Origin of the sequence: Sphingomonas sp. (assembly GCF_003248515.1) — a bacterium.
In the GTDB taxonomy this organism is placed as follows: domain Bacteria; phylum Pseudomonadota; class Alphaproteobacteria; order Sphingomonadales; family Sphingomonadaceae; genus Sphingomonas_I.
In genome coordinates this window covers 112440-169136 of the sequence record NZ_QFOB01000008.1, presented here as the reverse complement: position 1 = coordinate 169136, position 56697 = coordinate 112440, and the positions used below count along the sequence as shown (strand labels likewise).

At 65.1% G+C, this 56697-nt stretch carries 44 protein-coding genes (1 of these 44 cut by a window edge); 27 read left to right on the top strand and 17 right to left on the bottom strand.

The features are described 5' to 3' along the window. From DI605_RS14535 to DI605_RS14490, 10 genes are all read left to right on the top strand, one after another. On the top strand, positions 1-601 hold a 601-nt coding region (locus DI605_RS14535), incomplete at its 5' end, for an SDR family oxidoreductase (protein WP_293975309.1). A gap of 148 nt (positions 602-749) precedes the next feature. Next, positions 750-2000, top strand: coding sequence for an MFS transporter (locus DI605_RS14530; protein WP_293975306.1), 1251 nt, complete (start codon positions 750-752; stop codon positions 1998-2000). Positions 2001-2056: 56 nt separating this feature from the next. Continuing rightward, entirely contained in the window at positions 2057-2980 is a 924-nt protein-coding gene (locus DI605_RS14525) for a hypothetical protein (protein WP_293975303.1), read from the top strand. An 18-nt stretch (positions 2981-2998) separates the two neighbouring features. Further along, positions 2999-3862, top strand: a complete 864-nt coding sequence (locus DI605_RS14520) for an amidohydrolase (RefSeq protein ID WP_293975300.1) — start codon at positions 2999-3001, stop codon at positions 3860-3862. 10 nt (positions 3863-3872) lie between these two features. Next, on the top strand, positions 3873-4646 hold the full coding sequence (locus tag DI605_RS14515) for an aldolase/citrate lyase family protein (RefSeq protein WP_293975298.1): 774 nt from the start codon (positions 3873-3875) through the stop codon (positions 4644-4646). A 101-nt stretch (positions 4647-4747) separates the two neighbouring features. Then, positions 4748-5218 (top strand): nuclear transport factor 2 family protein, encoded by a 471-nt coding sequence (locus DI605_RS14510; protein WP_293975296.1) that lies wholly within the window; start codon positions 4748-4750, stop codon positions 5216-5218. Between the two features lie 39 nt (positions 5219-5257). After that, positions 5258-6193: a 3-keto-5-aminohexanoate cleavage protein gene (locus tag DI605_RS14505; RefSeq protein ID WP_293975293.1), complete on the top strand. Its 936-nt coding sequence runs from the start codon at positions 5258-5260 to the stop codon at positions 6191-6193. Between the two features lie 177 nt (positions 6194-6370). After that, complete coding sequence (locus DI605_RS14500; RefSeq protein ID WP_293975335.1) at positions 6371-9367, top strand: TonB-dependent receptor; 2997 nt, start codon at positions 6371-6373, stop codon at positions 9365-9367. Between the two features lie 260 nt (positions 9368-9627). Continuing rightward, a complete protein-coding gene (locus tag DI605_RS14495) occupies positions 9628-10014 on the top strand; it encodes a DDE-type integrase/transposase/recombinase (protein ID WP_293975333.1) in 387 nt (128 codons plus the stop codon). Positions 10015-10125: 111 nt separating this feature from the next. Further along, positions 10126-11175: a TrkA family potassium uptake protein gene (locus tag DI605_RS14490; protein ID WP_293975290.1), complete on the top strand. Its 1050-nt coding sequence runs from the start codon at positions 10126-10128 to the stop codon at positions 11173-11175. A 71-nt stretch (positions 11176-11246) separates the two neighbouring features. Here DI605_RS14490 and DI605_RS14485 read toward each other — a convergent pair whose 3' ends face one another. Both DI605_RS14485 and DI605_RS14480 read right to left on the bottom strand, forming a co-directional pair. After that, positions 11247-12167 (bottom strand): amidohydrolase, encoded by a 921-nt coding sequence (locus DI605_RS14485; RefSeq protein ID WP_293975287.1) that lies wholly within the window; start codon positions 12165-12167, stop codon positions 11247-11249. Between the two features lie 62 nt (positions 12168-12229). Next, complete coding sequence (locus tag DI605_RS14480; protein ID WP_293975284.1) at positions 12230-13075, bottom strand: hypothetical protein; 846 nt, start codon at positions 13073-13075, stop codon at positions 12230-12232. Between the two features lie 250 nt (positions 13076-13325). Here DI605_RS14480 and DI605_RS14475 point away from each other — a divergent pair, with 250 nt between their 5' ends. Further along, complete coding sequence (locus DI605_RS14475) at positions 13326-14204, top strand: 3-keto-5-aminohexanoate cleavage protein (RefSeq protein ID WP_293975281.1); 879 nt, start codon at positions 13326-13328, stop codon at positions 14202-14204. Positions 14205-14331: 127 nt separating this feature from the next. Beyond that, positions 14332-15681, top strand: coding sequence for an MFS transporter (locus DI605_RS14470; protein ID WP_293975278.1), 1350 nt, complete (start codon positions 14332-14334; stop codon positions 15679-15681). Here DI605_RS14470 and DI605_RS14465 read toward each other — a convergent pair. Further along, positions 15678-16454, bottom strand: coding sequence for an SDR family oxidoreductase (locus DI605_RS14465; RefSeq protein ID WP_293975275.1), 777 nt, complete (start codon positions 16452-16454; stop codon positions 15678-15680). The genes DI605_RS14470 and DI605_RS14465 overlap by 4 nt on opposite strands. Before the next feature lie 121 nt (positions 16455-16575). On the opposite strand from DI605_RS14465, the gene DI605_RS14460 reads away from it, so the two are divergent. The 5 genes from DI605_RS14460 to DI605_RS14440 all read left to right on the top strand — a co-directional run bounded on the left by DI605_RS14460 (position 16576) and on the right by DI605_RS14440 (position 23704). Next, complete coding sequence (locus DI605_RS14460) at positions 16576-17448, top strand: DNA-binding transcriptional regulator (protein WP_293975272.1); 873 nt, start codon at positions 16576-16578, stop codon at positions 17446-17448. An 8-nt stretch (positions 17449-17456) separates the two neighbouring features. Further along, a complete protein-coding gene (locus DI605_RS14455; protein ID WP_293975270.1) occupies positions 17457-18470 on the top strand; it encodes an NAD(P)H-quinone oxidoreductase in 1014 nt (337 codons plus the stop codon). Between the two features lie 285 nt (positions 18471-18755). Continuing rightward, entirely contained in the window at positions 18756-21734 is a 2979-nt protein-coding gene (locus DI605_RS14450; protein ID WP_293975268.1) for a TonB-dependent receptor, read from the top strand. 22 nt (positions 21735-21756) lie between these two features. Beyond that, entirely contained in the window at positions 21757-22905 is a 1149-nt protein-coding gene (locus tag DI605_RS14445; RefSeq protein WP_293975331.1) for a tartrate dehydrogenase, read from the top strand. A 16-nt stretch (positions 22906-22921) separates the two neighbouring features. Beyond that, positions 22922-23704 carry an aldolase/citrate lyase family protein gene (locus tag DI605_RS14440; protein ID WP_293975265.1) on the top strand — a complete coding sequence of 261 codons (783 nt, stop codon included), beginning with the start codon at positions 22922-22924 and terminating at the stop codon, positions 23702-23704. A gap of 69 nt (positions 23705-23773) precedes the next feature. Here DI605_RS14440 and DI605_RS14435 read toward each other — a convergent pair whose 3' ends face one another. From DI605_RS14435 to DI605_RS14420, 4 genes are all read right to left on the bottom strand, one after another. After that, entirely contained in the window at positions 23774-24826 is a 1053-nt protein-coding gene (locus tag DI605_RS14435; protein ID WP_293975263.1) for a hypothetical protein, read from the bottom strand. Between the two features lie 25 nt (positions 24827-24851). Beyond that, positions 24852-25481 (bottom strand): hypothetical protein, encoded by a 630-nt coding sequence (locus DI605_RS14430; protein ID WP_293975261.1) that lies wholly within the window; start codon positions 25479-25481, stop codon positions 24852-24854. A 110-nt stretch (positions 25482-25591) separates the two neighbouring features. Further along, complete coding sequence (locus tag DI605_RS14425) at positions 25592-26662, bottom strand: helix-turn-helix transcriptional regulator (protein WP_293975259.1); 1071 nt, start codon at positions 26660-26662, stop codon at positions 25592-25594. A 157-nt stretch (positions 26663-26819) separates the two neighbouring features. Continuing rightward, positions 26820-28109 (bottom strand): MFS transporter, encoded by a 1290-nt coding sequence (locus tag DI605_RS14420; RefSeq protein ID WP_293975257.1) that lies wholly within the window; start codon positions 28107-28109, stop codon positions 26820-26822. A gap of 235 nt (positions 28110-28344) precedes the next feature. On the opposite strand from DI605_RS14420, the gene DI605_RS14415 reads away from it, so the two are divergent. Continuing rightward, the gene (locus DI605_RS14415) at positions 28345-28947 is read left to right on the top strand and encodes an FKBP-type peptidyl-prolyl cis-trans isomerase (RefSeq protein ID WP_293975254.1); all 603 of its coding nucleotides are present in this window, start codon (positions 28345-28347) and stop codon (positions 28945-28947) included. Positions 28948-28991: 44 nt separating this feature from the next. Here DI605_RS14415 and DI605_RS14410 read toward each other — a convergent pair whose 3' ends face one another. The 5 genes from DI605_RS14410 to DI605_RS14390 all read right to left on the bottom strand — a co-directional run bounded on the left by DI605_RS14410 (position 28992) and on the right by DI605_RS14390 (position 37055). Then, entirely contained in the window at positions 28992-30350 is a 1359-nt protein-coding gene (locus DI605_RS14410) for an NAD(P)/FAD-dependent oxidoreductase (protein ID WP_293975251.1), read from the bottom strand. 110 nt (positions 30351-30460) lie between these two features. Beyond that, positions 30461-31924, bottom strand: coding sequence for a cytochrome c (locus DI605_RS14405; RefSeq protein WP_293975248.1), 1464 nt, complete (start codon positions 31922-31924; stop codon positions 30461-30463). Positions 31925-31970: 46 nt separating this feature from the next. Next, positions 31971-34172, bottom strand: a complete 2202-nt coding sequence (locus tag DI605_RS14400) for a PQQ-dependent dehydrogenase, methanol/ethanol family (protein ID WP_293975245.1) — start codon at positions 34170-34172, stop codon at positions 31971-31973. A gap of 182 nt (positions 34173-34354) precedes the next feature. Continuing rightward, positions 34355-35860, bottom strand: a complete 1506-nt coding sequence (locus DI605_RS14395; RefSeq protein ID WP_293975242.1) for an aldehyde dehydrogenase family protein — start codon at positions 35858-35860, stop codon at positions 34355-34357. Positions 35861-36125: 265 nt separating this feature from the next. Further along, positions 36126-37055 (bottom strand): LysR family transcriptional regulator, encoded by a 930-nt coding sequence (locus DI605_RS14390; RefSeq protein ID WP_293975239.1) that lies wholly within the window; start codon positions 37053-37055, stop codon positions 36126-36128. Positions 37056-37264: 209 nt separating this feature from the next. Between DI605_RS14390 and DI605_RS14385 the strand changes: the two genes are divergently transcribed. Next, positions 37265-38230: a LysR family transcriptional regulator gene (locus tag DI605_RS14385; protein WP_293975329.1), complete on the top strand. Its 966-nt coding sequence runs from the start codon at positions 37265-37267 to the stop codon at positions 38228-38230. Between the two features lie 58 nt (positions 38231-38288). After that, complete coding sequence (locus tag DI605_RS14380) at positions 38289-40301, top strand: TonB-dependent receptor (RefSeq protein WP_293975236.1); 2013 nt, start codon at positions 38289-38291, stop codon at positions 40299-40301. A 97-nt stretch (positions 40302-40398) separates the two neighbouring features. Here DI605_RS14380 and DI605_RS14375 read toward each other — a convergent pair whose 3' ends face one another. The 3 genes from DI605_RS14375 to DI605_RS14365 are packed head-to-tail and all read right to left on the bottom strand — an operon-like array spanning position 40399 to position 43577. Beyond that, positions 40399-41355, bottom strand: a complete 957-nt coding sequence (locus tag DI605_RS14375; protein WP_293975234.1) for a nucleoside hydrolase — start codon at positions 41353-41355, stop codon at positions 40399-40401. Between the two features lie 5 nt (positions 41356-41360). Continuing rightward, positions 41361-42272, bottom strand: coding sequence for a ribokinase (locus DI605_RS14370; protein ID WP_293975231.1), 912 nt, complete (start codon positions 42270-42272; stop codon positions 41361-41363). 3 nt (positions 42273-42275) lie between these two features. After that, positions 42276-43577 carry an amidohydrolase/deacetylase family metallohydrolase gene (locus tag DI605_RS14365; protein WP_293975228.1) on the bottom strand — a complete coding sequence of 434 codons (1302 nt, stop codon included), beginning with the start codon at positions 43575-43577 and terminating at the stop codon, positions 42276-42278. 331 nt (positions 43578-43908) lie between these two features. On the opposite strand from DI605_RS14365, the gene DI605_RS14360 reads away from it, so the two are divergent. Further along, complete coding sequence (locus DI605_RS14360; RefSeq protein WP_293975225.1) at positions 43909-45276, top strand: MFS transporter; 1368 nt, start codon at positions 43909-43911, stop codon at positions 45274-45276. A gap of 28 nt (positions 45277-45304) precedes the next feature. On the opposite strand, the gene DI605_RS14355 is transcribed toward DI605_RS14360, so the two are convergent. After that, positions 45305-45814, bottom strand: coding sequence for a MarR family winged helix-turn-helix transcriptional regulator (locus tag DI605_RS14355; protein ID WP_293975222.1), 510 nt, complete (start codon positions 45812-45814; stop codon positions 45305-45307). 474 nt (positions 45815-46288) lie between these two features. Here DI605_RS14355 and DI605_RS14350 point away from each other — a divergent pair, with 474 nt between their 5' ends. The 6 genes from DI605_RS14350 to DI605_RS14325 all read left to right on the top strand — a co-directional run bounded on the left by DI605_RS14350 (position 46289) and on the right by DI605_RS14325 (position 56121). After that, a complete protein-coding gene (locus DI605_RS14350; RefSeq protein WP_293975219.1) occupies positions 46289-48391 on the top strand; it encodes a TonB-dependent receptor in 2103 nt (700 codons plus the stop codon). Positions 48392-48532: 141 nt separating this feature from the next. Further along, positions 48533-48727: a hypothetical protein gene (locus tag DI605_RS14345; protein ID WP_293975216.1), complete on the top strand. Its 195-nt coding sequence runs from the start codon at positions 48533-48535 to the stop codon at positions 48725-48727. Continuing rightward, entirely contained in the window at positions 48720-50078 is a 1359-nt protein-coding gene (locus DI605_RS14340) for an AtzE family amidohydrolase (protein ID WP_293975213.1), read from the top strand. Before DI605_RS14345 ends, DI605_RS14340 begins: the two co-directional genes overlap by 8 nt. 4 nt (positions 50079-50082) lie before the next feature. Further along, the gene (locus DI605_RS14335; protein ID WP_293975210.1) at positions 50083-51234 is read left to right on the top strand and encodes a DUF1116 domain-containing protein; all 1152 of its coding nucleotides are present in this window, start codon (positions 50083-50085) and stop codon (positions 51232-51234) included. Continuing rightward, complete coding sequence (locus tag DI605_RS14330; protein ID WP_293975207.1) at positions 51234-52892, top strand: carboxylesterase family protein; 1659 nt, start codon at positions 51234-51236, stop codon at positions 52890-52892. Before DI605_RS14335 ends, DI605_RS14330 begins: the two co-directional genes overlap by 1 nt. Before the next feature lie 328 nt (positions 52893-53220). Next, positions 53221-56121, top strand: coding sequence for a TonB-dependent receptor (locus tag DI605_RS14325; RefSeq protein ID WP_293975204.1), 2901 nt, complete (start codon positions 53221-53223; stop codon positions 56119-56121). A gap of 96 nt (positions 56122-56217) precedes the next feature. On the opposite strand, the gene DI605_RS14320 is transcribed toward DI605_RS14325, so the two are convergent. Beyond that, positions 56218-56697 carry the 3' portion of an SDR family oxidoreductase gene (locus tag DI605_RS14320; RefSeq protein ID WP_293975202.1) on the bottom strand. The gene runs 429 nt beyond the window's last position, so only the last 480 of its 909 coding nucleotides appear in the window; its start codon lies beyond the right edge, outside the window — the gene reads right to left on this strand; the stop codon is at positions 56218-56220.

Genomic DNA, 56697 nt, shown 5'->3' with positions numbered 1-56697 from the left:
GACCGAGATCGAGGCCGATGGCGGGCGGGCGACCGCCCTGCATTTCGACGCCGCCAGCGGCACCGATCCGGCCGTTTTGTTCGAGTCGGTCGATCGCCTGGGGCGGCTGGCTGTGATGACATATAACAGCGGTATTACCGGCCCACACTCCGCACTGGCCGATGCTACGGCGGAAACGATCGACACTGTGCTGGACGTGAACCTGCGCGGCGCTATCCTGTGCAGCGCGCAGGCGGTACGCCGTATGTCGACGCGGCACGGCGGAGCGGGCGGCGCGATCGTCCTGGTCTCGTCCCGCGCCGCCGCTTACGGTTCGGCCGGCGAGTTCGTCTGGTATGCGGCATCGAAGGGCGGTCTGGACAGCCTGACCATTGGCCTGGCCCGCGAGGTCGGCCCCGAAGGCGTTCGCGTCAACGCCGTGTCGCCAGGGCCGATCGATACCGAGATGCACCGGCCCGGCCGGCTGGAAGCCGGCGCCGCGAGGGCGCCGATCGGTCGGGCCGGCCGTGCCGAAGATGTCGCGGACGCGGTGATGTTTCTGGCGTCGGATCGGGCTTCCTACATCACCGGCGCGATCCTGCCGGTTTCCGGCGGGCTATGATGCCGGGTCTCACCGAGAAACGCTCTGAACAACTCCGACGGCCGGATCGGTCAAGTCTGTTGGCACGCGCTCTGTCAGGAGTGTCGCGATGACGACGTGGTATCGAGAGATGGAGCCGAAGACGCGCCGCGTCTTTTGGACATGCAGCTTGGGCTGGGCCCTGGACACCGCCGACGGGCTTGTCTTCCAGTATCTCATCCCGTTCCTGATCGCCGCTTTCGGCATGACGCTGGCACAGGCCGGCGCGATCGCAAGCGCGAATTACTTCGCGGCTGCGATCGGCGGCTGGCTGGGCGGCTGGCTGTGCGATCGATATGGCCGGGCCCGGATCCTGCAGATCACGATCCTCTGGTTTTCCTTCTTCTCGTTCCTCTCGGGTTTCGCGAATTCATACGAACAGCTGCTCGTCATCCGGGTGCTGGAAGGGATCGGCTTCGGGGCGGAATGGGCGGTCGGCGCGGTGCTCCTCGGCGAGATGATCAATCCCGCTCATCGCGGAAAGATACTCGGCACCGTGGCATCAGGAGGCGCTGTCGGCTCGGGGATCGCCGCGCTGCTGGCAGGCCCCGTCGCTGCGGCCCTGCCCGCCGATTATGCCTGGCGGGTGGTGTTCTGGCTCGGGATTGCGCCGGCGGTTCTCGTCTTCTTCGTCCGTCGTGGCAGCGACGATTCCGAAGTGTTCAAGCAGGCCCGCGCGCACTCACGCGCTGTAGGCCGGCGGGTGGGGCTCGGCAGCATCTTCCAGCCGTCGGTGATCCGCATCACGTGCCTTGCCGCATTGCTGGCCGTGGGGGCGCAAGGCGCGGGCTTCGCTGTCAGCAACTATCTGACGACGTTCCTCCATGTGGAGCGTGGTCTGTCGACCTCGGTGGCGGGTTACTGCGTGCTGTTCAACAGTCTGGGCGGCTTCTTCGGCTTTCTCGTAAACGCGGCCGTCAGCGATCGTATCGGCCGGCGGCAGGTGTTCCGCCTGTACGGCCTCGGCTTCATCATCACATCGTCCATCTATCTCTTCGGTCCGTGGGGAAACTCGCTGGCGGTGCTGATGCCGCTCGGCGCGATCTATGGCTTCTTCCAGTTCGGTATCTACGCGTCGTTCGCGCCCTATTTCACCGAACTTTTCCCAACCGAGATCCGCGGCACGGGTCAGGCGTTCGCCTACAATTTCGGACGGGCCACCAGTGCGGTCTTCATCATGGGCGTGGCGATCGTCGCGCGATCGCTGCCGCTGAGTGCCGCGATGGCGATCATGGCGATCCTGTCCATTTCGTGCGCGATCATAGCGACGCTGTTCCTGCCCGAAACCGCCGGTCGGAAGCTGCAGAATCTGGATGATCTCGCCGAGGCTTCGCCGGCTGCGGTTCGGGCGCCGACGCTTGCGCCGCCCCAGACCATCTGAAGCGCCACATCACATCACCTTCCGGCACTGCGCCGGCGACTGACGAGGGCCCAACGATGGCAACAGACGCATCGATGTACGCGGCAAGTGATCCGCGATCCGGCCTTGCTACGGCACAGGCCGCCGTTTCTTCGAAGGCTGCGAGCGGGCAGCCGTTCGGGCCTTCTTCATACGTGTTGTTCGGGGAGATCGCGCCTCAGATCGACGACGAGAATGGCCGAACCTGGCTCGCGCGGGGACAGAATTTCATCGTTGCCTATACTCTGGCCAAGCCGGGCGGCAGCTTTGCGCGCACCGCGCAGCCGGACGAATATGTTTTGCTGATCGAGGCGCAGGAACCCCGTGCCATCGTTTTGGCCGGCACTGAGACTGTCGACGTTCCGGGCTATCACATCGCGTTCGTTCCTCCGGGCGAAAGCCGCATCACCTTTCCCGAAGGTGGCGAATTCGTGCGGATGTTCACCTCCGCATCTGACGATCTCGCCGCGCTGTGCGCGAATGCCTCGACCTATGCCGATCCCCAGCCGCATATCCCGCCACTGAAGCGCTGGCCCGAGCCTCCCGGGGGTTTCCATACCCGCGCCTACAGCCTGGATGTGCCGCCGGAGAAGGGCCGGTTCGGACGGATCTGGCGCTGCACCACGTTCATGGTCAACGTCTTCGATCCCGTAGGTCCGCGCGATCCCGCCAAACTCTCGCCGCACCACCATCTCGATTTCGAGCAATGCTCGCTGGCGATGGGCGGCGCTTACATGCACCATCTACGATGGCCGTGGACCGAGAATGCGGCGCATTGGCGCGAAGACGAGCATATGCTCTGCCCCGCACCCTCCGTCGCCGTGATCCCGCCGCACGCAATTCATACCTCGGCTTCGGTCGCGCCCGACAACAATCTGCTCGTGGACATCTTCAGCCCACCCCGGCAGGATTTTTCGGACATGTCGGGATGGGTGCTGAATGCCGCAGACTACCCTGTGTGACGCCTCTTGACGAGCGCTGTGACCGATCGCGGGATGACATCGCTGGAGGCGCATGACGCGCCACTTGTCGATTGCCACGCCCACATCTTCCAGGCCGATCTGCCGATCGCCGCCGGCGCCTGGAACCGACCGGACTACGGTTTCGAGGCGGAAGATTATCTTCGCTTACTGAGTGCGCACGGAGTGCACTTCGGGATCGTCGCAGGGATCAGCATTTCGGGATTCTATAACGATTACATGATCGAAGCGCTGCGCCGGCACAAGCGCCTGCGTGGCACTGCGATCCTCCCGCCGAATACCGACAGATATACGTTGGACAGGATGGCTGCGGATGGGATTGTCGGCCTCCGCCTGCAACTCGCCCGACGTCCCGATCTCCCCGATCTTTCGGGTGACGATTATCGCCTGCTGCTCCGCCGCGTCGCCGATCTGGGATGGCACGTGCATGTTGCGGTGGAGGCGGATCGTCTGGATCCGGTACTGACCGCACTTGAAGCCAGCGGGGTACGGATCGTCCTCGATCATTTCGCACATCCCGATCCTTCCCGCGCGGAGGAGTGTTTCGGCTTCGCCCGCACGCTGCGATCGGTGGAGATGGGGCGGACGTGGATCAAGCTGTCCGGCGGCTTCCGTCTGCACGATCTGCCGTTCGAAGGCCGCCCTGTCGCCGCCGATGGTGATGCGCTGGCGGATCGGATCGCGCCTGTACTGCTGGCGAACGCCGGGACGGAACGACTTCTTTGGGGGAGCGATGCGCCCTTCGTCGGCCACGAGCCCGCGGTGCGTTACCGCGACGTGATCGACGCGTTCAAACGGTGGGTTCCGGATCCGCGCGCACGCGACGCGATCTCACGCACCGCCCTCAAATTCTATTTCGGGTGAGGCATTCCAGATGATCGAAAGAGAGCCGAGCTTCAGGAATCGCCTCGCCTCGCGCGAAAGGCTGCTGGGGACATTCCTTAAGACGCCGACCGTGCACGCAACCGAGATTTTGGGCGGAGTCGGCTTTGATTTCGTCGTCATCGATGCCGAGCATGCGCCGTTCGGCCGCACCGATATCGATGTCATGCTGCTCGCCGCTCGCGCCGCGCGGATCGCCGGCCTGGTGCGCGTGCCCTCGGACGACCCGGCGCATCTTCTTTCGGTGTTGGATTGCGGAGCGACCGGGGTTCTGGTTCCGCATGTGACCAGTGCGGCGATGCTGGAGCGGATCGTCCGGGCATGCCGCTATGACGGAGGAACACGCGGCTTTTCCAATTCGCCGCGTGCCGGGCGATATGGCGCGCTCGGCATCCGCGAGCATATCGAAGCGGCCGATGCCAACGTCACCGTTCTCGCCATGATCGAGGATGCCGCCGCCATCGATCAGATCGACGCGATCTTCGGGATCGAGGGTCTTGACGGCGCTTTCATCGGGCGTGGCGATCTTGCCGCCAGCATGGGAGCCGCATCCGTGATAGCGCCCGAGATCCGCGACATCGTAATGCGGATTGCGGAGGCAGCGAAGCGACACGACGTGCCCCTGCTCGCCCACGTGGGCTCGATGGCGGGCGAGGAGAGCGACTGGCTGACGGCAGCCGGTGTCACCGGTTTCATCGTTTCCTCCGATCAGGGTTTGATGCGCAGCGCGGCCCTTGCCCAATGCGCGGCGCTCTCTGCCAGCTGACACTCGCGCTTCTCTGCGGACAAGTTTCGCCGCCGCCCCGGGAAAGCCCGCCGTCGCCATCGCCGCCATGCCGGCAAGGCCCGAAACGGAAGGACAGCCGAATGCGCGACACGGAATTGCTGCAATTGAACGCGACGCTGTCGCTCCAGCTTGCCGATTATTGGCACGAAATCGATGCCAATGCCGGTCGGAACGCGCACACTTACTATACCGAAGACGCCGTGTTCCAGGGGCAGCTCGCCGCCTATCACGGCCGCGCCAAGATCCAGCAATTCTACGATTGGCGCCTTGCGCAAGGCCCTCGGCTGGCAGTGCACAGCTTCACGAATTTCCGTGCGTGGTTCACCTCGGCGGATACGGCGGAGGCGACGAACTATCTGTTCCTCTATGCAGCGAACGGCACGCGCATCTTGCCCACGCACCCGCCGATCACGATCTCGCTTGCGACCGATCGATATATCCGCGCGCAGGATGGTCGGTGGCTGTGCACGTTCCGCCGCTTCGAGCATCTGTTCGAAGGCGACACGCCGATCACCAATCCCAACCTGGACAATGAAGACGCCGGGTCGTGAAGATGCGCCAGTCGCTCAGCAAGCGCCGGAGACGCGCTCATGCGTAAGTCCGGCAAGATCATCATCACGTGCGCGCCGACGGGCTCGATCCATACGCCGTCGATGTCGCCGCATCTGCCGATCACGCCGGACGAGATCGCACACTCCGCCATCGAAGCCGCAGCAGCGGGCGCGGCGATCCTTCATCTCCACGCCCGTAATCCCGAAGACGGCAGGCCAAGCCCCAGCCCGGAGCATTTCGCCGCCTTTCTGCCGCACATCGCCCGATCGTGCGATGCGATCGTCAATATCTCGACAGGCGGATCGGCCACCATGTCGCTGAACGAACGGATCGAGGCGGCCAAGGCATTCCGGCCCGAGCTCTGCTCGCTTAACATGGGCCCGCTGATCTTCGATTTCAGCGGCGCCGCGGAACGGGTCGGCACGTGGCAGCATGCGTGGGAACGCCCCTATGTGGAAAGTTCGCGCGACCGCATCATGTTCAATAGCAACGCCTATATCGAACGCATCATGGTGGAGGTGGGGCAGGCGTTCGGCACCCGCTTCGAGTTCGAATGCTACGATATCGGCCATCTTTATACGCTGGCGCACTTCGTCGACCGCGGGCTCGTGAAGCCGCCCTTCCTGATCCAAGGCGTGTTCGGGATTTTGGGCGGGATAGGGCCTGACCCGCGCAACCTGGCGCATATGGTGACGATTGCGGACAGCCTGTTCGGGGAGGATTATGTCTTCTCGGCATTTGCTGCCGGCCGCCAGCAAATTCCATTCTGCACGCAGAGCGCACTACTGGGCGGCAACGTGCGGGTGGGTCTTGAGGACAGCCTGTTCATCGATCGCGGCGTGCTGGCAGAAAGCAATGCCGTACAGGTGAAGCGGATCCGAACCATTCTTGAAGCTATGGGCCGAGAGATTGCATCCCCGGCCGAAGCACGCGCGATGCTGGATCTTAAGGGCCGTGACGGAGTCGGCTTTTAGTTTCGGGCAGTGTCTCGTCACGTCTCGGCGGAGGCGGCCGATTTGCCATCAAGAACGCCCGCCTTTCTGGTCAAATACGCCGGACCGAAGTCGCCTATAGCTATCGCAATACAATGACCGAGCACTGCATCGGTCCTTCCGGGGAGAACAGGATTGGCCAAGCCTTGTGTCGTGCTCATGCTTCGCACATCGAGCGCAGCAATCGCCCTTGCAGCGGCAACGTGCGCGGTTCCCGTCCTGGCACAGGGAGCGCCGGCACAGCAGCCTTCTTCCGCGCCCGGCGATACCACCACGCCTGGCCTGTCGCCGCCCCCCGGGGCTGCCGCGGCATCCAACGCGCCGTCGGCCGAAGACGGCGTCGGCACCGACATCGTCGTGACCGGCTCCCGCCTCGGCCGCGCGGGATATGATGCGCCCACGCCGGTTAACGTCGTCGGCGATCAGCGCGTGCGACAGCTTGCGATCAGCAACGTCGGCGATGCGCTGAACCAGTTGCCATCATTCCGCGCGATCAGCTCGCCTGCCGCCAATTCCTTTCGTGTCTCCGGCAATATCGGCGCGCGGACGCTGGATCTGCGCGGCCTTGGCCCCACGCGGACGCTCACCTTGGTGGATGGTCGCCGTTTCGTAGCGAGCAGCGATAACGGCACCGTCGATCTGAACAGCATTCCGTCCATTCTCGTTCAGCGATCCGAGGTCGTGACCGGAGGCGCATCGGCGGCTTATGGCGCGAACGCCGTCGCCGGCGTGGTGAACCTGATCCTCGACAACAAGTTGCAAGGGTTGAAGGCCGAAGTGAATGCCGGCATCAGCCAGCGCGGCGATGGACGCAGCCTCTATGCCGCCATGGCTGGAGGTCGGGACTTTGCAGGCGGGCGCGGCCACATCGTAGCCGCAGCAGAATATTCACGTGAATTTGGCGTCGGCACGTGCGAGCAACGTTCGTGGTGTTCGAAATACACGAACTATATCGCCAATCCTGGCTACAACACCGCTACGCGGACCAGCACGAACGGCCTTCCTGCCACTCTCGTTCTGGACAATGTCATGTTCGTGCAGAACGAGAACGGCATCCTCTCCGGCGCCGTCAAGTCGAACGGCGCCGGCGGGACTATCACGCTCGGACAGCAGGTCCTCAACACCGGCGCCACCTCCCTGCCTGCTGCCTTACGCGGCAAGCAGTTCGATGCAGGCGGCAACCTTATCCCTTATACGTTCGGCAATTACCTCAGCGGGTTGTTCCAACAGCTTCGCGATCCCACGCAGCCATATCTGCTCGGGTTCAGCCCAACGCCACTGGTGGTGCCAACCAAGCATTATTCCGGCATCATACATGGCGATTACGAGGTTACGGATACGATCAGCCTCTCCACCGAGTTCATCTATTCACACGTCGTAGGCGGGCCGACCGCGACGACCCCGGTGCAGGATTCGCCTGCGACGATCGACATCAACAATCCTTACCTGTCGGCCGCAACCCGCGCTGCCGTGCTGGCGGCCGATCCCGGCATCACCAAGCTGCTGGTCAATTCCTCCAGCTTCGCGATCGGCCCTGTGGCATTGGCGAAGAGCACGCTCAACACGTATCGCGGCGCCATCGCGTTGAAGGGTGATCTCGGCGGCGGATGGAACTGGGATACCTATTATACGTACGGGCGCGTCACCTCCCATGTCGTTGATCGCAGATCACGCCTGAAGGAGTGGAATGACGGCGTTGATGCCGTGCTCGCCCCCGCCGGGTTGCCCGGCATCGCCGCCGGTACGATCATCTGCCGCACCACCCTGACGCAGCCGGGCAACGGCTGTATCCCGATCAATCTGTTCGGCTTCGGACAGGTAAGTCAGGCGGCGGTTGATCGCTACCTTGTGACGGAGACGCAATCGCGCACGTATCAGCAGCACGCAGCCGCCCTCAATTTGCGCGGCTCGCCGTTCAGCACCTGGGCCGGCGAGGTCAAGATTGCCGGCGGGGGCGAGTGGCGGCGCGATACGGCGGAGGGGAGCGCCGATGCTAACACGCTGGCCGGAAATTACATTCAGGCCGGCACCACCGCCCTGCCGTTTACCAGAACCTCTGTGGTCGAAGGCTATCTCGAAGCCGGTGTGCCGCTGTTGAAGGATTCCGTGATTGGCCAGGCGCTCGACATAGACGGCGCGGTCCGTTGGACGCACTACGAGCCGTTCGGAAACGCGACCACGTGGAAGGCGGGGGGCGTCTACACGCCGGTCAGCGGGCTGACATTTCGCGTGACGCGATCGCGCGACATTCGCGCACCTACCGCGCAGGAATCGAGCCCGAACGCGACCACCACGACGCTCCCGTTGGCGGATCCTTTCGTCGGCGCCACCACGCTGCAGACGATCGTCGCCGGCGGCAATCCCAATCTGCGGCTGGAGAAAGGCGACACGTTTACCGCAGGCGTCGTGCTGCGACCCGGCTTTCTGCCCCGGTTCAACATGTCGGTCGATTATTACGACATCAAGGTGAAGGGCGCGATCGACTCCCTGTCAGGCCCGATCATCGCCACAGCCTGCAAACAGACCAACCTGTTATGCAATCTCATCACCTTTAACACCAATGGATCGATCAACACGGTCTTCTCGAACTTCCAGAACCTCAGCAAGCTGCATGCCGAGGGGCTGGAATTGGTGATGGATTACCGCATCCCGATGCTCGGCGGAAACGTTGATCTGCAGATCAATGGAAACTACGTCATCGATCTGTCCACGATCGGCGCGACGGGAGTGGTCACGCAACTGGATGACGTGACAGGCAATAGCGGATCGATCACCAACATTCAGGGCGTGCCGCGATGGAAGCTGGACGGCCTTGTCACCTATTCGCGCGAACGATGGGCCATAACCGCCCACGGCCGTTACATTCCGAAAGGTATCCTGGACTCCACGAAGATCGGGCCGGAGGACGATGGATATGATGTCAACTTGCCGAACAGCATCAACATCAATCGCGTCTCCGCGCGGTTCTATCTGGATCTGACCGCCACCATCAAGATACCAGACGCCAGCGGCGCTGACCGCTATGAAATTTTCGGCGCCATCAACAACGTATTCGACAAAGATGAGCCCTCGCAGCTTCGCCTTTTCGGCAACGCCCTTCACTTCGATCCGATCGGCCGGGCTTTCCGGATCGGAATAAGAGCGAAAGTTGGATAACAATTCACTGCGGCGTCGCCGCGGCACATCAAGCTATGCTAAACGCGCGGCATGAACCGGCTAAAGCGGTTTTCGGTCGATCTGAACGGGTGCGGCTCTGGTAGAACAGATTCGGACCGATGTTCGCCGGCGACATCCGTAGACAGCGGGTCAGCCGGATGCGAGCCTACCGGCATTGGTGATGGCATCTCGATGAGATAAACGTGAAGCTCAATGGCGAAATGGCCTAATCTCTGGCGAACGGGGGATCAGGAAGGTAGATCCTCGAAAGCTATGTGACCAGGACCCGCGACAAGAATGCAGCGCTCCGCTTCATGAAGAAGGCACCCAAGCGCCATGGCTCACCGGAAGCAACCACCGCAGACGGGTTGCGCTCCTACCGCGTGGCTATGGTCGAACTCCGCAACCCGGATAAGCAGGATGTGGCCCATTGGGCCAAAAACCGGGCAGAGAACGCGCACCTATCGCTCCGACGGCGAGAACGGGCGATGCTGCGGTTCCGACGAATGGCAAGCCTGCAGAAGTTCGGCTCGGTCCATGCCAACGTCCACAACCACTTGAATCTAGAACGCCAGAACGCCGATCGCCAGACCTACAATCTCCGTCGCTCAACCGCCCCGGCTGAGTGGCAAAATCTCGCGAGCTAGCGCGCCAGCTTCCAAGACCAACCCGCATCGTATGGAGACGAGTTCGCATCAGACCTACAGCAGCTATGACGGTGCTCACGCTCTCGCTCCCGTATCGCTAGAGTGAAGCCGATGCGCCGCTTGCTCTTCCCCCATGCCCGGCTGAAGGCCGAACCCGCACTCAGGCGCCGGAGCGCCACGCCCGTCTGGGTTTCGATGATGTGGCGCGTGGGGCTGGCGGTTGGCTTGATCGGAATCGCGCTGGCCGGCCACTGGATCGATCGGGGCGGGCTGCGCGACAATGACGGTGCCATCAGCTTCATCGACGTTCTGTATTTTACCATGATCACGATCACGACGGTCGGCTATGGCGACATCGTGCCGGTAACGGAGCGGGCGCGGCTGTTCGACACGTTCGTCGTGACGCCGATCCGGCTATTCGTCTGGCTGATCTTCCTGGGGACGGCCTATGATTTTCTGTTCAAGCGCGTCTGGGAGCGTTGGCGCATGCGTATGATCCAGCGGGAATTGCGGGGCCATGTCGTCGTCACGGGTTATGGCACCTCCGGATCGGAGGCGGTGGGCGAACTCATCAGGCGTGGGTCTGATCCGGCCGATATCGTGGTGATCGACGAACGCCCGGGCGCGATAGAGGCCGCGGAATCCTGCGGCCTCAACGTCATCCATGGCGACGCCACGCGAAATGCGATGCTGGAGGCGGTGCATGTCGATCGGGCACGTTCGATCATCGTTTCGGCGGGGCGGGACGACACATCCATCCTGATCGTCCTGACGGCGCGGCGGCTGGCGCCTCGGACGCCGATCAGCGTCATCATCCGTTCGGAGGACAATGAGCCCCTGGCCCGGCAAGCGGGCGCGAACACCGTCATCAACCCGGCCAGCTTCGCCGGCCTTCTATTGGCCGGTTCCACCCATGGCGAGCATATCGCGGATTATATTTCCGATCTCGCCGCCTGTGATGGCCGGGTGGCGCTTCGGCAGAGAGCCGTCGAAGATGCGGAAATCGGTCAGCCGCTCTCAGCCGTGCACCCTGGGCTGGGGCTACGCATCCATCGGGGCGAAGCCGTGATCGGGTTTTGGGAAGACGGCGCCGCATCGCTGCAACCCGGTGACGAGATCATCGAGGTCGTGCCGGCCGGGGAGCGAGGGACGAGGATCTAGGCGGCTTCGGCCGCCTTCTTCGAGGATGACGGCGCAGCGCCGCCCGGCGCAATGCGCGAACAGATCATCTTCTATTCCCCGCATCGCCCGAGCATGATGCGGCGGCCGGTATCGTGGAGCACGCGGCGGCGCTCATCCAGCGTCAGCAGTTTCGCGGAATCGATCGCGCGGGCGATCATCTCCTTGTAGGTTCCGGACGAGGTGCCGATGTCGGATCCCCACATGACGCGATCCGCGCCGTAGAAATCCACCGCGCGACGCAACACCGCTTCGGGAGCGACCCCTTTTTCACGGATCACATCCATGCTGAGCGAGGTGAACTTGACGGAGATGTTATCCCGCTCAGCGAAGCCGTCGAAGCGCGCGTCGATCCCGAAATCCGGCAAGGTGCAATCGGGCAGGAACAGATGATCCAGCACGATCCGCAAAGGCAGGCGATCTGCCATCCCCTCGATCACCGGGATCAGCTCGTCGCCGCCGGATGCGGGCGCTTCGATATCCACCAGCAGGCCGAGCTCGGCGGCGAGATTCCATATGCCGATCGCCTGCGGCGAACTCAGCCACGCCTTCTTGTCCTGCACGCCGACACCGAAGAAACGGATGCCGACGATCCCGCGCCCGGCATAGCGGCGCACCATCTCCGGCGTTTCGGGTGCCTGCGGATCGACGATGATGATCGCCCGCATCTCACCCGGAAAGAGATCGGCCGCATCGACGATATAGCTGTTGTCCGTGCCGTAGATCATGCCCTTCTGCACGGCGGCGATGCCCACGACATTCTCCTCCGCCATCCAGCGGTGCATCTGTTCGGCGGTCGGCTTGGCGTTGACGGGATGGGGGCCGTGCATGCCGCCGGGATTGCCCACCGTGCCCGGCGTGCGCGGCATGCGCAGCGACGTGTTTTCAAATGGATAGCTGCGCGGATATGTAATCTCGTCATCCGAGACCAGATGGGCGTGCGTATCATAGAGGCGAATGATCTCGCCGGTCATTTCGTATCTCTCCAACGCATCGCGCTTTCCTGTTCGATCGCCGGGGTGGTGCCGCCTGCGGATCAGATGCCGTCGGGTGCCGGATAATCCGCCGCATTGGCGACGAGCCCCTCGCGGCGCGAGAAATCGGCGCGGGGTGGCGCGAACACATCGATCAGCAGCCCCGGCGCCTCCCCGACATTCCGGCTCGTGTGGATCACGGTCGGCGGGATGATGAGGATCGACGGGCTGTCCATCCGGACCGCCTCATCCGCACGCCATTCCTCAAGATCCGGCGTCCAGGGATAGCGGAGGTGATGGATGTAGGTGCCGCCGATGGCGAGCGATCCCTGCTCGAAATCCGCATGGGAATGCGGCGTCAGCTTCGCTGTGTCGCGCGGCACGACACGCGGCAGCATCACGTTGACCATGATGTTGCGCGAACGGAAGATCCGCATGTTCGTGCCTTCGCGAACATGATCGGCAAGCGCATATGTGCGCAGGCGATAGCCGCCCACCGGCATCGGCCAGGGATCAAGCGGCGCCACGTCCTCCGGATGCCGGTCATAGGCTTGCGCATTGGAGGCCCGGGCCGCGAGATCTGCGGCGTTGCTGGAAAAGATGCGGACCACCTCGCCTTCCGCCGCAAGCGTGACGCTGCTCGCCCCGGGCGGGACGATCGCCACGCTATCTGGCTCGACGATGATCGTCTCGCCGCCCGCGCTGATCGTGACGCCCACCGCATGCGTGACGACCATATATTCGTCCGGATTGTCCGCCCGCCGCAGCGCCGTGCCGGCCGGCGCGCGGGTGACGACCGAAACGAAATTCGCGCCACGCGTGATCCAGCTGTGTGCGCCCGCGTCGACATCGGCCAGCGGAGCTTCCCGATAGTGCCAGCCGCCCGTGGCCTGCCGCGCCGCGCTCATGCGCGGGATCCCGTCGCGCCGTGCCGCGCGTGGCGAATATCCGCCTCCTCCGCCTTTTTTATGGTCGCCCGTGCCATGAAGCCCCTCCGGCCTTGTCTCTCGCCGCGTTATTCGCGGAGGCATTCCGGATGAAAAAGTCGCGAGTTCGGGCTTTCCGGGCCGTGAAAAGCTTCGTCTGGCGGTTTGCGCGCCCCCGCCCCGATCCGCAAACCGGCCTCCGCCGCACCGCGCGGCCCGGAACCCCAGACCCATGACCAAGACGATTATCTCCTGCGCGCTCACCGGCAATCTCGTGAAACCCGATCAGCATCCCGCGCTGCCGATCACGCCGCGCCAGATTGCGGACGCCGCGATCGAGGCCCGCAGGGCCGGCGCCGCCATCGTCCATATCCATGTGCGCGAACCCGATACCGGCCTGCCCTCGATGCGCATCGATCTCTATCGCGAGGTGGTGGACCGGATCCGGGACAGCGGCAGCGATCTGATCGTCAACCTGACGACCGGCGAGGGCGGCCGTTTCATGCCATCCGAGGAGGAGCCGCGCGTCGCCGGGCCGGGCACCACGCTCGTCCATCCGCTACGCCGGGTCGAACATGTCGTGGCGCTCAGGCCGGATCTGTGCTCGCTGGATTTCAACACGATGAATTCCGCCGGGCAGGTGGTGATCAACACGCCGGGCAATGTGCGCAAGATGGCCGAGGCGATCGTCGGGGCGGGTGTGAAGCCGGAACTCGAAGTCTTCGACAGCGGCGACATACATCTGGCCAACGATCTTCTGGCCGAAGGGCTGATCCCCGGCAGGCCCTTCTTCCAGATCGTCACCGGCGTGAAATATGGCTGCGCGGCAACGATCGATACGCTTTCCTACATGCGATCGCTGCTGCCTGCGGGCGCGGTCTGGTCCGCTTTCGGCGTCGGGCGTCATTCCTATCCGATGCTGGCGGGCGCGAAATTGCTGGGAGGGCAGGTGCGCGTCGGGATGGAGGACAATATCTACATCCGTCGGGGACAGCTGACGCGGGGCAATGCGGAGCTGGTGGCGCAGGCCGTGCAGCTGCTCGACCTGCTCGGCCAAGAGCCGGCGACGCCAGACGAGGCGCGGATCATGCTGGATCTGCCGCCACGCTGATCCGCCGCGGGGCGCGCGCCCTGCCCGCGCAGACAACTTTTCGCCTGTTGGAACTTCGGTGGCGTCAGCTTGCCGCCGATCGCAAGACGAGGCCATTCTCATATCAAGAATAAGGGCGAGGACTTCGATGAACCTGATCGGCAGAGCGAGTGTAACCGACGAGGTTCGGCTGCGCGTCTATAATCGGATCGCGTGGCGTTTCCTGCCATTGCTGCTGCTGGGCTATCTCTTCGCCAATATCGATCGCGTCAATGTCGCATTCGCCAAGCTGCAGATGAGCGGCGCGATCGGGCTGACGGAAGCGATGTATGGTTTCGGTGCGGGCATATTCTTCATCAGCTACGCGTTGACCGAAATACCCAGCAACATGATTCTCCATCGCGTGGGTGCGCGCCTCTGGCTGGCGCGTATCATGATCGTGTGGGGCCTGATTTCGGCCGCGACGATGTTCGTGCAGACGCCGGTGCAATTCTATAGCATCCGCTTTGTGCTTGGCATTGCGGAAGCGGGATTCTATCCTGGCGCGCTGCTGTTCATGACCTATTGGTTCCCCAGCCGGCTGCGCGCGCAGGCGATCGCCGTGATGATTCTCGGCTCGACGCTGGCCTCGATGATCGGCAGCCCACTTTCCGGTGCGATCATGGGCTATATGAACGGCCTTGCCGGGCTGGCCGGCTGGCAGTGGGTGTTCGTAATCGAAGGGCTGCCGGCCACGATCCTGGGCATCGTGCTGATCGTGCGCCTGCGCAACGGCCCGGCCGACGCAGAGTGGCTAGACGCCGACGAGAAGGCGCTGGTGATCGCCGATCTCGCAGCGGAGGCGCAGGCGCATATCCATGCCGGCCGCCACCGCTTCTCCAGCGCGTTCCGCAATCCGAACATCTGGTGCGTCATCGTCGCCAATTTCGCCAATCTCTCCACGCTCTATGGCATCCAGTTCTGGCTGCCGACCGTGATCCAGAAGCTGGGTGGAACATCGGTCTTCTCAACCGGGCTCATCGCCGCCGGGCTGGCGCTGATCCCCTGTTTCGTTCTGTTCGCCAACGCCCGGCACTCGGATCGCACGCGCGAACGGCGCTGGCATGCCACGTTCGGCTTCGCCCTTTCGGCGGCGGGTCTGTATCTGGCCGGCGCTTCGAACGGGAATGTCTATTTCACGCTGATGGGGCTGGTGATGGCCAGTTCGGGCCAGGTGATCTGCTCCAACACGATCTTCACGCTGCCCGGCACCTTCGTCACCGGGGCGGCGGCCGCCGCCGGCTTTGCGCTCATCACCACGCTCGGCAATCTCGCGGGCTATACCATGCCCTATCTGTTCGGCGTGCTGCGCGAGTCAACGGGGGGCTTCAGCGCGGGTTTCTACGCGATGGCGGCTGTGGCGCTGGTCGGCGCCGTCGCCATCCTCGTGACGCCGGCCCTTCGCCGCGAAGGCCGGGGCGGCGCGGGCGAGGAGGAAGCGCTCGCCATCGGGGCCTAGAGCGCCGCGATATAGCCCCCATCCAGCGCGATCGTGGAGCCGTTGACATAAGCGCCCGCGCGCGAGGCCAGGAAGATGCACGCGCCCTGCGCATCCTCGGCCGTGCCGGCCCGGTTGACCGGGACATAGGTGGCGATGCTCCGCCGTATCGCTTCCGAAGTGACATCCATGCGCGCAGACGGAAAGGGGCCTGGCGCGATGGCGTTGACGTGGATCCGATCCGGACCGAGCGTCTTGGCAAGCGCGCGCGTCAGGTGGTGGATCGCCGCCTTCGACGCGCCATAGGGATAGGCTTCCCAGCCCGGTATGTGCAGGCCACCGATCGAGCCGATATTGATGATGCTGGCATGGGCTTGCCCGCTCGCCGCGGCACGGAGCAGCGGCAGGGCCTGACGAACGAGCAGGAAAGGCGCGCGCAGGTTCACGTCCAGCACGCCATCCCAGATTTGGGCGTCCACGTCGGCAATCGATCCGCGCGCATTCACGCCGGCATTGTTGACGAGGATATCGAGCCGATTCTCATGCGCGCGGAGCGCGGCGATCAGCGCCTCGGGCGCTGTCGGATCGGTCAGGTCGGCGGCGATCCCGACGCATGATCCGCCACCCGCCGAAATTTCGGCCGCCGCCGCCTCCACCGCTGCCGGAGACCGTGCCGATATGTAGGTTCTCACGCCGCGACGAACGAATCCCTCCGCGATCATACGCCCGATCCCGCTCGTGCCGCCCGTGACCAGCGCAACCTTGCCCGCCACGTCGAAAAGCTCGTCGACCATCGTTTCTCTCCTCTCCACCGGTGGCGTGCGGCGTGTCGCGACGGCGGGGTGGCATCAACTGCCCGGCACCAACTTTTCGTGGTACGGAAAGTCGCGACAGGCGCGTTGCCGCGGAGCGGGCATGCGGGCCATTCCGTCAGTCGAAAAAAGAACGGAGGCGATGGTGGAGCGGGAGAGCAAGTGCGATGGCGTGCGCGCGGTGGAACGCGCGATCGATCTGCTTCAGGCGCTCAACCGCCGCCCGCTCTCGACGTTGCATGATCTGCATCGCGAAACCGGACTGCCGAAGCCCTCGATCGTCCGCCTGCTGCGCACGCTGGAGGGCAAGGGACTTGCCGCGCAATCCTCCAGCTACGGCACCTATCAGCTCCTCGGCGGGGTCAAATCGCTGTCGAGCGGCTTTCACCACGAACCGCTCATCATCGAGATCGCGGAGGAGATCATGATCGAGGTGACCAAGCGGGAGGGCTGGCCGCTGGCCCTGGCCCTGTTCGAGCTGAACGCGATGGTCGTCCGCGCCAGCACCATCCCCTATACCTCGCTCTCGTTGCTCCATTCCACGCTCAACAAGCGGCTGAGCATGATCGGCCGTTCGCTGGGGCGCGCCTTCCTCGCGGCCAGTTCGCCCAGCGAACAGAAGATCCTCATCGAAATCCTGAAGCACAGCCCCGATCCCGAGGATCAGCCGGCGCATGATCCGGAAGCGATGGCCCGGCTGATCGGGCAGGTGCGCGAACAGGGCTATGCGATGCGCGATCCCCTGATCGAGCCGCGTTCGGCCACCCTGGCCGTGCCGGTGCACGACAATGGCCGCGTCGTGGCGTCTCTTGGCATCACCTGGATCGCGGCCGGCGTATCGCCGCAGGAAGGCGTGAAACGCTATCTGCCGACGCTGCGCGCCACGGCTGCCGAAATATCGCGCCAGCTGGATATCCGATCACCGCAGCGCCACGCGCGCCACATGCCCATCGGCGAACCCGCCCCCGCGGAATGAGCCGGTCGATGCGCGCCATCGCGATCCGGGGCGAGGGAGAGGCTGCGACGATCCACGTCTCCGACATGGCGATCCCGGTGCCGGCGGCCGGGGAAGTGCTGATCCGCGTGGTGGCGGCCAGCGTGAACCGGCCCGACGTGCAGCAGCGACGCGGCCTCTATCCGCCGCCGCCCGGCGCCTCGCCGATCCTGGGCCTCGATGTGAGCGGCATCGTCGTCGCGGCCGCCGATGACGTGCGCTGGCCGCGTCCCGGCGATAGCGTATGCGCGCTGGTCAACGGCGGCGGCTATGCCGATTATTGCCGCGCGCCGGCCGGCCAATGCCTGCCGCTGCCCGCCGGCCTCGGCTTCATCGAGGCGGCATCGTTGCCCGAAGCCTATTTCACGGCGTGGAATGCGCTGATGAATCTCGGCCGGCTCGGCACGGGGGAAGCGCTGCTCTATCAGGGGGGCGCGAGCGGCGTTGGCCTCGCCGCGATCCAGATCGCCGCCCGGCTGCGCGGGGCGCGGATCGTCGCCACGGCGAGCAGTGCTATGAAACGCGATCTCTGCCTGGCTGCCGGCGCGGCGCACGCAATCGACTATCGCGATGCCGGCTGGGAGGCGCAGGCGCGCGACCTCTTCGGTGGCGGCTGCGACGTGATCGTCGACGCACAGGCCGGCCCGACCAGCCAGCCACAGCTCGATCTGCTGGCCGATGGCGGGCGCCTCGTGCTGCTCGCCAGCCATGCGGGCGCGATGGCGGACGTGAACACCCGCTTCCTCGTCCGTCGCCAGCTCACCCTGACCGGCGGCACGCTGCGCCCCCGCAGCCCCGCCTACAAGGCCGCCCTCGCCAGCGCGCTGCGCCAGCATGTCTGGCCGCTGATCGAGGCTGGCCGGATCCGAACGCATATCTGCGCGACCTTCCCGCTGGAAAGGGCCATGGATGCGCACCGTGAACTGGAGGCCAACCGCCAGATCGGCAAGATCGTTCTGATCCTGGATCCCGAAATGGCCGGCATTACAAGTCACTCTGAATAATCGCGCCAAAATTGAATTACCCATCCTTCTAAGTCATTCCATCAGCCGAAATCTTTCACGCTACGGAAGGATGCAACTCGGGACTTTCTCTCAGCCTCCCTGCTCCATCAGATAATAGCAGACGATGCCTGGTGGCGAACGGGATTCACCAATTCGACGATCAATACTCGCATGGAGCCGGGATCTCCGGAGATCGCATGACGCGGGATTTGATGGGCCAGGCGCGGAATAGCGGTGCGGACGATCCCGCAAGGGGCGGCGCGGCGCATCACAGGGAGGGGACGAATGATCAACAGCCGCGCTCTGCTCATGCTCCGCGCATCGAGCGCCGCGTTCACGCTGGCCGCGTTATCGGGCGTCGCATCGGCGCAGGGCGCGCCTCTGGCTGCGGGCACGGCGGCGGATGCGGCTCCGGCGGCAACCTCGGGCGGCACGCCCGCCGCGCCGGCCGAAGCCAAGGATATCATCGTCACCGGATCGCGCCTCGGCCGCGCGGGCTATGATTCCCCGACGCCGGTCAACGTGGTCGGCCAGCAGCGGCTGGAGCAGCTTGCGATCACCAACGTGGGCGACGCACTGAACCAGATACCGTCCTTCCGCCCGATCAGTTCGCCGTCCACCAACAGCTTCCGCGTTTCCGGCAGCATCGGCGCGCGCACGCTGGATCTGCGCGGCCTCGGTGCCACGCGCACACTGACGCTGGTGGACGGCCGCCGCTTCGTGGCGAGCGCCGACAATGGCACGGTCGATCTCAACAGCATCCCGACGATCCTGGTGCGGCAGACGGAAGTCGTCACCGGCGGCGCCTCGGCCGCTTATGGGGCGAATGCGGTGGCCGGCGTGGTCAACATCATCCTCGATCGCAAATTCACGGGCTTCAAGGCGGAGGCCAATGTCGGGATCGCCCAGCGCGGCGATGCCTTCGCCCGCTACGGCGCGCTCGCCTGGGGCCGCGATCTGGCCGGGGGGCGGGGCCACGTCATCATCGGCGGCGAATATTCGAAGGAGAATGGCATCGGCGCCTGCGAAACGCGCCCCTGGTGCTCGCGCTACACCAATTATCTCGCCAATCCGGGATACAACACCACGACCCGAACGAGCACCAACGGCCTGCCGGCCACGCTCGTCCTCGATCATGTCATGTTCGTCTATAACGAGAATGGCATCATCACTGGCGCGATCAAATCAAACGGCGCGGGCGGCACGATCACGCTGGGCCAGCAGCTTCTCAATACCGGAGCCACCTCGCTTCCGGCGGCGCTGCGCGGCAAGCAGTTCGATACCAACGGCAATCTCGTCCCCTATCAGTTCGGCAATCTCCTGAGCGGCCTGTTCGCCGTCTATCCGAACGGCGATCCCACGCAGCCCTTTCTGATCGGCCAAGCCCCCTCGCCGCTGGTGGTGCCGACCGAACATGCCAATGCGACGATCCACGGCGATTATGATCTGACGGATGATATCAGCGCCTCCGTGGAATTCATGTTCAGCCGGGTGGAGGGGCATACGAATTCGACGGTGCCGCTCGACAGCCCGGCCGCGATCGATATCAACAATCCCTATATTTCGGATGCCACCCGCGCGACGATCCTGGCTGCGGATCCGGCGATCACGAAGCTCAACGTGAATCACGGCATGTGGTCCGTCGGCGGTTCCACCGTCGGCACGAGCATCAACAAAACCTATCGCGGCGCGGCTTCGCTGAAGGGCGATCTGGGCCATGGCTGGAACTGGGACGCATCCTACACCTACGGCCGCGTGGAGGGGCGCACCGACAGCTGGCGCACGCGGCTGAAGGAATGGAATGACGCGGTGGACGCGGTGCGTGTCACCACCGCCAATGTCGGCGCGTCCGGCCTCGCGCTGGGCAGCATCGTCTGTCGCACCACGCTGGCCAATCCCGCCAATGGCTGCATTCCCATCAACCTCTTCGCCTTCGGCATCCCGGCCGCGACCGACGCACGCTACAATGTCGACGAGTGGCAGACCCGCACCTATCAGCAGCACGCCGCCTCGGTGAACCTGCGCGGCACGCCGCTGCGCACGTGGGCCGGCGAGGTGAAATTCGCGATCGGCGGCGAATGGCGGCGCGACACGGCCGAGGGCGATGCCGATGCGAACACGCTGGCGAACCGGTTCATCTCGCCGACGACGACGGCGCTGCCTTATACCCGGACGGACGTGGTGGAAGGCTATATCGAGGTCGGCGTGCCGCTGCTCAAGGATTCGGCGCTCGGGAGATCGCTCGATCTGGATGGCGCCATCCGGCGGACCCATTATGATCCCTTCGGCAATGCCACGACCTGGAAGATGGGCGGCGTCTATACGCCGATCCCGGACATCACCTTCCGTGTCACGCGATCGCGCGACATTCGGGCTCCCAGCGCACAGGAATCGAGCCCGAACGCGACGCGCGTGCAATTGCCGCAGCCCGATCCGTTCATCGGATCGACCACGCAGCAATTCATCGTCACCGGCGGCAATCCGAACCTGAAGCTGGAACGCGGCGACACCTTCACTGCCGGCGTTGTGCTGAAGCCGAGCTTTCTGCGCCGCTTCAACCTTTCCTTCGATTATTACGACATCAAGGTGAAGGGCGCGATCGACTCACTGAGCGCGACGGCGATCGCCACCGCCTGCAAGGGCCAGGGCCTGCTGTGCGATCTGATCCAGTTCAATCCCAACGGATCGATCAACACCGTCTTTTCGACCTTCCAGAATCTCAGCCAGCTTCATGCCGAGGGGTATGAACTGGTCGCCGATTATCGCCTGCCTGCACTGGGCGGCAATTTCGATTTCCAGCTCAACGGCAATTGGGTGCTCAATCTCAACACGATCGGCGCGACGGGCCTGGTGACCAAGCTCGACAATGTCACCGGCAATGCGGGAACGATCACCAATGTTCAGGGTGTGCCGCGCTGGAAGGCGGATGCCGTCATCACCTATTCGCGCGCGCAATGGGCGCTGACGGCGCATGCGCGCTATATCCCCCGCGGCATCCTGGATCCCACCAAGACCGGGCCGGAGGAGAAGGGCTATAACGTCAACGATCCGAACAGCGTGAACATCAATCACGTCGACAGTGCCTTCTATCTGGACCTGACGGCGCGGGTGAAATTCGGCACGGACAATCGCTACGAGGCCTTCGTCAACGTCAACAACGTCTTCGATCGGCAGGAGCCGGATCAGCTGCGCCTCTTCGGCAACGGCCTCTATTTCGATCCCTATGGCCGCTATTTCCGCGTCGGCCTGCGGGTGAAGATGTAGGGCGGTGCGCGAGACAGCACATATGCCCGGCGGCGATGCGACGGTGGAGCCTGTTCCGCAAGAGGGCCGCCGCCATCGCATCGCCGTGATCGCGGGCGACGGTATCGGCAAGGAAGTGATGCCCCAGGGCATTGCCGTGCTCGAGGCGGCGGCAGCCTGCTGCGGCTTCACGCTCGATCTCGTGAAATTCGGTTTCGCGTCGGCCGAATATTTCGGCGCGCACGGCCGGATGATGCCGGATGACTGGAAGGCGCGTCTGGCCGGCTTCGACGCGATCTTCTTCGGCGCGGTCGGCTGGCCCGCCACCGTGCCGGATCATGTTTCGCTCTGGGGCTCGCTGCTCCAGTTCCGGCGCGAATTCGATCAATATGTCAACGTGCGACCGGTCCGGCTGATGCCGGGCGTGCGCAGCCCGCTGGCCGGGCGGGAACCCGGCGACATCGACTTCATCGTCGTGCGTGAGAATAGCGAGGGCGAATATTCCGCGATCGGCGGCCGCGCCTTCGCCGGCACGGAACGCGAAATCGTGCTGCAGGAAACGGTGATGTCGCGGATCGGGATCGATCGCGTGCTGCATTATGCCTTCCGCCTCGCGCGCTCACGTCCGGCCCGGCATCTGACATCGGCGACCAAATCCAACGGCCTCGCCATCACCATGCCCTATTGGGACGAGCGGGTGGAGGCAGTGGCCCGCGATTATCCCGACGTTTCGTGGGACAAATATCATGTCGATATTCTGGCCGCACAGTTCGTAATGAACCCGGATCGCTTCGATGTCGTCGTTGCTTCCAACCTGTTTGGCGATATTCTTTCCGATCTCGGCCCCGCCTGCACCGGCACGATCGGTATCGCGCCGTCCGCCAATCTCAATCCGGAAGGGGATTTCCCCTCGCTGTTCGAACCCGTTCACGGTTCGGCGCCAGACATTGCCGGCAAGGGCATCGCCAACCCGATCGGCCAGATCTGGTCCGCCGCGCTGATGCTCGATCATCTGGGCGAAGGCGATGCGGGGGCTGCGATCCTGCGCGCGATCGAGCGGGTGCTGGCCGATGGCGATCTCCGCACGGCCGATCTCGGCGGCCCGGCCGATACCGCCCGATGCGGCGCGGCGATCGTCGATGCTCTCCGGGCGGACATGGTCATACGCGCGCCGGCAAAGGCGGAAACCTGAGAGGAGACATTGCGACATGGCCGGCCCACGCCCCGATCCACGCGAATTCAAGGCCCGGCTGAAAGCCCGGGATCCGATGATCGGCACCTTCATGAAGGTGCCCGCGCCCCAGAATACGGAGGTGCTCGGCCTCGACGGCTTCGATTTCGTGATCCTGGACGAGGAACATGCCCCCTGGCATCGCGGAACCCTGGATACGGCGCTGCTCGCCACGCGCGCTTATGGCATCGCCGGGATCGTTCGCATCGCCCGGCCCGACGCGAACAGCGTGCTTTCCGTGCTGGACGACGGCGCGATCGGCATCATGGTTCCTCATGTCGATTCCGCGGAAAAGGCGCGCGCGATCATATCCTATGCGCGCTATCGCGGGGGTGTGCGCGGCGCGGGCGCCAGCCGGGGCGGCGAATATGGCAAGCGCGGCGGCGCCAATTATCAATATTGCGACGAGACATCGGTGGTGATCGCCATGATCGAGGATGCGCGCGCACTCGACCGGATCGACGAGATCGTGGCCGTCGAAGGGCTGGACGCGATCTTTCTCGGCCGTGGCGACCTTGCCTTGTCACTCGGCAATGCAGGGCCGGGCGCGCCCACGATCGAGGAGGCGGTCGCCACGATCGTCGCCGCCTGCGGGAAAGCCGGTGTCCCGGTCGCGGCCCTGACCCAGTCGTTGACGAGCGACGAGGGCAGATATGTGCTCGGGCTCGGCGTGAAATGCCTGGTGGTCGCATCCGATCTGGGCTTCCTGCGTCAGGCCGCCGGAGCCGCTTTGAGAGAATTCAAGACGATGGAGATATAATTCGGACCGCACCCGCTGACGGTCTGACAGCGCGGGGACCGCCTCATCCGCGTGAGGCGGTGACTGGGATCACTGCCCCGTCTTCGTCACCCGCACCGGATTTCCGCCGCCACGATAGGGATCGTAGAGCGGCATCCGGAAATCGCCCACGTGAAGGGCGCGGCCGCAATCGAAGCCGCTGCCACCGTGGCCGGGCGTGGGATTATAGCCCTTCCCGCCCGCGCAGCCGACATTGGACAAGGCGAAATCGAGCGATTTCTCCCAGGCGAGCGAGCGGGACAGCGGGCCCATGCACTGGAATGTTCCGGCCGCGCTCGCCTGGCACCATGCCTTGGCGGGGCCGTAATCGGCGGTCGTCATACCAGAACCCGCCCCCGGCATGGAAGCCGCAGAGCCCCCCGCTCGGGCCATGACGTTCGGATTCGTTCCGCCGGAAGCGGGGCTTACGGCGGAGGTGGCAACCTCGGCCGGCCTGGCGGCCGCCGCAAGACGCTTGCGCTCGGCGGCGGCCTGCTCGCGCAATTGGCGGGCGCGCGTCTCGGCACTGGTCGCCTGCGAAACCGCAGGGGCCGAAGCGGTCGCGGCGGACTGGGGGGATACCGGGTGCGCAGCCGATACGGCTGGCGCGCCGGCGACCGACGCCGCCTGAGCACGCTTCGCCCGCGCGGCCTCCACCTCACGGCGGACCACCACAGCGCGCTGCAGCGCCTCGCGTCGGCGCTGCTCGTCGATCACGCCCTGGCGCGCGGTGGCGACATTGGCGTTGCCGTGATTCACGATCGCCATGTTGGTGGTATATTCCCGCGAAAAGGTTCGGGCGAACACCTCGGCCGGATTGGGCGCGGGCGGCTGGGCCGGCTCATCATCCGAATAATCCGCCGAGGCCTCAGCCTCCGCGGCGGCGATCCGGCGATCCTCCTCCTGACGCAGCGCCTCCTCGCGGGCGCGTTCGGCCGCGTCCTCGCGCTGCTGCTTGTCGGAAGCGATGCGCGCCCGCAGCTTGGCTATGTCCTCGGTGCCGAGCCGGCGGGGCGCGTCGGACGCCTGCGCCCATGCCGCGCCCGGCACACCCGCGATCATCACCCCCATGATCGCGGCGACGCCAAGCCCGGCCGCGATCATCCTGTTATCCAGGGTGACCCCGCGCCTAGAAGCCGGTGTTCGCCGCAACATCGCAACTGGCCTGAAGAAACTTCGCCGCGAACTCCACCCTGTCCATCAATTCCTTTCCGCCGCCAATCACGAAATCGATATACGAATTTTTGTACGATGGATCGGTCCACGACACCCTTACGAGACCAGTCCCTCCCGTAACATTCACTCTCGACCAGTTTATAACCATCTCTTTCGGCATAGCCGGAACGGATTGCTGGCTATTTTCTATATAGCCCCTTCCATTACTATATTGTCTTGTGATTTCTGTTTCGAACATGTTGTGGTAGGAAATATTCGAGATTCGGGATTCGCATGGTTTATCGGATGCGAAATCCGGAGATTTGAAGTCGACAGGGCCAAATCCGTCAAAGGTGATCGGGGCGTTCCTGAATTTCCCCACCCCGGAAAACGAACTTCTGCCAACTTCGAAGACATGCGTTCCGGTAACATGGATCGGCACGCGCGCCAGATTGCCGCTGATGGTGACACGGCCATCCTGCACCAGCTGCGCGAAAAACCGCTGGGCGCCTTCAGCCGTCTGCTTCGCCTCCTGTGCGGGCAGCGGCACAGCACCGGCCACGGCCAACAGGGATACGCCAAACCACGAACAAAGCCTTTTCACCCGACAATCCCCCATGGATCGATTGAGAGCGCAGTCCGGCACCGGGCGGCCCCGCCTGCCCATCGGGAATAAGCGCGACGCCGGGGGCGTCATCCCCCGATCTGGGGATATCAGCGCAGAAGGCGGCCGATCTTGGTCAACAACTCGGTTTCGCGATGCACGTCCGCCTTGCGGAAAATCGCCTTGATCTGGGAGAGGATCGTGCTGGCAGAGGCGCGGCGGGCCTCGCCAATCTCCTCCCGGGTGGCGCCCCCTCTCAACCGCGCGACGATATCCGCCTCGGCGGTGGTAAAGCCGAACAGGCCACGCAGCAGCCCGGCCTCATCCCCGCCCCGCGCGGCCAGCGGGCCGACCACCAACAGCGCGCGCGGATCGAACCCCAGGCTCCATTCGCGCGTCGGGAGGGCGAACAGTTCACACAGAATGGGGCTGTCGGGCGCTCCCAGCCAGAATCTCCGGGGCGGTACATCGCCCCGGCTGACCAGGACGGCCGACAAGGCGCGCTGAAGATCGCGATTGCCGGGCTCGGTCGCGCCGGATAGCCCCGCTTTCGACAGGGACAAAGGCCCGCCGGGGCCGACGAGCCGTTCCGCCGCCGGCGTAAGCGCCCCCACGCGCCCGTTTCCGTCTATGACGAAGGCGGCGGCGCCGATCGCCTCCAGCGCGCCGGCGGCCAGTTCAGCCCCGCGATGCTCGATGGAACGTTGCAAGCGAACCGCGGACAGAACATGCGGCGCCGCCTCGGCGAATATTTCCCGATCCTGTTCGGTCGTCCGCCCATCGGCATTGGTGCGCAATGCCGCCAGCCCGACGAAGCGATCGGCGCCGCGTTCCAGCACGCACTGGCAGCCGAAGGGAACGTCGAACTGGGCGACATAATCATCATAGACATCGCACTTCAGCCGCGCGCGCATGCGATCATAATCCCGTTCGCTGGCTATTTCGAACGGGGCGCCCGCAAAGGCCACGCGCCAGTTCCGGTGCGGATCGCCGCCACCGATCTCGACAAACTGCTCGACGAAACCGGCCGGCGCATCGGTCGTCCAGTTAAGCGGCACGAGCCCCCTGTTGCCGATCGCCACGAGCTGCATCCGCGCAGACCCGGTGCGTGACGCCAGCCGCTTGAGCGCGCGATCCCATCCACCCGGCTCGAACGGGGCCGATGCGAACTCGGCGTTCATCGATAGCATGCCCAATGGCCTTCCCCCGTCGCTTTCCCTTACCTCTCCCGATCAGCGGGACCATAGGCGCCGGTTCCAAAGCAGCGGTAAACATCCATCCGCGCAAAAATGCGAAGTTTCGGCCGGTGGATCGCCCGGGGCCGGACCGTGCCGGGCCTCAGCGCGGTGAAGGCATGAGCGGCCTGAGCGCGACGAGGCATCCCACAGCACCGATCAGGACCACGAGGGCCAGAGCGGCCATCGGCGCGAGATTGCTTCCCGTCGCGTCGTGAATCGCCGGAACGGCATTCTGCGCGACGAAGCCGCCGAGATTGCCGATCGAGTTGATGACGGCGAGCCCGGCTGCCGCATGCGCACCGGACAGCATGCGCTGCGGCACGCTCCAGAAGACGGGCTGGGCGGACATCACCGCCGCCGCCGCCACGCACAGGCAGGCGAATTTCACCACCACGCCGGGCAGAAGCACGCTGCCGAGCAGGCAGATGGCGGACAGGAACAGCGGCCCGGCAATATGCCAGACGCTCGCCCCGTGTCGCTCGGCATGGCGCGGCACCGCCCACAAGGCGGCGGCGACGCACAGCCAAGGAATGATGTTGATCGCCCCATTCTGAATGTTGGACGCGCCGAACCCTTTGACGATCGTTGGCAGCCAGTAGCTCAGGCCATAAGCGCCAAGCGGCATGCCGACATACAATGCCGCGAACATCAGGACGCGCCGGTCGATCAGCGCCCCCCAGGGGGATCCTTCGGCTGCGGGCGCGGGCTCGCCCGCCAGTTCCGCGGCGAGCCACGCTTTCTCCTCCTCGCGCAGGAAGGGCGCGTCGGCCGGGACGGCGGGCAGCTTCCTCAGGATGAGCGGCACCAGCAATATGGCGGGCACGGCGGTGGCGATGAAAACCCACTGCCAGCCGGCAAGCCCGGCCGCCCCGTCCAGTTCGAGCAGGGCGCCGCCGACCAGCGAACCCACCGCGTTGGCGATCGCGCTCGCGAGCATGAACAGCCCCACCATCTGGGCCCGCCTCGCCTGCGGATACCATAGGGTGAGCACGTAGAGGACGCCGGGGAAGAAACCCGCTTCGGCCACGCCCAGCAGGAAACGCAGCAGATAGAACATGGTCGCGTTCTGCGTGAAGCCGAGAGCCAGCGTCACGAGCCCCCAGCTCCCCATGATCCGCGCGAACCAGAGCCGGGCGCCCACCCTCGCCAGGATCAGGTTGGCCGGCGCCTCGAACAGGAAATAGCCGAGGAAGAAGAGGCTGGCGCCCAGCCCATAGGCGGCTTCGGAAAGGCCCAGCGCATCCACCATCTCCAGCTTCGCATAGGAGACGTTCTGGCGATCGATATAGGCGATCAGATACATCACGCAGAGCAAGGGCATGAGATGGCGGGTGATTTTCGACAGGGTTCGGCCGCCAAGTGCCGATCCAGCCGCTTCCGGTTCTGCCAAATGCCCGCTCCTGATCTTGTCGGCGGAGACTATCGAAGCCGGCGAGGCCCGTCGAGCCAGGCCCGGAAATGGCGCGCCCTGGCCGATGCCGGCGCGGCCCGGCAGATGAGCGGGAGATCCCGTCACAAACCAGGGCTGCTGTTTTGCCCGGCTGGCGGCAGGATCGTCGGCGCCGCGGACATGTCGCTCGACCGTGGCTTGATCGATCGGCCGAACGCTGCCTATGGCGCCGCGCATGAACCATTTCCCGCGCGCGATGCGCCACTTCGTTTCAGCGATGCCTTTGTCCTTGCTGGTGCTCCTGCCATCCGCCGAGGCGGCAACGGTTCGCAAGCCGGCCGCCCGGCCGCCCGCCGCCGCGCCGAAGCCGATTGTGGCGAACAACAGCATCATCCCGCTGCCGCTGAAGCCCATCGTTCCCGCCGCCCAGCGGCTGTGCGGCGTGCGCGAACCCTCCGGGCTCGGCTATACGATGCTCCGCCCGGCCACGGGGCCGATGCCGTCGGCCGATGCCACCGTGCTCGTCAACTATATCGGCTATCTGGCCGCCACCGGCGAGATGTTCGATCAGGGAATGCGATCGCCTCTTCCACTGGATGGAGTGATCCCCGGCTTCGCGCAGGGATTGCAGAAGGTGGGCAGGACCGGGGTGATCCGGCTCTGCATACCGGCGGCGATGGGATATGGCGACCAGGCTTCCGGACCGATCCCCGCCAATTCCGATCTTGTGTTCCAGATCGAGCTTCTCGATTTCAGGACTCCGGCCGAAATGGAGGAGATGCGCAAGGCGACGTCGGGTGAGCCCGCCCCGCAGCAGGATGCGCCGCCACAGCCATAGCGCGCCATCGGGGCGAGGCGGAGCGAATGCCTGCCGCCCGGCCTTCAGTGAAGCTTGAGCTTCGGGCGCAGGATCGCGTGGACATGCCCTGCCAGGATCAGCGCGGAGCCTCGGATCCAGCCATGGATCGCGATCAGGTGCATGCGATAGAGCGACGTATAGACGAACCGCGCGATACGCCCTTCGATCGCCAGGGAGCCCCTGCTGAGACTGCCCATCAGGCTGCCGAGCGTGGAATATCGGCTGAGGGAGACGAGCGATCCGTGATCCTTGTAGATGAAGGCGCGCAGCGGCCGGTTGTCCATCAGGCGGATCAGATTGTCATAGACGCAGGCGGCCATCTGGTGTGCGCTCTGTGCTCGCGGGGGAACTGGCTGCGTGCGGCCCGGCGGCGTGCAGGAGGCGCAGTCCCCGATCGCGAAGACGTGCGGATCGGATACGGATTGCAGCGTCGCCGTCGTGAGGATCTGGCCACTGCGCGTCAGTTCGAGGCCACCCAGCCTGCCGGCGATGGGTGTAGCGCGCACGCCCGCCGCCCATACCATCAGATCGGCCGGGATCGCCTCGCCATCCCGGGTGACGATCGCGTCGGCCGTCACCTGCGTGACGGGCACGCCCGTCAGGACGCGGACGCCCAGCTTCTCGAGTTCCGCCCTGGCGGCGTGGGAAAGGCGATCCGGCAAGGCCGGAAGGATGCGCGGTCCCGCCTCGATCAGCGTCACTTCCAGCCGCCGGCCATCGAACACCTCCAGCCCGTAATAGCCCAGCGCATCGGCGGCGTTGTAGAGTTCGGCCGCCAGCTCGACTCCGGTGGCGCCCGCGCCGACGATCGAAACCCTCACGCGGGCGTCGTCATCGGGATTGGCGATCATCGCGCGGGATGCGGCAAGGCAGTGATTGAGCAGGCGATCGCGGAACCGATCGGCCTCCGCGCGGCTGTCCAGTGACATGCAATGTTCGCGCACGCCCGGCGTGCCGAAGTCGTTGGTGATCGATCCGAAGGCGAGCACGAGATAATCGTAGCGGAGCGAATGGCGGCTGATGAGTTCCCGCCCATCCTCCATGAGCGGAGCCAGATGGATCAGGCGCGCTTCGGTATCGACGGATTCCAGCGTGCCGTGGAAGAAGCGATAGCCCCAGCGCTTGCAGTGCGATCGATAGCCCACCTCATCGATATTCGCATCCAGCGCTCCGGTGGCCACCTCATGGAGCAGCGGCTTCCAGATATGGGTCCGGTTCCGCTCGACGAGGATGATGTCGTGATCGCGCCGGCCGAACCGCCGCCCCAGCCGCGCCGCCAGCTCCAGCCCGGCCGCGCCGCCGCCCACGATCACGATCTGCGTCTTGCGCTTCTTCGAGCCGGCGGGCGCGAAGTGGAGTTCCTGGGAGTGCTGTACCGTCATGCCACTTCCTCACATCGCTCGGGCAGCCGCCTTCACCGCGGCCGACCAACGATGATCAGCCGCGTGGCATCCCGTCTTCCCTGCGAACCATCATGTCTTTCGACGCCGGATCAGCGCGCCTTTTCGCGGCCGTCATGGGTTTCGGGCGCGAAGGTCCAGCCCTCGCCATAGGGCTGCGGGTGGAAGACGCCCCAGGTGCTGGTCTGGTGCGTGCCAGCCCCCCACGCGGTGGTCGCCACCGGCTCCCCTGCCGTCCGCAGCTTCATGACCTGCTTGGCCGTGACGTTGGCGGGCGCCTTGTTGCCCCAGGATATGCGCAGGAAATTCACCACATCCGCGATCTGCTTGTCGGTCAGCCGATCCTTGAAACCGGGCATCGCGACGGCGGAGGGCGCCCAGTTGGTGGGAGGCAGCACGCCGCCATTGACGACGACGTTGACGATCGAGGTGGGATTCTCCGTCACGATCACCGGATTGCCGGCGAGCGGCGGGAACATGCGCGCCACCCCGCTCCCGTCATTGCTGTGGCAGATCGCGCATTCCTTCAGATAGATGCCGGCGCCCGCATTGCTGCCCACGGCGCCCGCCGCGAGCATCTGCGCCGTCGCCGGATCATAGGCGTAGTGCCCCTTGGCGGTGACGGGCGGCAGGGACTTCAGATATCGCGCCATCGCGACGAGATCCTCGTCCTTGAAATGCTGGGTGCTCCAGCCGACCACGTCCGACATGCCACCGAAGACGGCGGCATGATCGGTGCGCCCGGATTTCAGGAACTGGACGATATCCTCCTCGCTCCAGTTGCCGAGACCCACAGTGGGATCGTTGCGAAGGCTGGGCGCCACCCAATTGTCGATCGGCGCCCCACCGGAAAGATAGACTTCGCCTCCCTTCGCGTCGAAGGCCTTCTCCTGCATCGACCAGCCACGCGGCGTATGGCAGGCGCCGCAATGGCCGGCCCCCGTCACCAGATATTCGCCCCGCGCGACAACGGGATCCTGCCCCGGCGCGGCGGCGAACGGGCCGTCTTCCAGCGCGAACCATTTGCGCCAGAGCGCCAGCGGCCAGCGCATCGAGAAAGGCCAGCGAATGTCCACCGCCTTGTTCGCCTGCGCGACCGGCTCCACGCCGTACATGAAATAGGCGTAGAGCGCCTTGATGTCCTCATCGCTCATCCGCGAGAAGGCGGAATAGGGCATCGCCGGATAGAGGGACGAACCATCCTTGCGGATGCCGCGCCGCACGGCGGCATCGAAATCGGCCAGCGAATAATCGCCGATCCCGGTCGCCGTGGGCGTGATGTTGGTGGAATAGATCGCGCCGACCGGCGTCTTGATCTTGAGGCCGCCGGCATAGGTCGCCCCGCCCACCGCCGTGTGGCAGGCCATGCAATCGCCGAGCCGGGCGACATAGCTGCCCTTTTCGACGAGCGCCGGATCGGGCTTTGCGGCCGCAGGCCCCGCCAGCACCGGCGCGCCGCCGGATGGCAGCAGGGCCGGTATCGCGAGCGAAAGCACGAAGAGCATGGCGGAGCCAACAAGCGCATATCCGGATTTGGTCTGAGGCAGTCTCAGCATCGGTCCCACCATTGTGTGCAAGAGCTAGACGAAAGGGCAGGCGCCATCATTTGGCCGACGGGATACCGACCGCCACGCCCTGGGGAATTCCGCCGTTGCGCCGGCTATCCACTTCCCGCTGATAGGTTTCGGTCGCGCGCTTGATGATGAACTGGCGCAGCCCCTCGATCTCGCGGGGGTTCATCGAGCTGTCGAACCGGTCCATTCCATAGGCGGTGAGTGCCCCGCGACCGACGACATTGTAGAAGGCCTCGCGCGCGCGGATGGCCCCGGACCAGCGCAGGTCGGGAAGCACCCCGCCCCCTTCCGCATTGTCGCCATGGCAGGCCGCGCAATAGGTCTGGAAGTTGAAATAGCCTTCCTGGACCACCTTCGGATCATAGCCTTCGGGCGGCTTGACCGGCAGGAAGCCCTTGTCGTTCTGCGGCGGCAGCTTCGCCTTCCCGTCAAGCGAGAAGACGACGATGCGGGAGTGATTGACGGTCCAGCCCGAGGTGCGGGCAAGGCCACCCAGGAAGAAGGGATAGATGCCGCCCCAGCCCACCTCGACGGCCACATATTGCTTGCCGTTGACGGAATAGGTGACGGGCGGCGCGATGATCCCGCTCTGGGCCGGGAAACGGAACAGATCCTGCCCGTTGGTGGCGTCGTAGGCGTGGAATTCGCCATTCGCGAGGCCCTGGAAAAGGAGCCCGCCGGCCGTCGCCAGGATGCCGCCGTTCCACGGCCCCTTGTGATCCACCTTGAACGCGGCGCGCTGATGAACGGGATCCCAGGCGAGCAGCCAGCCCTTCAGGTCGCGGATGAACTTCATCTTTTCAGCGTTATCGTCCTGAACGCCGGCCTTGTTCATATCGAGGCCGAGATTCCAGCTATCGTGATGCGCCTTGAAGCCGCCGACCTGGTTCTTGTAGAGAAACGGCACCTGCTGGGCCGGAATATAGACCAGCTTCGTCTGCGGGCTATAAGCCATGGCGGCGAAGTTGTGTCCGCCAAGATCGCCCGGAATACCGTACCAGGACTTCCCGTTTTCCGTATAGAGCGCATCCGGATTGTAGATCGGCCGCCCCTTTTCATCGAGGCCCTTCGCCCAATTCTCATAGACGTAGGGTTTGCCCGACAGGAATTCGCCGGTCTTGGCATCGAGGATGTAGAAGAAGCCGTTCTTGGGCGCATGCACGATCACGTGCCGCATCTTGCCCTTGATCGGCATGTCGATCGTCATGATCTGCTGGACGGAAGTATAGTCCCACTGATCCTTTGGCGTTTCCTGGAAATGCCAGACATATTCGCCGGTCTCGGGCTTCACCGCCACGATGCTACCCAGGAAGAGATTGTCTCCCTTCCCGTCGGACCGATATTTGTAGTTCCAGGGCGATCCATTGCCCACGCCGAGATAAACGAGATCGGTCACGGGATCGTAGACGATCGAATCCCAGACGGTGCCGCCCCCCCCCTGCCTGGTCCACGCGCCCGTGGGGCTCCAGCTCTTGTAGGCCTTGTTCATCAGCACGCTGTCCGATGCGGCGTGATCGGGCTCGTTCCTGGGATTGGGGACGGTGAAGAAACGCCAGTCGAGCTTGCCCGTCTCGGCATCGAAAGCGGACACGAAGCCGCGCGCGCCGAATTCGGCGCCGCCATTGCCGATCAGCACGCGCCCCTTGGCGATGCGCGGCGCGCCATCCACCGTATAGGATCGCTGGGCCCCGAGCGCGGCATCCTTGGGAATGGTGTTGACGCTCCAGACGACCTTGCCCGTCTTCGCATCCAGCGCGACCAGCCGGCCATCAAAGGTGCCGACATAGATCTTCCCGTTCCAATAGGCCGCGCCGCGATTGACCGTGTCGCAGCAGCCGCGATCCGCCACGTTGCCCGGAACGTGCGGATCATAGGCCCACAGCAGCTTGCCCGTGGCCGCATCGAGCGCCTTGACCTTGGACCAGTTGGTGGTCGCGTAGATCACGCCATCCACCACCAGCGGCGTGCCTTCCTGGCCGCGATTGGTGTCGAAATCATAATACCAGGCCAGCTTGAGCTGGCCGACATTCGATCGGTTGATCTGATCCAGCGGGCTGTAGCGCTGTTCCGAATAGGTTCGCCCGTAGGTGAGCCAGTTGGCGGGATCCTTTTCCGCCTCGACGATGCGCTTTCCGGTATCCTCGCGCCCGTGGCTGCCCGATGGCTGTGACAGGGCGAACAGGGCGGCTCCCCCGGCAACGAGGATCGTCGCCGCCGAACCGACCAGCACGGCCCACCTTTTCCTCACCGAAGCTGATGCCGTCATGATGTCAAACGTCCTGCATGTCGCGTGGAAACCTTGCCGGCTCCCCGGGACATCGCACGACGTGCGCGTCCATGGGGTGCAGGCGAACCAACTTGCCCTCTCCCCGCTTCACGCGATCCCAGATCCGGAAACGGTCGGGAGCGTCGTCAGAACAGATCCAGTCGCTTCTCCGAATAGCTGACCAGAACATTCTTGGTCTGCTGATAGTGCTCCAGCACCATTCGGTGAGTTTCTCGGCCGATTCCGGACTCCTTGTAGCCACCGAAAGCCGCGTGCGCCGGGTAGGCATGATAGCAATTGACCCACACGCGGCCGGCCTCTATCGCGCGCGCCGCGCGGTGGCAGCGATTGGCGTTGCGCGTCCACACGCCCGAACCCAGGCCGTATGGCGTGTCGTTGGCGATGGCGAGTGCCTCGTCTTCCGTCTTGAAGGTCGTCACGGAAAGAACCGGGCCGAAAATCTCCTCCTGGAAGATCCGCATCTTGTTATTTCCGAAGAATACCGTCGGCTCGACATAGAAGCCGTCCTTGAGGGCATCGCCGAGATCGGGCCTATTGCCTCCGATCAGCAATTCGGCGCCTTCTTTCCTGCCAATGTCGATATAGTTCAGGATCTTGTCCTGCTGCATGCGCGAATTCTGCGCGCCCATCATCGTCGCATCCTCCAGCGGATTGCCCTGATGGATCGCCTTCACGCGCTTCAGCGCGCGTTCGATGAAGCGCTCGTAGATCGATTCCTGGACGATCGCGCGCGTCGGCGCACTGCAGATCTGGCCCTGGTTGAGCGCGAACAGCGCGAAGCCCTCGATCGCCTTGTCGAGATAATCGTCATCCTCGGCCATCACGTCCGCGAAGAAGATGTTCGGCGATTTTCCGCCCAGCTCCAGCGTGGCTGGGATGAGCAGTTCGGCGGCGGCGTGCGCGATGCGGCGCCCGGTCGCGGTGGAGCCGGTGAAGGCGATCTTGGCGATGCGGGTGCTGTGCGAAAGCGCGTTGCCGACTTCCGCACCGAGACCGTTGACGACGTTGAGCACGCCATCGGGAAAGAGATCGCCGATCAGTTCCATCAGCACGAGGATGCTCGCCGGCGTCGTCTCGGCGGGCTTCATCACCACGCAATTGCCGGCCGCCAGCGCGGGCGCGAGCTTCCACGCCGCCATCAGCAGCGGGAAATTCCAGGGAATGATCTGGCCGACGACGCCCAGCGGCTCGTGGAAATGATAAGCGACGGTCGTCTCGTCGACCTCGCTGATCCCACCCTCCTGCGCGCGCAGGCATCCGGCGAAATAGCGGAAATGATCGATCGCGAGCGGGATATCGGCGTTGAGGGTCTCGCGAATGGGCTTTCCATTGTCGAGCGTCTCGGCATGGGCGAGGAGCTGGAGGTGCTGCTCCATCCGGTCCGCCGCCTTGAGGAGAATGGCGGCCCGCTCCGCCGGCGCCGTCCGGCGCCAGCCGCCCTTGGCCTTGTGCGCGGCGTCCAGCGCCAATTCAATGTCCTCGGCAGTCGAAGAGGGGACCCGACACAGAAGACGACCGTCGATCGGCGAAATATTGTCCATGTAAGCGCCGCGCACGGGCTTTACCCATTCGCCGCCGATGAAGTTTCCATACTCTTCGATGAAAGGGGAAATCTCCGGTATGGTCGACATGATCGGGATGCCTTGTACTGTTACTTTATGTTGCTAGGTATTGGCCGCCTGTGAAACAGACTCCTTCCGACATCCAATATCTCTTCGGTATGTTATTATGCCGTTCCGATCATGTCGGCAGGCCGCGCATGCGGGAACAGACGCTCGCGGCTGCGGCCCGCGTGATGGGAGCGATCCCCCTCGTTCAGCCTAAGGATCCGCACCGCAATAAGTGCCAACATCGAAAATGCTGGCGCCGCAACGCAGCGTTCGTTTCTCGCGCGCCTCAGCGGGCGGCGGAAAGGCCCGAGGGAAAATCCCAGCCCCATTCCCGATAGAGTTCCTCATAGATCCGCATCAGTGCCTGGAAGGCGGGCGAGCGATCATGCTTGCGAAAGCGGATGAAGAGCGGGACGGTCGCCTCTTCGGCGAGAGGGGCGAAGCTGATGTCCGGCCGGGCCGAACGGGTCACGGAATCGGGCACCATGCAGATGCCCGCTCCGGACGCGACCATCACGAGCGCCGTCTGCAACTCGCGCACCTCCAGCACGGATGCGGGAAACAGGCCCTGCTGCCGGTAGATCGCCAGCACATGATCCGCATAGCTGGGGCGCGGCCGGCCCGGATAGAGAATGAGCGGGCGTGTCGCCAGTTCCGCCAGGGAAAGGGCACGTTCCTCGCGAATGAGCGGATCGTCGGCCGGCAGCGCGACGACCAGATTTTCCTCCCGCATCACTTCGTGGTGAAGCAGCGGATCCTCCAGCATGATCCGGTCGAACCCGATATCGATCCGGCCATCGATCAGGGCACGCACCTGCTCGCCACTGTCCATCTCGGCGAGGCGCAGCTCGATCTGGGGCACGCATTCGCGAAACCGCGCGACGACATCCGGAAAACGCACATAGAGCGTCGATGGCACCAGCCCCATCGTGAAGCGCATGCGGGGCCGCTGCGTCGCCTGACGCACCTCCGCCTGAAGCCGGTCCATCGCATCCATGACGAGGCAGGCATGTTCGTGGAGAAGGCTGCCGATCAGGGTGAGCTTCAGGGGGCGCTTGGCCCGTTCGAACAGGGGCGCCCCGATCTCCCCCTCCAGTTCCTGAATCCGCTTGCTGAGCGGCGGCTGCGCCATGTTCAGACGTTCGGCGGCGCGCGTGAAGCTGCGCTCGTCCGCCACCGCACGAAAATAGCGAAGCTGCCGAATGTCGATATTCATGCCGGCTTTCGGGATCCTATGCTGTGCATGGCCTGTCGCATTGCAGGCCTGCTCCCCTTGCTCCATACCACCTTGGAATAATCCCGGCTTCGGCAGGCGATGCGCCGGCCGGCGGGAACATGTCTCTCCGAAGTTGCTCGCCCCTGACGTTTTGATGCGGGCGGCCCGCCTGGCCTTGCGCGGGATGATCGGCCCAATAATGCGAATGGATCGCATCAAGGACTGATGGCGCCATTCTGCACTTCGATCCCAACCTGCTGGTCACGCTCGCCACGCTGCTGAAGACGCGTTCGGTAACGCGCACGGCCATACAGATGGGGACGAGCCAGCCCTCGATCAGCCGGGCGCTCGCGCAGCTTCGCGTCCTGCTCGACGATCCCCTGCTGGTGCGCAGCCGTCGCGGGATGGAATTGACGCGACGTGCCGAGGAACTGCTCGCTCCCGTGCAACGCTGGCTGGAAACGACCTCCACCCTGTTCGATCCGAGCTCGTTCGATCCCGCGTCACTGCGGCGGCGCTTTCGCATCGCATCGACGGATTTCGGCGTGCTCGCCGTGATCGCCCCGGTGCTTCCCTGCCTGATCGATCTGGCGCCGCATGCAACGATCGGCATCGTGCCGCTGAAGGGCGGCATGCACGACGAACTCGCGTCCGGCGATGTCGATCTGCTGGTTTCCGGGCTGGAGCCCGATCTTTCGCAGGCCTATGCGCGCAATCTCTTTGTCGAGACCTTTTCCTGCCTGATGCGGGCCGATCATCCCCTGGCGGAAGAAACCGGGGAAATCCCTCTCGAAACCTTCGTCGCCTGGCCGCATGTCGCGCTCACCGTGGGCGAGGACGATTTCGACCGGATCGACAGCCGGCTCGGTGCGCTCGGTTTGCAGCGTCGCGTGGTCGCGTCCGTCCCCTATTTCAGCGCGTCGGCAGGCGTGATCGGCGCATCGGACGCGATCGTCACGCTGCCGTCGCGCGCGGCGGCCCAGCTCGCCCCCGGCCACAAGCTCGCCATGCGCCCCGCCCCGCGCGAAATGGGCAGCTTCCAATATCGCCTGCTCTGGCACGAGCGGACCGAGCGCGATCCGGCCTCGATGTGGTTGCGTGACGAGCTGGCGCGCGATCATCCATCCGCCACGCGAATGATCGATATTCGATCTGGATATTTGCCCGCCGCCTGAACGCGCCGCAATTGCAGCTGCGAAGCAATCGCAACAAGCGATACCGCCGGGAGATTCCATGCACATCGGTCAGACGCGGGCGCGGCCCGCCACCCTCAGCCTCGCCCGCAAGACATCGGCCGCATCCGTGCTGGCCCTCGCCCTCGTTCATGCGGCCCCCGCGATGGCGGCGGACGCGGATCAGGGCACCAGCGCCAGCGATATCGTCGTGACCGCGACGACGCGCGCGCAGGAAGTGAAGGATGCGCCCGCCTCGATCAGCGTCATCACGCGCGAAACCCTGGAGCGCCTGCCCTATCGGGAGGTCACCGACGCTCTGCTGGAAATTCCCGGCGTGACGGTCACGCCGGGCGAGGGCAACAGCCGCGACATTTCGATCCGCGGCATGGCACCCCAATACACGCTGATCCTGGTGGACGGGAAACGCCTGAGCGCGCGCGAATCCCGCACGAACGGAGGCAGCATCAGCGAGGGCGGGCTGCTGCCGCCGCTGGAAGCGATCGAGCGGATCGAGGTCGTCCGCGGCCCGATGTCCTCGCTCTACGGATCCGATGCGATGGGCGGCGTCGTCAACGTCATCACGCGCGCGATCGCGGATAGCTGGCGCGGCAGCGCGCGCGCGAACGGCACGCTCCAGCTGGGGCGGGGCTATGGCGATTTCTACGACGGCAATTTCTACCTCTCCGGCCCGATCATCGGGAATACGATCGGGATCCAGTTGCAGGGCTCGCTCAACCGGCGGGCGGAGGATCGGGTGATCGGCGGCACGCCGGATCGCAAGGACGAATCCCTCGCCGGCAAGATCGGCTTCAACGCGAACGCCGATCACCGCTTTCTGGTGGAGGGCGGCTATTATCGCCAGAAGACGCTCTCGACCGCCGGCAAGACGGTGGAAGTCTCGGCGACGGCCCCCGCAGGCACGGAATCGACGATGACGCAGAAGCGCTGGGTGGCATCCGCCAGCCACGCCGGCAAATGGGGCTTCGCAAGTTCCGACAGCTATCTCCAATATGAGGATGCCGAGCATGTCGAAGGGCAGAAGCGCATCCGCAACACCGTCGGCCAGTCGATCTGGACGGTGCCGCTGCCCGCCAACATGCTGAGCATCGGCGCCTTCTATCGCGACGAGGATATGCGCGATCTCACCAGCAACGGGCTGGCCGGTTCCAATCGCACCGGCGCCACACGCACCAACTGGGCGCTGTTCGCCGAAAACGAACTGGGCCTGCTCGATGGCTTCAAGCTCACCGGCGGGATCCGCATGGACGATGACGAACAATATGGCACGCACTGGACGCCGCGCATCTATGCCGTGTGGCATGTCGCCCGGCGGGTGACGCTGAAGGGCGGCTATTCGCAGGGGTTCCGCGCGCCCAATCTGCGGCAGACTCTGTACGATTGGGGGCAGAACAGCCGTGGCGGCACAATCTATGGCAATCCGGATCTCAAGGCCGAAACCTCGCGCACGATCGAGGCTTCGCTGCTGTTCGAGGGAAAGGCCGTGCAGGCCAGCCTCGCCCTCTACGACACGCGCTTCGACGACAAGATCACGCGCATCACCTGCTCGGCGGCGGCGGCATGGTGCATCAATGAACCGCTGAGCTCGATCGGCCGGCCGCCGACCACCTATGTCAATGTCGATCGCGCCAAGGTGCGCGGCGTGGAGGCGACGGTGGATCTGCGCCTGACGCGGACGCTGCGGCTCAACGCCACCGGAACGCTGACCGATTCCGAGCAGCTGACGGGAGCCAATATCGGCGCGGCGCTCAACGACACGCCGAAGCAGCAGGCCAGCGCCTCGCTCAACTGGAAGCCCGTCGATCGGCTGAGCGCCTATGTCCGTGCGATCTATCGCGGCAAGGAGGCCGTGACCGAGGCACAGATCAGCGGCAACAATATCGTGGCCGCTTCCTACACGACGGTCGACATCGGCGCGACCTACCGGCTCAGCAAGAGCCTCTCCCTGCACGGCGGCGTGCAGAACCTTTTCGACAAGCGGCTAGCCTATGCCGATTATGGCTATGTGATCGATCCGGTGCGGATCTGGAGCGGGATCAACGTGCGGTTCTGATACCCCGGTCGCACGCCCATCACGGCTGGCTGGTGCAGCCTGCCGTGACGCGGGGCGCCTGCAACGGAAAGCTGCGAGGCGCGCGGCGTGGCCGCCGTTACGCCTTCAGCGCTTCGAGCAATATCGCCGCAAATCGATCCGCATCGCCGGCGAAGGCGACGTTGCAATTGGCCGGCTGGCTCCGGTCGGCGCCCCGGAAGGTCGTGTCGATGACGGTACGCCCCACGGTCGCGGTGCCCGTGGTCTCCACCTCCACATGGAGGAAGCGCGTAACCAGGATCGTCGGATCCACGATCGAGGCAACGGCCAGCGCATCGTGCACGGGCGCCAATCCGCCCTGCCCGATCGGCTGGATCCTGTCATAATTCGCGATACGGTTGCGAATGATGTCCGCAGCGGCAAGCGCGGCGGGCGTGCCCAACGCGGCAAGCTGCTCGCATTGCGCGGTCGAGAGCGCGGCATTGTAGGTCGCGTCGAGGGGCACCAGCGTGATCTTCCGGAAGCCTGCCGACAGCACTACCGCGGCGGCCTCCGGATCCGCCCAGATGTTGAATTCGGCCGACGCCGTGCGGTTGCCGAAGGCGTGACAGCCGCCCATGATGACGACATCCGGAATCAGATCCACCAATTTCGGATAGAGGGCGAGCGCGGCGGCGATGTTGCTGAGCGGCGCGAGCGGAACCAGCGTGATCTCATCCGTGGTGGAACGATAGGTTTCGATCAGAAATTCGACGGCCCCCTGCTCCTGCGCCTTCAGCGCGGTTTCCGGCAGGGGCAGCGTATTGCCGTGCAGACTGGCGCCCACATCCGCCTTGGCGCGCGGGATCGGCAGATCCGGGCGCACGATCGGGCGATGCAGTCCCTGGAAGACGGGAATGTCGGCAGCGCCGATCAGATCCAGCACGCGCAGCGTATTATCGGTGCAGTGCTCCACCGCCGTATTGCCGTTGACCGTGGTGCACGCCACCAGCTCAAGGGCGGGATGCCCATGCGCGAGCATGATGGCCACGGCATCGTCCGTGCCGGTATCGACGTCCAGAATGATCTTGCGCATGTCGGTTAATTCCTTGTCTGGTTGCCGGCGAGCATGGCCGTGACTTCGGGCAGCGTCGGCATGGATGCGGCCGCGCCGGGCTTCGTCACGGCCAGCGCGGCTGCCTGGATGGCGAATGCTATGGCCGTATCGATCGCATCGCCCGCATCGAGCCGCGCCGACAGCGCGCCGCAGAAGCAATCGCCCGCGCCCACCGTATCGACGACATCCACAACGGGCGCAGCGAACGCATCGGCACGATCGCGCGTCACCGCGAGGCAGCCCTCCGCGCCAAGCGTCAGGATCGCCGTCCGGAGCCGGCCGCCAAGCAGCGCCCGCGCGCGCTCCGCGAACGCCGGTTCGCCCGATGCGGCCGGGACGAAGGCCTCCAGTTCGCTTTCGTTCACGATCACGATGTCGGCGCGCGCCAGCAGCGGCCGGGCCTCCGGCCGGGCGGGCGCGGCATTGAGGATCACGCGCGGCGCCTGACCGAGCTGATCCAGCGCACGCTCGATCGCGGCAATGCCGATCTCGAGCTGGAAGAGCGCGGTGACGCCTGCCGCATTGCGGAAAGACGAGGGCACATTACCCGAGAAGGCCGCATTCGCGCCCTGCGCGACGATGATGCTGTTTTCACCATCGGCCAGCGCGATGCTGGCCATGCCGGTCGGACTATCCCGATGGCGCTCGACCGCCGCGACATCCACGCCCGCCGCCGCGATCTCGACGACGAGCGGCCCCGCCGCCGCATCGGTGCCGACCGCGCCCGCCAGCGTGACGGCGGCTCCCAGCCGGGCGGCGGCGACCGCCTGATTGGCACCCTTGCCACCGAGGCTGGTGGTCAATCCTTCCGCCAGCATCGTCTCCCCCGGCCTGACGAAGCCCGCGATCCGGAACGTCAGATCGAGATTGATGCTGCCGATGACGAGCACCGCCATGATTCAGGGCCGCCCCGCCGGAACGGCGCCGTCGACGGGCACCGGGTGGGGCAGGATATCCGCATCGGCCTGAAAGGTCTTGCCGGCACGGACGCAGAAGACCGGCTGGAGCATGCGATCGCCCACGACGACACTGCCTTCATTGTCTTCAAACCGGAAGCGGCCGCGCAGATCATCGAGAATGGTGACATCGGCGGGCGCGCCGGTGCGCAGGGTACCGATTTCCTCCAGGCCCAGCATCCGGGCCGCGTTGATCGTCACCATCCGCACCACCGTATCAAGCGGCACCCCCAATGCCAGCATCTCGCTCATCGCATAAGAAAGGCTGAAGCGCGCGGCACCGGCAAAAGGATGGGCCTCGTGATCGTCGGGATGCGTCGCAGGCGTGCCGGGAGGCGGCAAGGCCCGCGTATTGTAGCCGTGCATGTCGGCACCCAGCGTATCCGGAATGATCCCGGCTTCCAGGGCCTGGCGCGCCACGCGGAACGAGAAATGGCTGCCATGGCCGACATCGACCTTCAGCCCCCTATCCAGCGCCTCCCGGATCAGCGGGTGCAGCTGGCCGCGTTCGTCCATGAAGCCGCCCGGATGGCGCGAAAAGGGATGCGCGATCACGTCGCCGGCCTTCAGCAGCGGGATCACCGAGGGCACGATATCCCCGATGTCGAGCATCCGGCGATCATCGCCCGGTTCGGGCCAGAGCTGCCCGAAATGAATGTAGAGCGGCAGGTTCGCGGCCGCCGCGATCTCGGACGCCTGCTCCATGACGCGCACGCCCCAGCGACGCATGCCGCCGATCTCGGCATGGGCCTTGATCCCGCGCACCAGATCGCGATTAGCCTCGATCGACTTGACGGTGGCATCCACATCCACGCCATGCGGCCCATAGAGTTCGGGATAATAATGCCCCTCGAGGCCACCGACCACATAAGCGGAGATGAAGGAAAGGACGCGCGTGGCCGCAGGCTGGGCGATGAAATGCCGGAAGGCGGGGAAGGTCATGCACGATGCGCCGCCCTGGTCCACGATCGTCGTCACGCCGCTGTGCACACCGGCGAGATCCGCGGGCAGGCCGAATCGGCCGGTCACATAGGTGAAGATGTGGCCGTGCGTGTCGATCAGGCCCGGCAGCACGAGTTTACCGCGCGCATCGATCCGCTTTCGTGAGGCGGCTGCGATGGGCGCCCCGGAAACGGCCGCGATCCGCCCCTTCTCAATGGCCACGTCGGCGATCCCGTCGATGCCGCTGGCCGGATCGATGACATGGCCGCCGGCCAGTATCAGATCATAAATCGGGCTATCCATGACGCTCCACCCTTTGAAGACATTTAGTTTGCCGGCGCATCCGGCCCCGCGCCGGCGGACGGCATTCGGCGCCCCCAGCGCGCACGACATATCCCAATCTGTTGTCGGGACTCCAACAAATGTCAAGTATACGTGATTTATGGCAGCACATGACGCCCCCGGCGCGGAGCCGCCTCTCATCCCGAAACGGTCCCCTCCCTATATAATTAGGTGAGGACGCCGAGCCTCGGGCGCGCGCTGGCACCCCCAACTGCGCTGTTGTTTCGAGCGGACAGTATGACGTATGCTCGCAAAATTGGATCGACAGGGATCAGGCGGGAGCGCAGCAGCGGTGACGAGAGAGAAGCCTAGAAATGGCACCGCGAACGGATCGCCGATCGATTCTTCCGCAGGCATCGCGCGGCGCGATCGCAAAGGGGGAGCCGCACGCCGGACCGTCCTGATCCTCCTGTTCTGCGCGATCGCCGTCAATTATCTCGATCGCAGCAGCCTGGCCGTGGCGGCGCCCAACATCCAAGCCGAATATGGGCTGAGCAAAACACAGCTGGGCCTGCTCTTCTCCGTTTTCTCGTGGACGTACGTCCTGATGCAGCTGCCGGCAGGCTGGCTCCTCGACAGGATCGGCCCCACGCGCGCTTATGGCTTCGCGCTGATCGCCTGGTCCGCATGCACGATGGCTTTCGCCTCGGTGCGCTCGTTCACGGCCATGATCGGGCTGCGCCTCGTCCTGGGCGTGGCGGAGGCCCCGGCCTTCCCGGCGAACAACAAGTTCGTCAGCAACTGGTTTGCCGCTTCCGAACGCGGGCGCGCCACGGCGGTTTGGGTTTGCGGCCAATATTCGGGGCTGGCGCTCGCCCTGCCCGTGCTGACCTGGATCATCGCCACCGCCGGCTGGCGCACGATGTTCGCGCTTTCCGGCGCGGCAGGGCTGGTTCTGGCCTTTTTCTGGTTCCGCTCGATCAGCGATCATCCGGGGGGGCAAGCTGCGGAAGACACCACCGAGGCAGCCACGACGGGCGGCGGCGCGCGCACGCCGCTGAAGGACGATGCCGCCTATCTGCTCTCGAAGCGTCCGCTCTGGGGCATGTATATCGGCAACTTCTGCAGCAACAGCGCGCTATCCTTCTTCCTCACCTGGTTTCCGACCTATCTGGTCGCGGAGAAAGGCATTTCGTTCGGCCGTGCCGGCATATTGGGGATGGCGCCCTATCTGGCCGCCCTGTGCGGCGCGCTCGCCGGGGGCGCCATATCGGATGCGCTGCTGAAGGCAGGGCTTTCGCGCACCGCCGCGCGCAAGCTGCCTCTCCTCATCGGCTATATGCTCTCGGCGAGCATCATTCTGGCCAATTACAGCAATGATCCGCTCATCGTCATCGCGATCATGTCCGTCGCTTTCTTCGGGCAGGGCACCAGCGGCATCAGCTGGGCGATCTTTTCGGATATCGCGCCGTTGCGGATGACGGGCCTTGCCGGCGGCATGTTCAATTTCTTCACCAATCTGGGCGGGATCATCACGCCGATCGTGATCGGCGCGATCGTGGATCGCACGGGATCGTTCGGCCCGGCGCTGGGCTTCATCGCCTGTCTCGGCGCGATCGGGCTGCTGAGCTACCTGTTCCTGGTCGGCCAGATCCGACGGCTGGATCCAGACGCCGCGATGGCAGATTCAGGCATGGCCGAAAGCGCCCGCGCGCACTGATCCCGGCGCGCGGGATCCCGCGCGCCGGTCACGCCTCCGGATCAGCGTCGGCCTGGTCGACGATCTTCTGCAGCAATTGCAGGAAAAGGAATTGCTCGGCGGGGGACAGGGCCTCGATCGTGCTGGTGTGCGCCGCGCGGGCAGGCGCCTCCAGCCGCTTCAGCAGCGCCAACCCCTCCGGGGTCGGCGAGCAGAATTGCGCGCGACGATCGGTGGGAAGCGTGCGCCGCTCGACCAGTCCGCGCGCCTCCAGCCGCTTCAGCGCGCCGGCCGTGGTCGTCCGGTCCATGGCGATCGCCGCCGCAAGCTGGGATTGATCCGCCTGATCGAGATCGGCAAGCGCCGCCAGGAGGCTGTACTGGATCGGCGTGATATCGAAATCGCCACACTCGCGCACGAATTGCGCGACATGGAGCTGGTGGACGCGCCGGATGAGGAAGCCGGGCCGATCGCGGAGGGGCCAATCGCCCTCGGCCGGTTCACTTCCTTCCTGCGATGTCGATCCGCCCGAGATGAGTGAGAAAAGCGACTGGCTCATGGGCCTCCCTTATCATCTGCCGAAACCAGCAGCCATCTTTGCCGCATTTCCGCCGATCCGATCGATCCTGCGCGTCACGCGCCGGACACCATCCCGGCGCGACATCATGCCTGAACACCTTCAGCCGGGCACACGCAAGCCCGCCCCGGCCGCGCGAATCACCACGGCGGGAGATTGTTTCACTGTCTAGCATTCATCGAATTATACAGCGTACGTACAGAAAGGAAAGTTCATTATATTAATAATATCAACATCTTAATCAAAAAAAGGCGCGCTTGTCAGCCGGATAATTATCACGCATACTCGATAAGCGAACAAGCCTGGGAGGAACGGGCAGCGCGCAGGTCGAGCATGGTCAAAAGGCCGCCGATCGTTCCGCATGCTGCGGGCCAATCTAATTGGGGAGACTTTTGAATGCGTGTGGGGATCAAGGCCCGGATTTTGTCCGCGGCGTCAGTATCAGGTCTGCTTGCGTTGACACCCGCGGCCGCCACTCCGGCGGCCCAACCGACCCCCGCCGCCGAGGCCGCCAATGACGGCGCCGGCAGCAGCAACGGCGAAATCACCGTCACCGCCCGCAAGCGGAACGAAACGGTTCGCGACATTCCGGCCGCCATTTCCGCCTTCAGCGCGGAGACGCTCACTGCGCGCGGCGTCGGTTCGGTCAAGGCGATCGATCAGGTCGTCCCCAGCGTTCACATCGAAAATGTCGGCGCCGGCAATATCAGCCAGGCGGCCGTCTTCATCCGTGGCGTCGGCAATCGCGAACACCTGATCTTCACCGATCCGGGCGTGGGCGTCTATCTGGACGGCGTGTATCTGGGCCGCGCGATGGGCGCGAACCTCAGCCTGAGCAACATCGATCATATCGAGGTTCTGCGCGGGCCGCAGGGCACCCTTTCGGGCCGCAACACGCTGGGTGGCGCGATCAATGTCGTGACGAAGCTTCCGGGCCAGCAGGAAGCGTTCGAAATGTCGGCAACGCTCGGCACGCGCGAACGCGCCAATGCCAGCTTCTACGGCAGCACCCCGATCACCGATACGCTCGCCTTCTCGCTGAGCGGGCTTTACGAACATCGCGGTGGCGTCGGCAAGTTCGTCAACCTGCCGGAAGCCAATGTCGAAGTGGGGCAGATCGATCAGGGCAGCGGGCGCGCCGTCCTCGCCTGGACGCCATCCACGGAAACCTCCGTCATCCTCTCGGCGGACGGGATGAAGGGCAATTACGGCATTTCGCCGATCCAGAACACGATCATCAATCCGAACGGCTTCTTCGGGCTCAAGCAGAGCGACTTTCCGGCCAACGCCTATGATTCGGGCACGACCAACGCGAAGATCCCGAACACGAATGCCAAGAATTTCGGCACCTCGCTCACCGTTCGCCAGAATCTCAATGCCAATCTCAGCATCAAGGCGATCGGCAGCTATCGCTACCTGAGCTACAAGGGCGGCCTGGACGACGACAATTCGCCTTACTCCTATTCCGAGTATCCGGAATATGGCCATTCGCGGCAGAGCACCGGCGAACTTCAGCTGAACGGCGAATATGACAAGCTGAATTTCGTGACCGGCGCCTATTATTTCCATGAAAATGGCGTCGTTCGTCAGAACTTCATCTACAACAATGTTCCGGGTCAGGCATATGGCGGCCAGGAGACGAACAGCTACGCGCTCTATGCCCATGCCGGCTACAATCTGACCGAGAGCCTGAAGCTTTCGGGCGGCGTGCGCTATACCTGGGACAAGAAGGATGCCTTCATCCTGGCGCGCACCGTCCAGCGTTCTGAAAACTGGAACGCGCCGACCTGGGACGTGGCGCTCGATTACAAGATCTCGCCATCGCTTGCGGCTTACGCGACCATCCAGCGCGGCTATCAGAGCGGCGGCTTCCCCGCGCGCGCCAATTCGGCCGCCGTGTTCGTGCCTTATGATCCCACCTACGCGACGAACCACGAGGTCGGCCTGAAGGGTCGTCTCGGCAACGTCCTGCAATTCGCGGCGGACGTGTTCTACACGCAGTATAAGGATCTGGTCGTCAGCCAGAGCACCTCGACGCCGACCGGCTTCATCACGCTCAGCGCGAACGCCGCCCGTTCCCGCACCTATGGCGCCGAGTTCGAGGGCACGCTGTTTCTGGGCAAGTATCTCAGCCTCGACGCCACGGTCGGCTATAACAACGCCAAATATACGCGGCTGGATGCGGGCGTGACGAGCGTTGTGGCCGGAACGCGGCCGCTCGGTTCCCCGCTGTGGACGGTCGCGATCGGTCCGCAGTTCAAGACGACGCTGGCCTCCGGCGATACGCTCACCGCGCGGGTCGACACCAACTATCGCAGTTCGGTCTTCAACCAGCCGGTCAACGGCGTGCCCAACATCATCCCGCGGCGCTATCTCACCAATTTCGAGATCAGCTACGGGATGCCGGACAAGGGCCTGACCTTCTCGATCTACGGCACGAACATCTTCAACGAGAAATATGTCGTCGGGCAGCTCGTTCTCAACACGGCCGGATTCAAGGAATCGATCCTGAACAACGACCGGAGCGAGTTCGGCGTCCGCATCAAGAAGAAGTTCTGAATGAATGGCCCGGCAGCATGCTGCCGGGCCGTCTTTCTGCCGGGCCGGGCAGGCCATCCTGGCAAGGAGCCTCTCCCGCCACTCTCCGGGCGCCCGGCCCGGTATCGATTTCAGAGAATCAGGGGCCGCAAGCCGACCGTCATGAGCAACATGTCCGACGACGCCCCACCCTCCGGACAATCGCCGCATGATCCGTCGCGGCTTCGCGAACAGATCGCCTCGTGGGGGCTTGCCTTTCCCGATCCATGCCTGCCCGGCATCGCCGAAAATCTGGCGCTGCTGCAGGAACATTCCCGTCGCCTGATCGCGGCCGTGGCGGACCTGGCCGATGACTAGCGCCGGCTTCTCCGCCCAGGACATTGCCTCTGCGGTCCGTTCGGGTGCGTGCACGGCCACGCAGGTCGTCGAGCGGACATTGTCTGCCATCTCCCGGCGTGATCCCGACTATCGCAGCGTCACGCGCCTGCTCGCCGATCGGGCGCATCGCACCGCCGCGGCCGTCGACGCCACGGTGGCGCGCGGCGCGGATCCCGGCCCCCTCGCCGGCGTCCCCTTCGGCGTGAAGGATCTGTTCGATGTGGCGGGGCTGCCGACGACGGCCGGCGCCGCGATGCGACGCGACGCCCCGCCCGCGCAGGGCGATGCTCCGGCGATCCGGCGGCTGGAGGAACAGGGTGCCATTCTGGTCGCCACCCTGAACATGGATGAATTCGCCTACGGTTTCGCAACGATCAACGCCCATTACGGCACCACCCGCAATCCGCATGACATCACGCGGCTGGCGGGAGGATCCTCGGGAGGATCGGCCGCCGCGGTGGCCGGGGGCCTTCTGCCGCTGACGCTTGGATCCGATACGAACGGCTCGATCCGCGTTCCCGCGTCGCTGACCGGAATCTATGGCCTCAAGCCCACGCACGGCGCCCTGCCGATGGAGGGTGTCTTTCCGTTCGTGGAAAGCTTCGACGATATCGGCCCCTTCGCCACCTCGATCGCGGATCTGCATCTGGCATGGCGGGCGCTGGGGGGAGGCGCCGATGCAGCCCCCCCGGGCCGGCTGCGCGTGGCGCGGCTTGGCGGATGGTTCCGGGCGAATATCGCGGATCGCCTGCTGGCGGCGATCGACGAGGTGGCCGTCGCGGCCGGAGGCGACGCGATCGTCGAGCTTCCGAAGGTAGATGTCGCCCGCTCGGCCGCGTTCCTGATGACTGCGGCGGAGGGCGGCGCGCTCCATGCAGGCGCCCTGGCCCGATCCGCACTGGCATTCGATCCGGCAACGCGTGACCGGCTGGCGGCCGGATGCCTGCTGCCACAGACGGTAGAGCGCGCAGCCCGGCGCTTCCGCGTCTGGTTTGCCGGACAGGCGGCAGATCTGTTCGCCCGCCACGATGTGCTGATCGCCCCGGCCACGCCCGATACGGCACCCACCATCGCCGATCCGATGATCGAGGTCGATGGCCGGCGCGTGGCGGCGCGGGCGCAGCTCGGCCTGTACACGCAACCGCTCAGTTTCATCGGGCTGCCGGTGATCGCCGCGCCGCTCCGCCGCACGATCGACGGGCTGCCTCTTGGAATCCAGCTGATCGGCGCGCCGGGGCGGGAGGAGGCGCTGTTTGCGCTCGCCGCGCGCCTTGAGGCCGATGGCCTGATCGGCGCACCGCCGCTGCCCCCGCCCGGAGCCGATGAATAACCGCATGACGATGAACGCCGCGATCGATCCCGTACGGGCCCAGGCCAAACCGGTGCTGCGCGGAATGCGCAGCCTGCGCGATCTTGTCGGGGGCCATTCGCCGCTCCTGCTTCATGCCGGGCCACCCTATGCCTCGCCCCGGCAGATCCCCGCGCCCGTGCTCAACAGCGCCGTGGCCGCAACGCTGGCGGAGGGATGGACCGCCTCGGCGGTGGAGGCGCGGCAGGCAATTCTATCGGGCCTGATCCCGCTCGAGCCCGCGCAGGACCATGGCGTCGTGACGCCCCTCGCCTTCGTCGTCTCGCCCTCCATCCCGCTGCTGCGGGTGGAAGACGATAATAGCGGGCTGGTGCGCCATGCCCCGCTCAACGATGGCCCCGCCCCGGGCGCCCTGCGCTTCGGCGCCTCGGCGGAAAATGGTGTCGATCGGCTCCGGCGATTGATCGCGATCGGGCCGGATATGGCGCGGGCGCTCGACGCGCCCATCGCGCTGCTCCCGGTCATGGCGGCGGGCCTGTCCGGAGGAGACGACCTGCACGGCGTGGTCGCCGCCACCAACGCGATCCTGCGCCAACGCCTTGCTCGGCTGCTATCGGGAGACGCGGCGCTGTATCTTGCGGAGGCGGATCATTTCGCGCTGAATGTCGTCATGGCCGCCTGCGCCGTCCTGCTGGCCGATATGGCATCCCGAACGATCCGGGGCATCGTGCGTGTCGGCGGCAACGGTGTCGATGTCGGCTGGTCGGTCGCGGGCGAGGATGGATGGCGGCGCACCCCGGCGACCACCCCGGTCGGCCCGATCGGCGAGGATCACCGGGATCGCACGCCGCTGCCCGCGATCGGCGACAGCATGGTCATCGATGCAAGCGGCTTCGGTGCGGCCGCCCTCCACAAGGCGCCGGCGCTGCGCGCGCAGTTGATCGCGCATGGCGCCATACCGGATCCCGCGCCACCGGCGAACCGCGGCTTCGTCGGAACCCATGCTCTCCTGCCGCCCGATATTCGCCTCGGCTTCGCGCTGGGAGAAGGTGGGGGCGAAGAAAGCGACAAAGAAGGATACGGGCATCGCCTGGCGGCGATACTCGCCATCCTCGATGCGGGCGGAGACGCCGGCCTGATCGGGCGCGGGATCAGCACGGCGACGATCGCGTCGTGATGCGCCGGCGGACAGTGGCGCCCCTTGGCTCCCGCCGGCCGCGCCGGGCCATCGGATCAGGGCGCCTCTTCCCGCAGATCCTGTGCCTCATCATGGGCATCGCCATCGCGTCGGCGGCGCCTGCTGGCACCTCGACAGCGTCGCCGCAGCCGATCGTGGGCACGAAGGAGGGCCGCCTTCTCGGCCAGCGTTCGGGCGGCGTGGACCGTTTTCTGGGCATAGCTTTCGCAGCGCCGGCCCAAAGGTGGACGCCGGCCGCGCGCCCGACACGCTGGGCCGGTCTGCGGGGCGCCACGAAATCCCGTCAGGGCTGCGCCGCGCCGAATTCCGGTGACGGCCCGGAAAGTCTCAACGAAGACTGCCTGTACCTCGACATTTATCGTCCGGCGGGCGTGCGCCGGGGCGCGCGCTTGCCGGTGATCGTCTTCCTCCACGGCGGCGGCAACAATTGGGGCTCGCCGGCCATCTATGATGGCGAGCGGATCGCGCGTGTGGCGGGCGCCATCGTCGTCATTCCCGCTTACCGCCTCGGGCCGTTCGGCTTTCTCGCCCTGGCCGGAGGGAGCGAAGCGGCCCGCGCGCGCGGCGACATCGGCGTCGGCGATCAGATCGCGGCGCTGAGGTGGACCGCCGATCATATCGCCGCGTTCGGCGGGGATCCGGCACAGGTCACGCTGGCGGGCGAATCCGCCGGTGCCGCCGATGTCTGCGCGTTGCTCGCCACGCCCGCCGCAAGAGGATTGTTCGGCCGCGCGGTGATGCAGAGCGGCTTCTGCGGCAACGTGAACGTCGCCATCGGCGATGCCGAACGGATCGGCGCTGCGGTGGCACGCGAGGCGGGCTGCGAAGATCGCGCGCCTCTCTTGTGCCTTCGCGCCAAACCGGCGGGAGAGATATTGCGCGCCTGGGCCGCCGTCTGGGGTGCGCGAAGGGCGCTCGATCCCATGCCGCTTTTCCCGACGATCCCTTATGGCACCTCCACGCTGCCCGAAATGCCGCGTGCGGCTGCCGAAGCCGGGCGGATAGCCCCGGTCCCCCTTCTGATCGGCTTCGACCGGGACGAGCTGCGTTCGATGCTGGGCGCCCTGCTGCCGCTGGATGCCGGCCGCTATCGGGCGATGATCGCCCGCGCCTATGGCCCGCTCGCCGGGGCGATCTCGCAGGAATACCCGGCTTCGGACGGCTCACCCTTCGATGCGCTGGCCGCGCTGCGCTCCGATCATCTCATAATCTGCCCCAGCATCGAGATCGCCACGGTCTTCGCGCATCGCAATCCCGTCGCCATGTTCGAATTCTCGGATCGGACCGCCCCGCCCTTCCAGTCGCTGGGCACCGGTGGCGGCAAGGCCGCTCCGGAATTCAATCGCGGCGCCAGCCACACGGTCGAGCTGCAATATCTGTTCGGCTATCGGGCGGCCGCGCATGGCCTGTCGGCCGACCAGCAGGCGCTGGCGGACGAAATGGCGCACAGATGGGTCCGCTTCGCTCGCGACGGCGTGACCGCGCCCTGGAAGCCGTTCGATCGGCAAATGCCGGCCATCACGCGGTTCGCATTGCCGCAGGATGGCGGCATCGTCGTCCGGAACGATATTGCGGACGAGCATCGGTGCCGGTTCTGGCACGACCATGATATGGCCGTCTCCACGATAGCCCCGTAATAGCCGAAGGCGGATTTCCCCGCCCAAGCGCCGCTCGCATCCAAATTCCGTCTGCGGGCCGGATCGCCACCACGGCGTCGCTTCATCGATAGAGCAGGCCGCCCCACACGCGGGGCGCCGCCCGAGCGGGGCTACGGCGGTGCCGTCGGATCGGCCGGCCGCGCCATCTGCGTGAACGGCGCAGGCTTCGCCCCCGGACGCCTTCCGTTCCGGAACTGTTGCAGCAACGAAACACATTCGAAACAATTTGCAACATTTCACGACACGATGTTGCGCTGCGGCGCGAACCCGGATCAACATTAACCATCACATCATTCGGGGCATCGTCATGAATCGCAAGAATATGCTGCGTGGTCGTATCGCGTTGTCAGTCTTTGCTCTCGCAACGTCCTCCGCACTGCAAGCACAGGCCGTCAATATCGGGCCGTCATCGCCGGGCGGCGACAATGCTTCGGCCGATGATGCGATCATCGTCACTGGATCCCGCATCCGTCGCGATCCGCTCGACAATCCTTCTCCCGTCATCACGCTGGATCAAAACACGCTTGCCCAGACGGGTCTGACCTCGGTGGCCGATGTTCTTCAGCGATTGCCCAGTGCCGCCGGCGGCCTCAACACCAAGGTCAACAATTCGGGCAATATCGGCAATCCGCAGGATGGCGGCGGTGTCGGCGCGGGCACGGCCGAAATCGATCTGCGCTATCTGCTCGCCAAGCGCACGCTGGTGATGGTGGACGGGCTTCGCTACGTGCCCGCCACGGCGGCGAGCGGCATTCCTTCCACCGTCGATCTCAACAGCATTCCGGAAAGCCAGATCGAGCGGATCGAGGTGCTTCAGTCCGGCCAGTCGCCGCTTTACGGATCGGACGCCATTGCGGGCGTGGTGAACATCATCACGAAGGCTTCGCAGGATGGCCTGCGTGCATCGGCGCAATATGGCAAGTTCCGCGCGGGCGACGGCGCGACCCAGGATTACAATGTCAGCTATGGCATCAAGGGGCCGACCACCTCGATCGTGATCGGCGGCACCTATGTGAAGCAGGACAAGGTCTCCACCGCCGACCGCGCCCTCTCGCGCTTCCCCAATCCGGGCCAGACGAGCTGCACCGATCCGATCGGCGGCTGCTCCTCGGCCGCGGTCAATGGCCGCATCGTGTTCAATCCGGGCAACCCTTCGCTGCCCGGCGGCGGCAGCGTGACCGTGCGGAATGCGCCGCTCACCCGGCGTGGCGCCTATGACCCTACATTGGCCAGCGGCGATTTCCGCGCCTTCACCACGGCTGATCGCTTCAATTTCTCGCCCTACAATTACTTCCTCACGCCTTCCGAGCGCTTCGGCGGCTTCCTGAGCGCCAAGCAGGAGCTTGGCAGCGACATCAGCCTGCGCGTGAAGGCGGTGTACAACCGGCGCAATTCGCAGAACCAGGCCGCCTTCCTGCCGCTGTTCGTCGGCCCCGATGCCGGCAACGGCAATCTGCTGGATACGGTTTCGATCGACGCGACCAATCCGTTCAATCCGTTCGGCATCACATTGTCATCCGGCGCGGATGGCTCGGCCGCCACCTACAGCTTCGTCGCCCGCCGTCTCGTCGAGGCCGGCCAGCGCACCTACACCCAGCATGTCGACACCTGGTCCACCACGGCCACGCTGGATGGCAGCTTCGAGGTGGGCGAACGCAAATTCTACTGGGACGTGAACGCCGTCGTCGGCCTCAACGATGCCCGCCAGACCTTCACCGGCAACGTCAATGCCGCCAAGGTCGCCCGCGCGCTGGGTCCGGTCGCCAATTGCACCGGCGATTGCGTGCCGCTGAACATCTTCGGCGGCGCCGGATCGATCACGCCGGCCATGCTGAACTACATCTCGTTCGTCGAGCACGACCAGAGCTATCAGCGCCTCTACGATTACACCGCCAATCTGAGCGGGGATCTGTTCCACCTGCCGGCCGGCAATGTCGGCGTGGCGATCGGCTATGAGCATCGCCTGCAGAAGGGCGGCTTCACGCCCGATCCGATCATCCAGGCGGGCCTCGGCGCCGACATTCCCGCGCAGGCCGCCAGCGGCAAGTTCAACACAGACGAAGTCTATGGCGAAATCCGCGTGCCAATCCTGAAGGACGTGCCCTTCTTCCGATCGCTGGAAGCGAACGGCGCCGTGCGCCACGCCAGCTATTCCACCAGCGGATCGAGCACCACCTTCACGGGCACGGGCCTGTGGAAGCCGATCGACGATCTCCTCCTGCGCGGCTCCTATGCGGAAGGCTTCCGCGCGCCCAGCATCGGCGAACTCTTCGGCGCCCAGTCGCGCACGGACGCGCCGATCGACGATCCCTGCACGAACGTGACGGGATCGCGCTGGCAGGCTTCCGCCACGGTGCGGACGAACTGCATCGCCAACGGCGTTCCGGCGGGCGGCTCCTATCGCGAGCCGCTGGGCGGACAGATCGGCACGCTCACCGGCGGCAATAACGCGCTGACCCCGGAAACCTCCAAGACATGGCTTTTCGGCGCCGTCTACAGCCCGCGCTGGGCGCGCGAGAGCGGCTTCGCCAGCCAGCTGAGCATCGAGGCCAATTATTACGACATCAAGGTGAGCGGCGCGATCGCGGCGATCAATCCGCAGGTCACCCTGTCCCGCTGCGCCGAACTGGGCGATCCCACGGCCTGCGCCAATGTCGTTCGCACCTCCAGCGGCATCATCTCGCGCGTCGTCGGCCTGCTCCAGAATATCGGGCAGATCCGTACGCAGGGCGTGGACCTGACCGTCACCTACCGTTCGCCCGAAACGCGCCTCGGCATTTTCGGGCTGACGCTGAACGGCAATCACCTCGCCAAATATACGGAGAGCTTCCCGACCGCGGATGGAACGACGACGATCAGCTACAAGGGCACGACGCGGGGCTTCCCCGATCAATCCTATCCCAAGTTCAAGGGCACGGGCGTCGTCAGCTGGAGCCTGGGCGATTTCGGCGCATCCTTCACCGGCCGCTACATCAACCATGTCACCGAAGCCGATGGCAGTCGCCTGCGCGACACCTTCTATGGGGATGTCCAGCTCGTCCTGACGCCGAGCTTCCTCGACAAGAAGTTCGATTTCACGATCGGCGTCATCAACGTGTTCAATCGCAATCCTCCGGCCTGCACCAGCTGCACCGGCCCCAATTACGATCCGACCACCTATGACGTGCCGGGCCAGTTCGGCTATCTGCGCGTCGCCTACAAGATGTAGGCACAGGCCGCTTCCAGCGGATGGAAATGAAGAAGTGTTGCGCGGCGCGTGGGTGGATGCCCCCGCGCCGCACCGGTCCGGTCCGAGCCGGCGGGGCTAGGCCATGGGCGGTGCGAAGGCGCCATAATCCATCGCCCTCAGATCGGTGAGGAGGTCCGGGCCGACCGGCTCCCAGCCCAGTCGCTGGCGGGTCCATGCGCTGGAAGCCACCATGTCCGCGCCGACGAACATCGCCAGCCATCCGAAATGGGCCTGCGCTTCCTCCGCAGACAGCATTTCGACCGGCAGGCCCAGCCCCTGCCCCACGGTCTCCGCGATATCGCGCACGCGCACGCCCTCCTCGGCAACGGCATGATAGCGGGCTCCGTTTTCATGCTGCTCCAGCGCGAGCCGATAAAGCCGGGCCACATCCGATACATGCGCCGCCGGCCAGCGGTTCGCACCGTCTCCCACACAGGCGACGCGACCCTTCGCCCGGCTCAATTCCACAAACGGGGTGATAAGCCCCTGCCGCACGGTGTCATGCACCTGCGGCAATCGCACGACCGCCACCGAAACGCCCTGCGCGGCCGCGGC

Excerpts from the sequence above, each read along its gene's own strand:
- DI605_RS14525 (WP_293975303.1), top strand. The coding sequence starts at position 2,057 with ATGGCAACAGACGCATCGATGTACGCGGCAAGTGATCCGCGATCCGGC.
- DI605_RS14515 (WP_293975298.1), top strand. The coding sequence starts at position 3,873 with ATGATCGAAAGAGAGCCGAGCTTCAGGAATCGCCTCGCCTCGCGCGAA.
- DI605_RS14510 (WP_293975296.1), top strand. The coding sequence starts at position 4,748 with ATGCGCGACACGGAATTGCTGCAATTGAACGCGACGCTGTCGCTCCAG.
- DI605_RS14505 (WP_293975293.1), top strand. The coding sequence starts at position 5,258 with ATGCGTAAGTCCGGCAAGATCATCATCACGTGCGCGCCGACGGGCTCG.
- DI605_RS14500 (WP_293975335.1), top strand. The coding sequence starts at position 6,371 with ATGCTTCGCACATCGAGCGCAGCAATCGCCCTTGCAGCGGCAACGTGC.
- DI605_RS14490 (WP_293975290.1), top strand. The coding sequence starts at position 10,126 with ATGCGCCGCTTGCTCTTCCCCCATGCCCGGCTGAAGGCCGAACCCGCA.
- DI605_RS14485 (WP_293975287.1), bottom strand. The coding sequence starts at position 12,167 with ATGACCGGCGAGATCATTCGCCTCTATGATACGCACGCCCATCTGGTC.
- DI605_RS14480 (WP_293975284.1), bottom strand. The coding sequence starts at position 13,075 with ATGAGCGCGGCGCGGCAGGCCACGGGCGGCTGGCACTATCGGGAAGCT.
- DI605_RS14475 (WP_293975281.1), top strand. The coding sequence starts at position 13,326 with ATGACCAAGACGATTATCTCCTGCGCGCTCACCGGCAATCTCGTGAAA.
- DI605_RS14470 (WP_293975278.1), top strand. The coding sequence starts at position 14,332 with ATGAACCTGATCGGCAGAGCGAGTGTAACCGACGAGGTTCGGCTGCGC.
- DI605_RS14465 (WP_293975275.1), bottom strand. The coding sequence starts at position 16,454 with ATGGTCGACGAGCTTTTCGACGTGGCGGGCAAGGTTGCGCTGGTCACG.
- DI605_RS14460 (WP_293975272.1), top strand. The coding sequence starts at position 16,576 with ATGCGGGCCATTCCGTCAGTCGAAAAAAGAACGGAGGCGATGGTGGAG.
- DI605_RS14455 (WP_293975270.1), top strand. The coding sequence starts at position 17,457 with ATGCGCGCCATCGCGATCCGGGGCGAGGGAGAGGCTGCGACGATCCAC.
- DI605_RS14450 (WP_293975268.1), top strand. The coding sequence starts at position 18,756 with ATGATCAACAGCCGCGCTCTGCTCATGCTCCGCGCATCGAGCGCCGCG.
- DI605_RS14445 (WP_293975331.1), top strand. The coding sequence starts at position 21,757 with ATGCCCGGCGGCGATGCGACGGTGGAGCCTGTTCCGCAAGAGGGCCGC.
- DI605_RS14440 (WP_293975265.1), top strand. The coding sequence starts at position 22,922 with ATGGCCGGCCCACGCCCCGATCCACGCGAATTCAAGGCCCGGCTGAAA.
- DI605_RS14435 (WP_293975263.1), bottom strand. The coding sequence starts at position 24,826 with ATGATCGCGGCCGGGCTTGGCGTCGCCGCGATCATGGGGGTGATGATC.
- DI605_RS14425 (WP_293975259.1), bottom strand. The coding sequence starts at position 26,662 with ATGAACGCCGAGTTCGCATCGGCCCCGTTCGAGCCGGGTGGATGGGAT.
- DI605_RS14415 (WP_293975254.1), top strand. The coding sequence starts at position 28,345 with ATGAACCATTTCCCGCGCGCGATGCGCCACTTCGTTTCAGCGATGCCT.
- DI605_RS14410 (WP_293975251.1), bottom strand. The coding sequence starts at position 30,350 with ATGACGGTACAGCACTCCCAGGAACTCCACTTCGCGCCCGCCGGCTCG.
- DI605_RS14405 (WP_293975248.1), bottom strand. The coding sequence starts at position 31,924 with ATGCTGAGACTGCCTCAGACCAAATCCGGATATGCGCTTGTTGGCTCC.
- DI605_RS14395 (WP_293975242.1), bottom strand. The coding sequence starts at position 35,860 with ATGTCGACCATACCGGAGATTTCCCCTTTCATCGAAGAGTATGGAAAC.
- DI605_RS14390 (WP_293975239.1), bottom strand. The coding sequence starts at position 37,055 with ATGAATATCGACATTCGGCAGCTTCGCTATTTTCGTGCGGTGGCGGAC.
- DI605_RS14380 (WP_293975236.1), top strand. The coding sequence starts at position 38,289 with ATGCACATCGGTCAGACGCGGGCGCGGCCCGCCACCCTCAGCCTCGCC.
- DI605_RS14375 (WP_293975234.1), bottom strand. The coding sequence starts at position 41,355 with ATGCGCAAGATCATTCTGGACGTCGATACCGGCACGGACGATGCCGTG.
- DI605_RS14370 (WP_293975231.1), bottom strand. The coding sequence starts at position 42,272 with ATGGCGGTGCTCGTCATCGGCAGCATCAATCTCGATCTGACGTTCCGG.
- DI605_RS14365 (WP_293975228.1), bottom strand. The coding sequence starts at position 43,577 with ATGGATAGCCCGATTTATGATCTGATACTGGCCGGCGGCCATGTCATC.
- DI605_RS14355 (WP_293975222.1), bottom strand. The coding sequence starts at position 45,814 with ATGAGCCAGTCGCTTTTCTCACTCATCTCGGGCGGATCGACATCGCAG.
- DI605_RS14345 (WP_293975216.1), top strand. The coding sequence starts at position 48,533 with ATGAGCAACATGTCCGACGACGCCCCACCCTCCGGACAATCGCCGCAT.
- DI605_RS14340 (WP_293975213.1), top strand. The coding sequence starts at position 48,720 with ATGACTAGCGCCGGCTTCTCCGCCCAGGACATTGCCTCTGCGGTCCGT.
- DI605_RS14335 (WP_293975210.1), top strand. The coding sequence starts at position 50,083 with ATGACGATGAACGCCGCGATCGATCCCGTACGGGCCCAGGCCAAACCG.
- DI605_RS14330 (WP_293975207.1), top strand. The coding sequence starts at position 51,234 with ATGCGCCGGCGGACAGTGGCGCCCCTTGGCTCCCGCCGGCCGCGCCGG.
- DI605_RS14325 (WP_293975204.1), top strand. The coding sequence starts at position 53,221 with ATGAATCGCAAGAATATGCTGCGTGGTCGTATCGCGTTGTCAGTCTTT.